A 57,671-nucleotide genomic window follows, 5' to 3' on the forward strand; every position below is an offset into this window, starting at 1 on the left:
CCGGAATAGCTTTCGCCTGGCGCTTCATTTCGTTGTCGCCTTCGAAGTAGGCGATGTTAGGCTGCCAGCTGCGCGCCTCTTCGTCCGACATGGTAACGAAGCTGGCGATGATCAAAATATCGCCGACGCTGGCGCAGTGCGCGGCGGCGCCGTTAACGGAGATGATCCGGGAGCCCCGCTCGGCGGCAATGGCGTAGGTGGAGAAACGGTTGCCGTTGGTGACGTTCCAGAGGTGAATAGTTTCATTCTCCAGAATACCGGCCGCATCCAGGAAGTCCTGGTCAATGGCGCAAGAACCTTCATAGTGCAGGTCCGCCTGCGTGACTTTTACGCGGTGGAGCTTGCCCTGCAGCATATTACGCATCATAACTTCTACCCTTCAACCTTAATGTAGCAGAGCGGACACGGCGCCCGCCCTGAGAAAAGCCCGGGCAGTATTGCCCGATTTTTACCCGCTGTCTACTGAGCGAGCGTGACGATCCGGTTGTCGATCAGGCGAGCCTGCCCCAGCCAGGCGGCCATCAGGATCACCGCGCGCTGGCTGGCATCGGTCAGCTCAAGCAGGGTGTCGGCATCGCGGATCTGAATGTCGTCGGCGCGGAAGCCTTTCTCATTCAGCTCCTGTTCAGCGATAGCGATGATCTCATCGAGCTGCCGATCGCCGGCGGCCAGCTTTTCCGCCACCGCGCTCAGCACTTTATACAGACCAGGCGCGATTTTGCGCTGGTCGGCGGTCAGGTAGCCGTTACGCGAACTCAGCGCCAGGCCATCTTTCGCGCGGACGATCGGCACGCCGATGATCTCAATGTCGTAGCCCATGTCGGCGACCATCTTGCGGATCAGCGCCAACTGCTGGAAGTCTTTCTCGCCGAAGCAGGCGACGTCTGGTTGAACAAGGTTGAACAGCTTACTGACGATGGTCGACACGCCGCGGAAATGGCCCGGGCGGCTGGCGCCTTCGAGCATGGTGGATAATCCCGGAACGTCGACGTAGGTCTGGCCTTCAGTACCCTGGGGGTACACTTCCGCCGGCGTCGGCGCGAAGACAAAGTCGACATGACGTTTGTTCAGCTTTTCGCAATCATCCTGTAAGGTGCGCGGGTAGCGCGCCAGGTCGTCGACGCGGTCAAACTGCATCGGATTGACGAAAATACTGACCACCACCACGTCCGCACTGGCTTTGGCTTCATCAACCAGCTTCATATGACCATCATGCAGGTTGCCCATTGTCGGGACCAACGCGATACGCTTACCTTCCTGACGCAGACGGCGGATATGCTGCCGCAGCAGCAGTACGGATTCAATAATCAGCACAACAAGACTCCTTAATGGAAACTGTGTTCTTCGCCCGGATAGACTCCGGATTCGACTTCGGCAATATACTGCCGCACCGCGGCGCGGATGTCGCCCGCTTCGGCAAGGAAATTCTTGGCAAATTTAGGAATGTGGCCGCCGGTAATGCCGAAAGCGTCATGCATCACGAGGATTTGCCCGTCGGTGACGTTGCCCGCGCCGATGCCGATCACTGGAATGGTCAGAGCGTCGGTGATGCGCTTCGCCAGTTCAACCGGCACGCACTCCAGGACCAACAGCTGCGCACCCGCCGCCTCCAGCGCTAACGCGTCTTCAAACAGGGTCTGCGCCGCATCGCCGCGACCCTGCACTTTATACCCACCGAATACGTTCACCGACTGCGGCGTCAGGCCAAGATGGCCGCAAACCGGCACCGCGCGCTCCGCCAGCATCCTCACGGTGTCGGCCAGCCAGGCGCCGCCCTCGAGTTTGACCATATTGGCGCCAGCGCGCATCACGATGGCGGCATTTGCAAAGGTCTGCTCGGGGGTGGCATAGGCCATGAACGGCAGGTCGGCAAGCAGCAGGCTGTTTGGCGCGCCGCGGCGGACGGCGCGGGTGTGATAGGCGATATCTTCCACGGTAACCGGCAGGGTGGAGTCGTGACCCTGCACCGTCATTCCCAGCGAGTCGCCTACCAGCAGCACATTTATGCCTTCATCGGCGAACAGCTTCGCGAAGCTGTGATCGTAGGCGGTAATGGTGGCAAAGCGCTTCTTTTCCTGTTTGCATTTCTGCAGCAGGGCAATGGTGGTCGGTTTCATAACATTTCCTGATGATGAAAGTCATATTAACCGGCATTCTAACAGCAGCATTCAGAGGGGCAATGATTTTGGGCAACCGATTACGACGATCGCCGCAAATGCTAAAAAAGGGAGAGGGGATTACCAGCTGGCGGGCTTTTCCGCGCCGAGATTATCCAGCACGGCGCGCAGCGCCAGGCCGTCAGGAAAGTGAAGGTCCGGGGCGATCTCGAACAGCGGCCAGAGCATAAAGCCGCGGTTTTTCATATCGTAGTGCGGAACGGTCAGGCGCTCGCTGTTAATGACAGCATCGCCAAACAGCATGATATCGAGGTCCAGCGTGCGCGGCCCCCAGCGTTCGGCTTTGCGCACTCGCCCCTGCTGCAGTTCGATGCGCTGAGTATGATCGAGCAGCGTCTCGGGGGGCAGGGCGGTTTCCAGCGCAACGGCGGCGTTGAGATAGTCCGGCTGATCCTGCGGGCCCAGCGGCGGCGTGCGGTAGAACGAAGAGACGGCGACCACGCGGCTGTGCGGAATTTCGCCCAGGGCGCGGATAGCCGCCTGCACCTGCTCCAGTGGAGAAGCAAGGTTGCTGCCAAGAGCGATATAGACCAGAGTCATGCGCTACCCTGGCGCGGTGCGCGCTTGCGCGGACGACGGTGACGACGGCGCGGCGACCTGGAATTCGCCCCACCATTTGGTCAGGCGCTGCAGTTCGTGGTTGTTCTCGGCGCCGGCGCGTAGCTCCAGCAGGTCATAGGCGGCGCGGAATTTCGGATGCTCCATCAGCTTCCAGGCGCGTTTGCCCTGACGACGGGACATGCGCAGCTGCAGCTGCCAGATATCACGAATAAGGGTGGTGATGCGCTTAGGGATCGCCAGCGTACGGCAGGCTTCGTCCAGCACATCGTTCATCGCCAGGGCGAAGGCGTCGTAGTACGCCAGGCCGCTCTCCTGAGCGATTTTTTGCGCCGTCTCCAGCAGCGGATACCAAAACATCACCGCGAAGAGGAAGGCCGGATTGACGCGCATATCGTTATGAATGTGGGTATCGGTATTCTTCAGCACCTGGCTGATGATCCGCTCCATCGGGCTGTCGCCGCGCTCGGTAAAGTAGCGGGTGATGGTCGGGAACAGCGGCTGGAACAGGCTGTATTCCCGCAGCAGCATGTAGGTCTGGTAGCCATACCCGGCCTGTAGCAGCTTGAGCACTTCTTCGAACAGACGCGCCGGCGGCACATCGTGGAGCAGGGCGGCCAGGCGCGGCAGCGGTTCAGCCGTTTCCGGGCTGATGGTCATATTGAGCTTGGCGGCAAAGCGCACCGCGCGCAGCATGCGCACTGGATCCTCGCGATAGCGGGTTTCCGGGTTGCCGATCAGACGGATCACGCCGTCCTGCAGATCCTTCATGCCGCCGACGTAGTCGCGAACGGTAAAGTCCGCCACGCTGTAATAGAGGCTGTTGATAGTGAAGTCGCGACGCTGGGCATCCTCCTCGATCGAGCCGAAGATGTTATCGCGCAGCAGCATGCCGTTCTGGCCCCGCTGGGAGGTGACGCGATCGGTGGTATGCCCTTCGTGATGGCCACGGAAGGTGGCGACCTCAATGATTTCCGGCCCGAACATCACATGCGCCAGGCGGAAACGTCGCCCAACCAGACGGCAGTTGCGGAACAGCTTGCGTACCTGATCCGGCGTGGCGTTGGTGGTAACGTCAAAATCTTTTGGCTTTTTGCCAAGCAGCAGGTCGCGGACGCCGCCGCCGACCAGCCAGGATTCGTAGCCCGCCTTGTTGAGGCGGTACATGACCTTGAGGGCGTTTTCACTGATATCTTTGCGGGAAATAGCATGCTGCTCACGCGGGATCACCGTCATAGGCGTTGGTTCGACGGCGGCTTCTGCCTCGCGCTCCTCACGGCTTAGCACCTTACGGCAAAAATTAGCGACTCGGGTAAAAATGGTGCACCTCGTAGTGTCAGACGGACTTCAGATCAACTGTACAGTGTAAAAATAGCGGCTAATCATAGCTCAGCGGGAGCCATTTGAGAATGCTCGATTTTCGCCGGCTGCCAGTTGGCGACGGCCTGGGCGAGTAAATCATCGATGCTCAGGGCCTGCCACTCCTCGGGGATCGCCTGATTCAGAAAGCGGAGCGCCCGGACGATTTCGGGGCGCGGATCGCCTTCCGGCAGCGCCGGCGCGTGGTTTTGTTTAGAGAGTTTATTGCCGTCGCCATTGAGAGCCAGCGGCAGATGGAGGTAATCCGGCGCCTGCCAGCCAAAATGCTGATACAGCGAAATCTGCCGCACCGTCGGCTCAATCAGGTCTGCGCCGCGGACAATCTCGGTGATCCCCTGAAAGTGGTCGTCGACCACCACCGCCAGGTTGTAGGCGAACAGCCCGTCGCGACGGTGGATAATAAAATCCTCACGCGCCAGCGGTTCATTGGCGATGAGCGTGCCGCGCAGACGGTCGCTAAACTGCAGCACCGGACGGGTTTGGCGCAGGCGCAGCGCGGCGTTTTCTGCCCCCAGCCCGAGGTCGCGGCAATGGCCGTCGTAGATCCCGCCCACGGCGTGGATCCGCGCGCGGGTGCAAGTGCAGTAATAGCTCAGCCCTTGCTCGCCCAGCCACGTCAGCGCCTCGCGGTAGGCTTCGTGCCGTTGCGACTGCCACAGCACGTCGCCATCCCAGTGCAGACCGTAGTGGTCAAGCTGGCGCAGGATGGTATCGGCGGCACCGGGGACTTCGCGCGGCGGGTCGATATCTTCAATACGAACACGCCAGATACCCTGGTTCGCGCGGGCTTGCAGGTAGCTGCCGAGCGCGGCGATCAGAGAGCCGAAGTGGAGTTCGCCGGAGGGGGAGGGGGCGAAGCGCCCTATATAGCGTGAGTCAGTCATGGTACGGACAACAGAACCAGGCGGGAGAGACTCCCGCCAGAGAGTGAGGCAGCAGGGGATTAGCCCGCCATCTGTTTTTCGCGAATTTCCGCCAGGGTTTTGCAGTCAATGCACAGATCCGCTGTCGGACGCGCTTCCAGACGGCGAATGCCGATCTCCACGCCGCAGGATTCGCAGTAGCCGAAGTCTTCGTCTTCAACTTTTTTCAGCGTTTTCTCGATCTTTTTGATCAGTTTACGTTCGCGGTCGCGGTTACGCAGTTCCAGGCTGAACTCTTCTTCCTGGGCGGCACGGTCTACCGGGTCCGGGAAGTTAGCTGCTTCATCCTGCATGTGCGATACGGTGCGATCCACTTCATCCCTGAGTTGATTACGCCATGCTTCAAGAATACGCTTGAAGTGCGCCAGCTGGGCTTCGTTCATATACTCTTCGCCCGGTTTCTCTTGGTACGGCTCCACCCCAGCGATGGCGAGAATACTCAGGGACGATGTTTTACGGTTTTGCCCTTCTTGCATGTTGCTTCTCCTTAACACGCACTATCGATCCCCATGTGGGGGAAAATCAGGCCGCTATAAATAGCAGATGCTTTTCCGGATAGCAATTATCTAAACGTTACACTTGACAACCCTGTGAAGAAAAGCGTATTCGCGCTTGCGACCCGAACACTATTTAGCCACTTATTTACCGGGGTTTAACACCACGGCGATCGGCTTATTCAGAGTCATCCTCGTCGTAGAAAGTTCCGCTTTCCAGGCGAGAATTTCCACCCCCTTGTCCTGGGCTTCTGTTAACAGCTGTGCGTATCTGGCATCAATATGATGCGCGGGAGAAAAACGGTCAATTGCCGAATGCAGGACGGCAAATAAAATCACCGCGCGGTCGCCATTTGCCGCGACGGCCATCAGTTCCCGCAGGTGCTTCTGACCGCGCGTGGTCACCGCATCGGGAAAATAACCGTATTCTTTCTCCGCCAACGTAACCGATTTCACTTCAATATAGCAGTTTTGTCGGTCATCTGCCTGTAACATAATATCGATACGGCTATTCTCTTCGCCATATTTCACTTCGCTTTTCAGCTGGTTATAGCCTGAAAGTTCAGGAATTATTCCGGCGGAAATCGCCTCTTTCGCCAAAGAATTCGCGCGCAGCGTATTGACGCAAATAACTGCGCCCTGCTGGGTTTCAGTTAATTCCCAGGTGTGGGCATATTTGCGCTTCGCATTGTCTGAGGTGGAATACCAGACGGTGTCGCCCGGGGCGGCGCAGCCGGTCATCGCCCCGGTATTCGGGCAGTGGAGCGTCAGCTCGCGGCCATCGGGGGTGACCACGTCAGCAAGAAATCGTTTGTAACGTTTAAGCAAAATGGCGGGCTGCAACGGCGGATCAAACTGCATCAACTTTCCTTATCAAACGGATAACGTTCCAGCGCCGTGTAGCGCGTGCGCCCCCGGCTAAAGCTGGACTCATAGAGCACGAACTCGTTCACCGGAAACGTCCAGCGAAAGCCGGGGGCCGGGATCGGCACCGCCTGGCGAGCATCGCGCCACAGGGTAATATGCGGGTGAAACGGCTGCGGGCTCTGATAGCAGCCGCTGCGCGCCGCCTGAGCGCGCAACATGCTGGCGAGCTGCAGCAGGCCGCGCGGCGGCTGGCGGGTTCCGAGCCACACCACTCGCGAACGTAGCCACTGTCCGGCATCGTCCAGCGTCAGGGTAAAGCCCGGCTGGCGCAGGCGACCAGCGAGAGCGGCCAGCGCCCGCTGTTTTTCCGCGCTCACCTCGCCGAGAAACGCCAGCGTCAGATGAAGATTATCCGCCGCGACGGGCCTGCCGGCATCTTCGGGGAAGTGCGTAGCCCGCCACTGGACAATTTGCTTCTGGACGGCAGACGGCAGTTCAAGCGCAAAAAACAGCCTTTTCGGCTCAGACATGATAGAGACTCGGTAATGAATTAGGGGGATGCTACAATGCGAACCCCTGAATGTTAACCCCCGGAGCCTTTTGTGTCCTCATTGCCGGTTGCCGCTGTCCTTCCAGAACTGTTATCCGCCCTGCAGCATGCGCCGCAGGTTTTGCTCAACGCGCCGACCGGCGCCGGGAAGTCGACCTGGCTGCCGCTGCAGATCCTCGCCGAGGGCAACATCGCGGGACGCATTATCCTGCTCGAGCCGAGGCGCCTGGCGGCGCGTAATGTCGCGCAGCGGCTGGCTGAACTGCTTGGCGAAAAGCCGGGGGAGACCGTGGGTTTCCGCATGCGCGCCGAAACCTGCGTCGGACCGCAGACCCGCCTGGAGGTGGTTACGGAGGGGATCCTGACGCGCATGATCCAGCGCGATCCGGAGCTGACGGGCGTGGGGCTGGTGATCCTCGATGAGTTTCACGAGCGCAGCCTGCAGGCGGATCTGGCCCTGGCCCTGCTGCTCGACGTCCAGCAGGGGTTACGTGACGATCTCAAGCTGCTGATCATGTCGGCGACCCTCGATAACGATCGCCTGCAGCGTCTGCTGCCGGAGGCGCCGGTGGTGGTCTCGGAGGGGCGCGCTTATCCGGTGGAGCGTCGCTTCAGCCCGCTCTCCGCGCACCAGCGTTTTGATGAGGCGGTGGCGGTAGCGGCGGCGGAGCTCCTGCGGCATGAACAGGGATCGATGCTGCTGTTTCTGCCCGGCGTCGGCGAGATCCAGCGCGTTCTGGAACAGCTGACGGAGCGCGTGGCGGAGGATGTCATTCTCTGCCCGCTGTATGGCGCGTTGCCCTTAAGCGAACAGCGCAAAGCGATCCTCCCGGCGCCGGCCGGGAAGCGCAAAGTGGTGCTGGCCACCAATATTGCCGAGACCAGTTTGACCATCGAGGGGATCCGCCTGGTGGTCGACAGCGCCCAGGAGCGGGTCGCCCGCTTTGACCCGCGCACCGGCCTGACCCGGCTGGTGACGCAGCGCATCAGCCAGGCATCGATGACGCAGCGTGCCGGACGCGCCGGTCGTCTCTCCCCGGGGATCTGCCTGCATTTGCTCGGCAAAGAACAGGCGGAACGGGCGGCGGCGCAGAGCGAGCCGGAGATCCTGCACAGCGATCTGTCGGCGCTGTTACTGGAGCTGCTGCAGTGGGGCTGCCACGATCCGGCCGCGCTGGCCTGGCTGGATCAGCCGCCCGCGGTCAATCTGGCCGCCGCGCGCCGCCTGCTGGAGGCGTTGTCGGCGCTGGACGGCGAGCGGCTGTCGGCGTTTGGCCGCAAAATGGCAGCGCTTGGCAACGAGCCGCGGCTGGCGGCGATGCTGGCCGCCGCGCAGACCGATGACGAGGCGGCGACAGCGGCAAAGCTGGCGGCGATCCTCGAGGAGCCGCCGCGCGGCGGACTGGTGGATTTGGGGGCCGTCTTTTCCCGTCAGCAGGCCAACTGGCAGCAGCGAGCGCAGCAGCTGATGAAGCGCCTGGCCCGCCGCGGCGGCCAGCCCGATGCCGGGCTAATGGCGGGGCTGCTGGCGTCGGCCTTCGCCGATCGCATCGCCCGCCGCCGCGGTCAGGAGGGGCGCTACCAGCTGGCGAACGGCATGGGCGCGATGCTGGACGCCGACGACGCGCTGGGCCGTCATGAATGGCTTATCGCTCCGCTGCTGCTGCAGGGCAGCGCTTCGCCGGATGCCCGCATGCTGTTGGCTCTGCCAGTGGAAATCGGCGAGCTGATCGCCGCCCGCCCTGAACTGGCGAAAAGTTCCGACACGGTGGAGTGGGATGAAGCGCAGGGGACGCTGAAAGCCTGGCGGCGGACGGTGATCGGCCAGTTGCTGATCAAGACCCAGCCGCTGGCGAAGCCCTCTGAGGCAGAGCTGCATCAGGCGATGCTCAACGGTATTCGTGAGAAAGGCCTCGGGGTGCTCAACTGGACGCCAGAGGCTGAGCAGCTGCGCCTGCGGCTGCACTGTGCGGCGCAGTGGCTGCCGGAAGAGGCATGGCCCGCAGTGGATGACGCTTCGCTGCTGGCCTCGCTGGAGGCATGGCTGCTGCCGCAGATGAACGGCGTTCATTCCCTGCGGGCGCTGAAGGCGCTGGATCTGCGTCAGGCGCTACAGGACTGGCTGCCATGGCCGCTGCGCCAGAAGCTGGATCGCGAGCTGCCGACGCACTATACCGTGCCGACCGGCAGCCGCCTGGCGATCCGATACCATGCGGAGAACCCGCCAGCGCTGGCGGTGCGTATGCAGGAGATGTTCGGCGAGGCCACGACGCCGGTGATCGCCGAGGGGCGGGTGCCGCTGGTGCTGGAGCTGCTGTCGCCTGCCCAGCGTCCGCTGCAGATCACCCGCGATCTGAGCGCCTTCTGGCAAGGGAGCTACCGCGAGGTGCAGAAAGAGATGAAGGGACGCTATCCGAAGCACGTCTGGCCGGACGATCCGGCCAACGCCGCCCCGACCCGCCGCAGCAAAAAATACTCGTAGCCGCCGCTGCCGGGCGGCATCCTGCCCGGCCAGTCGGTTCGCAAACGCTAGACCATCTGCTGCCAGAGAAAAATACCCCCGCCGGCCAGCGCCAGCCAGGGGCCGAAGGCCAGCGGCTGCTGCAGCGACTGCCGGGTCCACAGGCGTTGCAGTAGGGTCCACACCAGCCCGCTGGCCGAAGCGAGCAACAGCACCTGCGGCAGAACCTGCCAGCCGCACCAGGCGCCCAGCGCCGCCAGCAGCTTAAAATCGCCATAGCCCAGCGCCTCTTTCCCGGTCAGCAGGCGGAACAGCCAGTAGACCGACCACAGCGCCAGATAACCGGCCATCGCCCCGGCGACCGCATCCGGCAGGGCAATGTACACCTCGTTAAGATTGAACAGCAGCCCGGCCCACAGCAGGGGCAGAGTCAGGCGATCGGGCAGCAGCTGGGTCCGGGCGTCAATCCGCGCCAGTATCAGCAGGAACGAGAGCAGCACCAGGCCTCCCGCCAGCGGCAGGCCCGGCGCCAGCAAAGCTCCGGCGAGGATAAACAGCAGGCCGGTGGCCAGCTCGGTCAGCGGATAGCTCCACGCGATGGGCGCCTGACAGCAGCGGGCGCGACGGCCCAGCCAGAGGAAACTGAGCAGCGGGATATTGTCCCGCCAGGCGATCGGCTGGCGGCACTGCGGGCAGGAAGATCCCGGGGTGCTGAGGGTTATCCGCTCGTCGTCCGCGGTCTGGGTCAACATGCGCGGCAGACGATAGATCACCACATTGTAAAAGCTGCCCAGCGCCAGGCCGAACAGCAGCAGAAAGCCATACCAGACAAAGGGAAAGTGCAGCGATAACGCGGCTAGTGTCGTCATTTTTGCTCCTGTGGTAACCATTTTCCCTGCAGCTGCCACGGCGTCGGGCCCGGGGCGTTATTCGCTGTCGGGCGCGTGACCAGCAGCGCCAGCAGCGGCGGCATCCCCTGCCGGGGCTGTAGCGTGCCGCGAAACAGATAGCGGCCATCGGGCGACAGAGTCCCCTGGCCGCTGAGGCTCAGCTGATGAGAGTCCTGACGGAGAGTCAGCGCCACGGCGCCGTCCACCGTACAGCGGAAGGTGCCATTAACCTGGGCCAGCTCCAGGCTGCCGACCGGGGAGTGCAGTCGGGCCTGCCGCCACTGCGCGCCTCCGGCGATGATATGCCGGCAGCGTCCGTCGCTGAACCGCCCTTCGGTCAGGCTGAAGGTGACCTCCCCCGCGGCCTTGACGGGCATAGTCGACATCAACCAGCGGCTGAGCAGGCTGGCGGGGGCGGTGAGCCGCCCCTCCTGTAGGCGCAGATCGCGAAGGCCCCACAGCCGGGCCTGACCCATCACGCCGCGGGGATCGCTGAGAGAGACCTGCCAGCCCGCCAGGGTCAGCGACCACGCCAGTCGTTCAAGCCGTTCCCCATGCCAGTAGACCGGTTGCGCCGCGCCGCGCCAGACGCTGCCGCTAAACTGCCCCACCTGTACGCCGGGCGGCAGCATGGGGGCCAGCAGGCGCGCCGGAGCCGTGGCGGTGAGCCACAACAGATAGAGGACCAGCAGCAGTCCGCCCGCGATCCAGTTAGCCTTCATCGTCGCGCTCCAGCAGCAGATGGTTGACCGTGACCCAGCCGGGTCGCGACGGCTGCCCGGTCACGGACAGCGAGATCGCGTTGACGCCGCGCATCGCCGGAGCGTCCAGCCAGTCGATCAGCGCCTGGAAAGCGCAGGGCTGAAGGGTGATCTGCAGACGTTTTCCCTGCGGCTGCAGGCGGATGACCGTCAGTCCGTGGCTCGCCGCCTCGCGCATCACCAGAGCGGTGAGCGCCTCTTTTGCCGCCGGCGCGGGCTGCTGGCTGAGCTGCTGCAGGCGCGGAGCCTGCTCCGTCATCCAGCGCAGGCTGGCCTGCTCTTTCACCAGGGTTTGCCGCCACTGCGCCTCGCGGGCTCGCCAGGGCTGCCACAGCCCATACCAGAAGGCGCATGCCGCCAGCAGCCCTGTCAGACCAAGCAACAGGCGCTGCTCCGACGGCGTGCGCTGCCGCCACCAGATAAGCAGATTAGCCATCCTTTTCCTCCAGCGTCAGTTGTCCCTCAATGCCATCCGGTTTCGTGATCATGTCGCCCGGCCGGACGCGAAACCGCGGCTGCGCCCGCTGGGTAAACTGCTCCAGCGCCTGGGAAGAGACCGCGGCGATATCCAGCTGCAGACGATTGCCCGCGGCATCCCAGCTCAGCGCTCGCAGACGGATCCCCGGCGTTTCGCTGAGGATGTTTTGCAAGGCGCTGAGGCGGTCGACGAGGGGGGCATGCTGCGCCTGACGGGTGAGGGTTTGCAGGTGCTGCTGCATCTGCAGTCGCGGGTTAATCACCTTTTTCTCCGTCGGAAACCAGCGGTGATAGAAGGCCCGGCTGGCCTGTTGCGCCGCCTCGGCCTGACGCGCCAGATCGCGATGGTCCAGCACGCTGTTTGCCCCTGCCAGTAACGCCAGGGCCAGCGCGGCATACCGCGCCGGACGCCAGCTCGCCTGCGCAGACCGCCGCCGGACGGCGAACTCCCCCTGCAGCAGACTGAGTTTCTGCGCTGCCGGATGGCGTGCGGCAAGGGTCAGCAATGTCTGCGCAGGCTGCTCCCGCCAGACGCCCGGCGCCGCGGGCGGCGGCGAATAGCTGTCGATGACGTGCTCTTCCGCCTCGCTCTGCAGTAGCTCCGTCAGCCAGACGTTTTCCGCCGCCATGCCGCCCCACGGCTGGTGGCGGATCAGCCACTGCTCGTCCACCTGCACCGCGCTCCACGCCGGCGGTTGCCAGGGCAGGGCCAGCACGTCGGGCGTCAACGCCAGGGGCTGTAAGGAGAGCGATTCGCAGCGCGCCAGCCAGTCGCGCATTTTTTGCCGCTGTACGGCGACGATCTCGCACTGGGCCTGCTGGCGGTGGAGCAGGGCAAAATGGGTGGCTTCCACATCGTCGGCCAGCTGCTCTTCCAGCAGAAACGGGGCCACCTGCAGCGGCGGTTTACGCAGGCCCGCCGGTAGGGTGAGCGAGTGAAACGCGCAGTCGCTGGCCGGGATCAGCACCCAGGCCGGGTACTGCTCAGCCAGCGCCGGGAAAGGGCTGGCGTCGTCAGTCGGCCACCGGCCGCTGGCCTCGTGGTGCGGCTCGCCGGGGGCGAAGAGTTGCCAGTGCAGCGGCGCCTGCGCAGCGGCGAGGCGCACGATCAGCATGGCCTGGGGAGAAGCATTAATCTTGTTCATCGACCACCATAGAGAGTCCATATCGCCGCTGGACGACGGTAAATGTGCGCCCCTCCTGTTGCAGGACGCTGTGCAGCTGAAAGCGGAGATTGCCAGTCACCACGGTAAAAGCGGCGATAAAGCGTGCGCTGTGCACCGTCAGCCAGGGACGGGCAAGCGTGGTATCGGTTTTCTGCAGCGTCGGCTGCGCGAGAAAGGCGGCGACGCTGCTCCACCCGGTTCGCGGGCGGTTGTGCAGCAGCTGTTGCGCCTCCTGCAGCGTCAGATCGCCGGGAAAGAGGGCCACCAGCAGGGCGGCCTGGGAGGGGCGCAGGGTGTTGACATTGACCTGCAGCGCGTCATCCGGCTGGACGCAGACGAAGGGGAGCAGGCGCTGATAGAGCGCGGCGTCCATCCCGGCCAGCAGGCGCAACTCGCTGACATCCTGCATCGGCTGGTTGGCGGCGAGATAGCCCGGGGTTTGCGCCATATAGACCTCGTCCTCCGCCCCGTTCAGCCGCGGCTGGCCGTCGCTGTCCGTCCAGTCGCCAAGGGCGGCGGCGATCTGGCTGGCGCGCAGCGGCGGCTCGCCGAGCAGCGCCAGCAGCCGAACGAAGACGTCGGTCGGGTAGGGCGTTCCGTCGCCAGCCTCATCCGCGCGATGGTTGATGGCATTGAGGTTGAAGCAGGCGTGCCCGTCGCGGATCGTGGCGCGGATTTCGCCATCGTCGAGGGTAAAGCGGCGCCCCTCCTGCGCCCAGGTTTGCGCCAGGTTCGTTTGACTGGGCGAGTCCAGCGCATCGCGTTGCAGCAGCGCGGCGGCCATGTTTTCCGCCGCCAGGGCGTACCATCTGGCCTGCAAATTATCGAGGGTCACGGCGGTATGCTGATACATGACCGCGGTGCGCTCGGTCATGGCGCTGGCGAGGATCATCATCAGGGCGAGGATGAACAGCACCATCAGGAGCGCGACGCCGCGTTGCCGATTTATCACTGGCCGCCTCCCGGGGTGAGTAAAAACAGGCGGGTTATCTCCCCGCTGTTCGCCAGCGTCAGGGTGATCTCCAGCCCCTGCGGCAGCCTCTGCGGGCGGTCCCAGGTTTCCTGCCAGCGCCCGTCGGCGTAAAACCGCAGGCGAAACGCCGTGACCTCGCGCAGCAGCACCCGGACCGTCGGCTGGCTGCCGGTCAGCGGATCCTGCTGATCGAAGCTCAGACGCTCAAGCTGCTGCTGGCGCAGACGGTAGCTGACGTTCTGGATCTCCGAGCGCGGGAGGATCCCCAGCGGGTTTGGCCAGCCGCTGCGGCTGAAGGCCAGTCCCCAGTCGTCGCTCTGCAACTGGAAACGTCCGGCGAAGAAAAACGTGTCGCTGTTTCTGGCGCGACGGGGAATGATGTGGGTGACATCGTCGGCTATCTGGCGAAAGGCGCGCTGGAGGGCCGCGATCTGCTGGCTTTTCTCGCGGGTCAGGCCATCGGCGCGGATGACGTTCTGCAGCACCATCACGGCGGCGGCGCTGAGGACGGCGAGGATAGCCAGCGCCAGCAGCGTTTCGATCAGAGTGAAACCGCGCATTTTCGTTATCATGGCGGCGTCACCCAGGTGCGCAGGGTGGCCAGCGGCGCGGGATCGCTTTTTTGCCGCCGGACCTCCACGTCCAGCGCCCGCAGCTGCGGCAGCGCGGTTTCCACTCCCTGCCAGCGGACAAACCAGCGCGTCCCGGCGGCCTCCACGGTGGTTTCAGACCAGCTGAGGGCAGGCCAGCGTTTCTCCAGCCGCAGCTGCACCAGCTGGTTATCCGCCAGCCAGCTGGCGAGGATTTTCTCTTCCATACGCCCGAGCTGGCGCGTCTGCTGCAGGGTGGACTGCATCACCGCCAGGCCAGCGAGGGCGAAAATCACCAGCGCGACCATCACTTCGATAAGCGTCATTCCGGCTTCACGCTTCATGGCTACTCCCGCGCCGCCAGCGGCTGGCTGTCGCCCTGGGCGTCGACGTTGATGCCCGTCGCGGCGTCAATCCGCAGCTGAAACGGCGTGACTTCACCGCCGGGAAAAATAAGCACGTCGGGCTGCTCGTCCGGCGTCCACGCTTGGCCGTCGGGAAAGCGCAGCGTCAGCCTGGCCCGCGGGAGGGTTTCCGCCGTGGTGACGCGTCCGGCCTGCAGCGGCAGCCACTGCGCGTTGCCCCACCGGTCGTCAGCCGCCGCCGGGGCGCTATCGTCGGCAGGCTGCAGGCGCATAAACTGCCAGCGCTCAGGGTGGATGATAATGCCGAAGAGCTGACCGGTTTGCTGCCCGCGCTCGCGGACAAAATCCAGTTGCGCCTGAAAGCGCGCCAGGATCTGTGTGGCCTCCTGGGTGCGGGCGGAGGGAAACGCCAGCAGCACCATGCTGGCGCTGACGCCGATCAGCAGCAGGACCAGCATCATCTCCAGGAGGGTGAAACCGCGCTGAGACACTATTTCTTCCCGAGGGTCCAGTTGCCGATATCGTCATTGGTGTCGGGCATCCCGTCCGGGCCGACGCTGAAGACGTCGATGGCGCCATGCTGACCCGGGCTTAACAGCTGATACTCATTTCCCCACGGGTCCTGCGGCAGACGGCGGATATAGCCGCCTTCCGGGTAGTTGCGGGCGTGCGGCTCGGCGGCCGGGGCGGTCACCAGCGCCTGCAGTCCCTGTTCGGTGTTGGGGTAGCGGCTATTGTCGAGTTTATACATGTCCAGCGCTCCCTCGAGCGCCACCAGATCGCTGACGACTTTCTGGCGGTCCGCTTTCTCCTTGTTGCCCATCAGGTTAGGCACCACCAGGCTGGCGAGAATGCCGAGAATGACGATCACCACCATAATTTCCAGTAACGTGAAACCGCGTTGCCGTTGCATAGTTTTCTCCATTAATACAGTTACATACTCATAAGGGTGTTCAGTTGCAGGATCGGCTGCAGGATGGCCAGCACGATAAACAGCACCATGCCGGCCATGGTGACCACCAGCAGAGGCTCAAACAGGCTGAGGGCCATCTGGATCTGCGCGCTCAGCTCCCGGTCCTGGTTCTCCGCCGCGCGCTCCAGCATGGCGGTCAGTTCTCCGCTCTGTTCGCCGCTGGCGATCATGTAGCGCATCATCGGCGGAAACAGGGCGGTGGATTCCAGCGCCCGATGCAGACTGACGCCTTCGCGTACCGATTCGCTGGCCGCCGCCAGCTGGCTGCGCGCCCAGGCGTTGCTGAGGACGTCGGCGCTGATGCGCATCGACAGCAGCAGCGGCACCGCGCTGGCATTGAGAATGCTTAAGGTGCGGGCGTAGCGCGCGCTGTTGACGCTGCGGGCCACGCGGCCGATGACCGGCAGGCGCAGCAGCGCCCGGTCCCAGGCGAGCCGCCGGGCGGGCTGGCGCAGCAGATAGCGCAGCGCCAGCAGCGCCAGTAACGACAGCAGCGCCAGCCAGGGGCCCGCGCTGCGCACGATGTCGCTCAGGCTCATTAGCAGCCGGGTAGAGAAGGGCAGGGCCTGTTTAAGATGGACAAACTGCTCAACGACTTTCGGCACCACGGTGGAGAGCAGAATGGCGATCACGCTGATAGCGACCAGCGTCAGTACGATGGGGTAGATCATCGCCTGCAGCAGGCGGGCGCGGAGCTGCTGGCGCTGCTCGGTATAGTCAGCAAGCCGGTTCAGTACGCCGTCGAGATGGCCGGAGGTTTCGCCGGCCGCCACCATGGCGCAGAACAGCCCGTCGAAGCAGGCGGGATAGGCGCGCATCGCCTCCGCCAGCGAGTGGCCTTCGAGCACTTTGCTGCGCACCCCGGCCATTAACGTTCTTAGCGACGGCTTTTCGCACTGCTGGGCGACGGCATCGAGCGCCTTTTCCAGCGGGATCCCGGCGGCAACCAGAGTCGCCAGCTGGCGGGTGAGCAGGGCTAAATCACCGGCGCTGGTACGCCGGGTAAGGGATCCGCCGGCCCACAGTCGCCGCGCCGGGTCGGCAGTTGTCACTTCCAGCGCCAGCCAGCCCTTGTCCCGCAGCAGCTGGCGGGCGTGGCGGGCGGAGTCGGCCTGCTGAAGGCCGCGGCGGGTTTTGCCCTGCGCGTCCAGCGCCTGATAGCGAAACAGGGCCATCTTAGACGCTTTCCGTCGTTTGCTGTTCGGTGACCCGCATCACCTCCTCCCAGCTGGTGATCCCCGCCAGCGCTTTGTCGCGTCCGGCATGACGCAGGGTTTGCCAGGCTGGCCCCAGCTGCTGGATCAGGGTGATCTCGTTCTCGCCGCGGTGGATGGCGGCGCGCACGCGATCGTCGATTAGCAGCAGTTCATGGATCCCGGTACGCCCACGATAGCCGATGAAATTACACTCCGGACAGCCTTTGGGCTGCCACAGCCGCGCGCCGACCGGGACCGCCATCTGCCGGGCGGTGTTGGCATCCGCCTGCCAGGGCTGACGGCAGTGCGGGCACAGTTGGCGCACCAGCCGCTGCGACATCACCGCCAGCAGCGAGGTGGAGAGTAAAAAAGGCTCCACGCCCATATCCTGTAGACGGGAAATGGCGCCCAGCGCGCTGTTGGTGTGCAGGGTCGACAGCACCAGGTGCCCGGTCAGCGAGGCCTGAACGGCGATCTGGGCGGTTTCGCCATCGCGGATTTCGCCCACCAGCACTACGTCCGGATCCTGGCGCAGGATGGCACGCAGGCCGCGGGCGAAGGTCATCTCGACTTTGGCGTTGACCTGGGTCTGGCCTATGCCCTCCAGCTCATACTCCACCGGATCTTCAATGGTCATGATGTTGCGCTCCCGGGCGTCGAGGCGGCTGAGGGCGGCGTAGAGCGTCGTGCTTTTCCCGGAGCCGGTCGGACCGGTGACCAGGATGATGCCGTGCGGGCGGGCGATCAGCGCATCGACCCGATCGAGCAGGGCGGGCGGCATGCCCAGCGTCAGCAGATCCAGGTTGACGCTGTTTTTGTCCAGCAGACGCAGGACGACGCGTTCGCCGTGGCTGGAGGGCAGGGTGGAGACGCGCACGTCGATTGCTCGCCCGCCGATGCGCAGCGCCATGCGGCCATCCTGAGGGACCCGCTTTTCGGCAATGTCCAGGCTGGCCATCACCTTGATGCGCGAAATTAACAGGGCGGCCAGCCGCCGCTGCGGGCGCAGAATTTCCCGCAGCACGCCGTCGACGCGAAAGCGGATCTGCAGATGGCGCTCGTAGGTTTCGATATGAATATCCGAGGCTTTCTCTTTGATGGCCTCGGTGAGCATGGCGTTGATCAGGCGGATGATCGGCGCGTCGTCCTCACTGTCGAGCAGATCGTCGGTGTCCGGCAGCTCTTCGGCGAGGGTATAGAGGTCGAGCTCGTTGCCGATGTCGGCCATCATGCGGTGCGCCTCCGCCGAATCACGCTGATAGCTGAGCACCAGCACTTTCTCGAATGCCTCCGGCGCCAGACGGCTGACGCGCATCGGGCCGTCCGCCAGGCGGCGCGCTTCCAGCAGCGCCCGGGCGGCGGTATCGGGGCGGCACAGCGCTTCGCAGCATTCGCCGTCGCTGAGCAGCACAAGATGGTGCGCGCGGGCCCAGGCGAAGGGCAACAGCGGACGGCGTTCGGCGGCTGGCGTCATGGGCGGCCTCCGAGATTGAAGGCGTCAATGGCGGCGCTGACCTGGCGGAAAGCCTGGGTCTCCTGCTGCGGATAGATATGCAGCAGGTCGTTGCTGAGCGACGCTTCGCTGCTTTCTTTACCCCGCTGTTTAGTTTGCGCATTGTTGAAGGCGGTGTACTGGCCGGAAGAAGCCTGGCGGTACTCATCGCGATCGCGAATGATGGTCGGGCGGATAAACAGCATCAGGTTGCGTTTAGACACTTTCTTGCTGTCGGAGCGGAACAGGGCGCCGATCACCGGGATATCCCCGAGCAGCGGCACTTTGTCAGCGGTATCGGTGACGGTTTTATCCAGCAGCCCGCCAACCACCACCGTTTCGCCGCTGCCGACCAGCACGGCGTTATTCACCGTCCGGGTATTGAAGGTCGCCCCGAGATCGCTGCTGGTGCTGGAGGCCGAGTCGGCAACGCTCGATACCTCCTGCTCTATCTCCAGCAGCACCGCATCGCCTTCGTTAATCTGCGGCTTCACCTTCAGTTTAATGCCGACGGTTTTGCGCTCGACGGTATTGAAGATGTTGTCGCCTGAGGTGGTTTGCGAGCCGGTTAATACCGGAACTTCCTGGCCGACGTTAAAAGTGGCTTGCATGTTATCGAGGGTGACGATGCTGGGGGTGGCCAGAATATCGTTCTTGGTACTGCTGGAGAGGGCGGTGAGCAGCATCGCCCAGTTCCCCTGATAGAAGCCGGCGGCGATACCGTTAAACGAGCCGAGGGCGCTGGCCAGCGAGCTGCTGATGGTACCGTCTTTGTTGTACTGGTTGGCGCCGGCGATAGCCGTCGATATCGGCAAACCGCTGTTGGTGAACTGCGTCATGCCGGCGTTTTTGTTTGCCCACTGGATACCGAGATTAAGGCCATCGGCATCCTGCACTTCGGCAATAATCGCCTCCACCAGCACCTGCGGGCGGCGGATATCGAGCTGGGCGATCACCCGCTCAAGATCGTTCATCACGTCCGGCGCCGCGGTGACGATCAGGGCGTTGGTCTGGCCGTGGGCTTTGATAATAATATTTTTGTCGATCGCGGCCACTGGCCTGGCGCTTTGCTTGTCGCTCTGCAGCGAGCTGCTGATCCCGGTCAGAACCTCCACCAGATCGGCGGCTTTGGCGTACTTCAGGTAGATCACTTTGGTGTTACCCTGTACCGCCTGCTGGCGGTCGAGCTGTTTGATCATGGCGATGATGCGCTGGCGCGAGTTTGGTTCGCCGCTCACCAGTACCGCGTTGGTGCGCTCATCGGCCACCACGTTCGCCACCATCGAGCCCGGCAGCGCCGACTTGCTGGTATCTTTATTAAGCTCGGTAACCAGTTTGACTACTTCCGCGGCGGAGGCCCAGGAAAGGGGCACGGTCACCACGCTGCGATCCCCGGCGTTGTCGACGCGCTCGACAATGGTCAGCAGGCGTTTGATAACCGCCGCGCGGCCGGTCATCAGCAGTACGTTGGAGGGCTCATAATGGACCACGCTGCCGGCGCCAGCGTTATCGTTCAGCTGGCGAAGCAGCGGGGCGAGATCGCGGGCGGCGACGTTGGTCAGGGGCACCACCCGGGTGACCACTTCATCGCCTTCGCCCGGCGCGGCCGCGCTGGCGACCGGCACGGCCGAGGTCTTGGCGTCTTTGGCGCGGACCACTTTTAGCACGCCGTTATTCATATTGATCACGGCGAAGCCATATACATCCAGCACGCTGAGGAAGAATTGATAATATTGTTCTTCATTGAGCATATCGTAACTGCGCACGGTGATAGTGCCGCGTACGCTGGGATCGATAATCACCGTTTTATTCAGGTTTTTGCTGACGGTATTGATAAATTCCTGGATATCGGTGCCTTTAAAATTGGCGGAAAATTCCTCCGCGGCGGCCGGAGAAAATAGCAGCGGGGTTAATATCAGCAGCGCAGGCAGCATTTTTCGCAGGCGTTTCATGGTTGGCAATTATTCATCCCCCAGCGCGAAAGCAATATCGTGTCGTTGGCCTTCCCGCTCAACGGTTAGCGTTATTTCGGTCATGTCGGCCAGATTCTGCAGCGCCTGTTGCGCTTGCTCCTGGTCGCGTAAATCGATGCCATTTAAGGCAATCGCCAAATCATTTGCCTGCAGGCCGGACTGGCGAAACAGCGAGGCGTCTTTGCCTGGGTTTAGTCGATAACCCAGCAGTTTGTCGCCGCTGAGTACCGGCGAAATAGATAAATAAGTGAGGATATTTTGCGGCTGTTCGCGGAGTCGCTTCACGAGGGGCGGGTTGCCCGCGGCGGTGGGCGGCGGCGACGGCGCGCGACTGTCGTTAAATAATAAAATGGCCTCTTTGCGCCCCTGATAGTTGACAATGATCCGGTCAGGCAGAATGGCGGCGATCCGCGCATCATACCCTGGGAGGGGATCGCCCGTGCTAAGGCTAACCTGCTGATTTCCCTTTTCGATAATAGCGATGGAGCGCGCCGGGTTGCTGCTGGCGAGTAGCCCGGCCAGGCGTAGCTTCAGGCTGGAAACCGGCACCTGATTGAGACTGGCAGCATCCGTTGGCGTGGGGCTATTTTTCACCGCCAGGCCAAACAGGGTAAATGCGGGCCGCACATTTTTTAATTCCGGATCTGCCGCCGGAGGCATGGTTAACGGTAGGGCGGAAATATCCTCAGGACTCACAGGGAATACCACGCGCCAGGTTAATTTCGCCAGCTGTGGGATAGCGGTTATTAATATGATGAGCGTCACAATTTGTGGTAATAATTTAATTATCCCTTTATTTATATTTGTTAACCTCATCACAGAAACTGGCATTTTAATTCCTTTGCTAATTTATTTTTCTGCACGTTGGCGTAATACCCTACCGAAACAGGTAGGTGATTATTGGCTTTTGAATTATTTATTGCCGGAGAGTGGCGATAAGCGTGGCGAATCATAATCAGTTTGCGGTTTCGGGTCGTCATTCCCTTTATTGATTTACTCCCCCGGCTTCCTACGCCCCCCGCTCATTTGTGGGGGATGATTGCGCCTGGGAAAGCAAAAATATCTAATTAGCGCGCTGTAAAGATATTCATCCTTTCTTACCTTTTATAATTTAATAAGCATATTAGGGACTATCGAATGCTCAGATATACCTGTCATGCCCTATTTCTTGGATCGTTAGTATTATTGAGTGGCTGTGATAACAGCTCTTCCTCTTCTACCTCTGGCTCACCGGGTTCACCAGGCAATCCTGGCAACCCAGGCACTCCCGGCACGCCCGACCCGCAGGATGTCGTCGTCCGCTTACCGGACGTTGCCGTCCCAGGCGAAGCGGTGCAGGCTTCCGCCAGGCAGGCTGTCATTCATCTCGTCGATATCGCCGGCATCACCAGCAGCACGCCGGCCGACTATGCGACGAAAAACCTCTACTTATGGAACAACGAAACCTGTGACGCGCTGAGCGCGCCGGTGGCGGACTGGAATGATGTCAGCACCACGCCGACCGGCAGCGACAAATATGGCCCTTACTGGGTGATCCCGCTGACTAAAGAGAGCGGATGCATCAACGTTATTGTCCGCGATGGCACCAATAAGCTTATCGACAGCGACCTGCGCGTCTCTTTCAGTGATTTCACCGATCGCACGGTATCGGTCATCGCCGGCAACAGCGCGGTCTATGACTCCCGCGCCGACGCCTTCCGCGCCGCCTTTGGCGTGGCGCTGGCCGATGCGCACTGGGTCGATAAGACTACTCTGCTGTGGCCGGGTGGGGAAAATAAACCCATTGTGCGCCTCTATTACAGCCACAGCAGTAAGGTGGCCGCCGACAGTAACGGCGAATTTAGCGATAAATATGTCAAGCTGACCCCCACCACCGTCAGCCAGCAGGTAAGCATGCGCTTCCCGCATCTCGCCAGCTATCCAGCCTTTAAACTGCCCGATGATGTTAACGTCGATGAATTGCTGCAGGGCGAGACGGTGGCGATAGCCGCGGAAAGCGACGGGATCCTGAGCTCAGCCACCCAGGTGCAGACCGCCGGCGTGCTGGACGATACCTATGCCGCCGCCGCCGAGGCGCTGAGCTATGGCGCCCAGCTAACCGATAGCGGCGTGACCTTCCGCGTCTGGGCGCCCACGGCGCAGCAGGTTGAGCTGGTGATCTATAGCGCGGACAAGAAAGTGATAGCCAGTCACCCGATGACCCGCGACAGCGCCTCCGGCGCCTGGTCCTGGCAGGGGGGAAGCGACCTGAAGGGCGCCTTCTACCGCTACGCGATGACGGTCTACCACCCGCAGTCGCGTAAAGTCGAGCAGTACGAAGTGACCGATCCCTACGCCTACAGTTTGTCGACCAACTCGGAGTACAGCCAGGTGGTCGATCTCAACGACAGCGCGCTGAAGCCGGAAGGCTGGGACGGGCTGACGATGCCGCACGCGCAGAAAACCAAAGCCGATCTGGCGAAAATGACGATTCACGAATCGCATATTCGCGATCTCTCCGCCTGGGATCAAACCGTTCCTGCGGAGCTGCGCGGTAAGTATCTGGCGCTCACCGCCCAGGAAAGCAATATGGTCCAGCATCTGAAACAGCTGTCGGCCTCGGGCGTGACCCATATTGAGCTGCTGCCGGTCTTCGATCTGGCGACGGTCAATGAGTTCAGCGACAAGGTCGCCGATATTCAGCAGCCGTTCAGCCGCCTGTGCGAGGTCAATAGCGCGGTGAAGAGCAGCGAGTTTGCGGGCTATTGCGACAGCGGTTCGACGGTTGAAGAGGTGCTGACTCAGCTGAAGCAGAACGACAGCAAGGATAACCCGCAGGTGCAGGCGTTGAATACGCTGGTGGCGCAGACCGACTCCTATAACTGGGGCTACGATCCGTTCCACTACACGGTACCGGAAGGATCCTACGCCACCGATCCGGAAGGCACAGCGCGTATTAAAGAGTTCCGCACCATGATTCAGGCGATCAAGCAGGATCTGGGAATGAACGTCATTATGGACGTGGTGTACAACCACACCAACGCCGCCGGCCCGACCGATCGCACCTCGGTACTGGATAAGATCGTCCCCTGGTACTACCAGCGTCTGAACGAAACCACCGGCAGCGTGGAATCGGCTACCTGTTGCTCCGACTCGGCGCCAGAGCACCGGATGTTCGCCAAGCTTATCGCCGATTCACTGGCGGTATGGACCACCGATTATAAGATCGATGGCTTCCGCTTCGACCTGATGGGCTACCACCCGAAAGCGCAGATCCTCTCGGCCTGGGAACGCATTAAAGCGCTGAACCCGGATATCTACTTCTTTGGCGAAGGCTGGGATTCCAACCAGAGCGATCGCTTTGAAATTGCCTCGCAAATCAATCTCAAAGGCACCGGGATCGGCACGTTCTCCGATCGTCTGCGCGACGCCGTGCGCGGTGGCGGGCCGTTCGATTCCGGCGATGCATTGCGCCAGAATCAGGGGGTGGGCAGCGGCGCCGGCGTTCAGCCAAATGAGCTGACCACCCTGAGCGACGATCAGGCGCGCCACCTCGCCGATCTGACCCGTCTGGGCATGGCCGGTAACCTCGCGGACTTTGTGCTGATCGACAAAGACGGCGCGGTGAAGAGAGGCAGCGAGATTGATTATAACGGCGCGCCAGGCGGCTATGCGGCTGATCCGACGGAAGTCGTGAACTATGTGTCAAAACACGATAACCAGACGCTGTGGGACATGATCAGCTATAAAGCCGCTCAGGAGGCGGATCTCGATACCCGCGTCCGGATGCAGGCGGTGTCGCTGGCGACGGTGATGCTCGGCCAGGGGATCGCCTTTGACCAGCAGGGCTCGGAGCTGCTGCGCTCTAAATCCTTTACCCGCGATTCGTATGATTCCGGCGACTGGTTTAACCGCGTGGACTACTCCCTGCAGGACAACAACTACAACGTCGGTATGCCGCGCAGCAGCGATGATGGCAGCAACTATGACATTATCGCCCGGGTGAAAGACGCGGTGGCTACTCCGGGTGAAACGGAGCTCAAGCAGATGACCGCGTTTTATCAGGAGCTGACCGCGCTGCGTAAATCGTCTCCGCTGTTTACCCTCGGCGACGGCGCGACGGTGATGAAGCGCGTGGACTTCCGCAATACTGGCGCCGATCAGCAGACGGGTCTGCTGGTGATGACCATCGATGACGGGATGCAGGCTGGCGCCAGTCTGGACAGCCGTGTCGACGGCATCGTGGTGGCGATCAACGCCGCGCCGGAAAGCCGGACGCTGCAGGACTTCGCCGGCACATCGCTCCAGCTGAGCGCTATTCAGCAGGCGGCGGGCGACCGGTCGCTGGCGAGCGGCGTGCAGGTCGCCGCTGACGGTTCGGTCACGCTGCCGGCCTGGTCGGTTGCCGTTCTCGAGTTGCCGCAGGGCGAGTCGCAGGGCGCTGGCCTGCCGGTGAGCAGTAAATAACATAACGTAGGGCGCCCGTAAGGGCGCCTCTGGCTGATGACAAACCTGTTTCGTTATTGTGCTCGCCTTTCTGTCGGGTGGCGGCTTTCGCCTTACCCGGCCTACGAAAGATTGCAATTTCAAACAGTTATGCAGTTATCTGTAGGCCCGCGCAAGCGTAGCGCCGCCGGGCAATTCCTGAAGATTGCACTTTGTCAGCAGTCTGGGGCATCCGTAAGGGCGCCTTCTCGTTATCGTGAGGGAACAGGAGACGGTTGTGATTGTTCGTGATGACAGTGAAAGAGGGATCCCGCCGCTGGTGACGCATCAGCCGCCGTCCTCGCTGGATGATGCGCCGGTGATCCGCGGACGGATGGTGCAGATCCCCGGCTGGATTATCCCGCTGTACGCCGGATTATTTATCGCGCTCGGCTGGTTTGGCGGCGAGCAGTGGCGTCACCCGGCACCGCCGCAAACGCTGCCCTTGCCGGTGGCGCATGCGGCGCTTCTGCCGTTAACCGCTGCCGGAGAGGCCGCGCCAAAGACGCCGCCGCCGGCGGCAAAAGCCAGCGCGCCCGCGGCGCCGGAAGTGGACAGCGATACGCTGCCGCCTCTGCGCTACAGCGCCCATGTCTACGCCTCGCGACCGGAAAAGCGCAGCATTGTATTAAACGGCAAAGCGTGGACGGAGGGCGATTCACCCCTGCCGAACCTGGTGGTGGAGCAGATCCAGCAGGATGTGACGATCTTCAGCTTCAACGGCACGACCTTTACCCTCCCGGCGCTGGAGGACTGGCCGGGCGGAAAAATTGACGAGGAGCCGAAAGAGGAATAAAAGCGCGCACAATAACCGGCGCGCTGAGGATATTTCGCTTAGTCGCTGCGCAAGCTGGCAATAAATGGCGCGAGCTGACGATTAAATTGACTGCACTGTGTGGCTTCCGGGGTACTGTCCTGTAATAGCTGTTGGTAAAGCCGGTCGCTATTTGGGCTTAACGTCGCCACGTCAATATTTCCCCATCCGCGCGCTTTACCGACATTCACTGCTGCCCGATATATCGTTTCATCAGCGGGGAGATCGCTACGATTACATTTATTCTTGAGATAGCGCGTCCCGGCCGCCACGGACGAGAGCTGCTCGAGCTGCGCCTGGCTGCTGATAGCCGGGCTGAGCGTTGAGGCGGGTTTTTGTTGGCAGCCAGAGAGAAGGGCTACCATGCAAAGCGGGAATATAAGCGGAATACGCATCATAGAGTAATCAAAATAATGAATCACTGGCCGCTAGTTTAACAAATATTTCCCTGGTGTCATCATAAAATATTATTCTGCATAAATGTTAACAGGCTCTCATTTTTATCAACGGAAAGGCGCTTAATCGACTTTACTTTTATCAATAATAAACGTTGGCGCTGGGAAAATATATTTTCATCCGCAGATGATGCCACTGCGTTGACCGGCAGGAAGCGCGCCGTTTTTTATGTTATTAAAAAACATACTCTTTCCCATCTTGTTACGTGCGCAGGAGGTAAAATGCTGGTTAAGAATGTCGCATTTTAGTGCTATCCTGTATGCCCTGAACATTACGTGCTATGTTCTGACTTATTCTGCTGATGATGCGTTTAACACAATGATTTTATGGTGAATTTTTATTGTTAGTATCATGTAACATGAAGCAAACCAACCCTCTGAAAGGCTGGCGGCGCGTCCTGCCTGCCAGCAGGTTGTCGTCCGAAGGATAAGCAGCCTGGACGTTAATTTGAGAGATTTCTTCTTCCTCTGAACAGGGGAAGTATTGAGAATCAGGCCTTTGCGCCTGAACGTTGCGGAGAAAAAGCATGGCGGGAGATGACCGCGAGCCTATCGGACGTAAGGGAAGACCCTCACGTCCGACTAAACAGAAAGTCACCCGTCGCCGGGTCCGGGAAGAGGACTACGACGACGAGTATGATGACGATGATTATGAGGATGAGAAACCGGTGCCGAGAAAAGCCAAAGGCAAAGGTGGCAAGCCTCGTCGGAAGCGCAGCTGGCTGTGGCTGCTGGTCAAGCTGGGGATTGTCTTCGCGGTGCTGATTGCCGCCTATGGCGTCTACCTCGACCAGAAAATCCGCAGCCGCATTGACGGTAAAGTCTGGGAGCTGCCGGCCGCGGTCTATGGCCGGATGGTCAACCTTGAGCCGGACATGCAGATCAGCAAAAACGAGATGGTGCGTCTGCTCAACGCCACGCAGTATCGCCAGGTCAGCGCGATGACGCGCCCCGGCGAATATACCGTGCAGGCTAACAGCATCGAGATGATCCGTCGTCCGTTCGATTTCCCGGACAGTAAGGAAGGGCAGGTGCGCGCGCGTCTTACCTTCGACGGCGACCATCTTGAGACCATCGAGAATATGGATAATAACCGCCAGTTCGGTTTCTTCCGCCTCGATCCGCGCCTTATCACCATGCTGCAGTCGCCGAACGGCGAGCAGCGCCTGTTCGTGAAGCGCAGCGGCTTCCCCGATCTGCTGGTGGATACCCTGCTGGCGACCGAAGACCGCCACTTCTATGAGCACGATGGGATCAGTCTCTACTCCATCGGCCGCGCGGTGCTGGCGAACCTGACGGCAGGCCGAACGGTGCAGGGGGCGAGTACCCTGACCCAACAGCTGGTGAAAAACCTGTTCCTCTCCAGCGAACGCTCCTACTGGCGTAAAGCCAACGAAGCGTATATGGCGCTGATCGTCGACGCCCGCTACAGCAAGGATCGCATCCTTGAGCTGTATATGAACGAGGTGTACCTCGGCCAGAGCGGCGATAACGAAATTCGCGGCTTCCCGCTGGCCAGCCTGTATTACTTCGGCCGTCCGGTGGAAGAGCTGAGCCTCGACCAGCAGGCGCTGCTGGTGGGGATGGTGAAAGGGGCGTCGGTCTATAACCCGTGGCGTAACCCGAAACTGGCCCTTGAACGACGCAATCTGGTGCTGCGTCTGCTGCAGCAGCAGCAGGTTATCGACCAGGAGCTGTACGACATGCTCAGCGCACGTCCGCTGGGCGTGCAGCCGCGCGGCGGGGCGATTTCACCGCAGCCGGCGTTTATGCAGATGGTTCGTCAGGAACTGCAGGCGAAGCTAGGCGATAAAGTGAAAGATCTCTCCGGCGTGAAGATCTTCACCACTTTCGACTCGGTGGCGCAGGATGCGGCGGAAAAAGCGGCCTCCGAAGGGATCCCGGTTCTGAAGAAACAGCGTAAGCTGGCAGACCTGGAAACCGCCATGGTGGTGGTTGACCGCTTTACCGGTGAAGTGCGGGCGATGGTCGGCGGCGCGGAGCCGCAGTTCGCCGGTTATAACCGCGCGATGCAGGCCCGCCGATCGATTGGTTCTCTGGCCAAGCCGGCGACCTATCTGACCGCGCTGAGCCAGCCGAATCAGTATCGCCTGAATACCTGGATCGCCGATGCGCCGGTGACGATTCGCCTGTCCAACGGTCAGACGTGGTCCCCGCAGAACGACGATCGTCGTTTCAGCGGTCAGGTGATGCTGGTCGATGCCCTGACTCGCTCGATGAACGTCCCGACGGTTAACCTCGGGATGGCGCTGGGCTTGCCGGCGGTAGTCGATACCTGGACTAAACTGGGGGCGCCGAAGAATCAGCTCAACGCGGTGCCGTCGATGCTGCTTGGCGCACTGAACCTGACGCCGATTGAAGTGGCCCAGGCCTTCCAGACCATCGCCAGCGGTGGGAACCGTGCGCCGCTTTCCGCGCTGCGGTCAGTGATTGCCGAAGATGGCACTGTGCTCTACCAGAGCTATCCGCAGGCGGAGCGCGCGGTGCCTGCCCAGGCGGCCTACATGACGCTGTGGACTATGCAGCAGGTGGTGCAGCGCGGTACGGGGCGTCAGCTGGGGGCGAAGTATCCGGGCCTGCATCTGGCGGGGAAAACCGGGACCACCAACAATAACGTCGATACCTGGTTCGCCGGCATCGACGGTAGTCAGGTGACCATCACCTGGGTGGGGCGCGACAATAACCAGCCGACCAAACTGTACGGTGCCAGCGGCGCGATGTCGATTTACCAGCGCTATCTGGCGAACCAGACGCCAACGCCGCTGGTGCTGACGGTGCCGGAAGACGTGGTTGATATGGGCGTGGACAGCAACGGCAACTTCGTCTGCAGCGGTGGTATGCGTTCGCTGCCGGTCTGGACCACGCAGCCGGATGCGCTGTGCCGTCAGGGCGAAATGATGCAACAGCAGCAGTTGCAGCAACAGGAAGCGAAAAATCCGTTTAATCAGTCCGGGCAGCAGCAGCAGCAGCAACAGCAGCAACAGCAGCAACAGCCGCCGAAGCAGCAGGAAAAGAGCGACGGCGTCGCGGGCTGGATCAAGGATATGTTCGGCAGTAACTGATTTTGACCGCACGACCAGACCCCTTAATACGAAAGTATTAAGGGGTTTTTTTATGCCTGTAAAAAAGTTAACGGCTCTTTAACTCCATAATAACTATCTGGTTATTAATTCAGCCTTCGACCGGCGGCGACAGGCATATCGCTTGCCTTGCCTTCGACGTTTCGCCTATTATATCGCCCGTCATAATAATAATTCTCGTTTACGTTATCATTCACTTTCATCAGAGATATACCCATGGCGCGTCCAAAAACTGCTCAGCCAAATCACTCGCTGCGTAAAGTCGCAGCTGTAGTAGCCACGGCGGTTAGCGGCATGTCTGTCTACGCACAGGCAGCAGAACAACCGAAGCAAGAAGAAACCATCACCGTCGTTGCCGCCCCGGCCGCCCAGGAAAGCGCCTGGGGACCGGCGCCGACTATCGCGGCAAAACGCTCCGCCACGGCGACCAAAACCGATACCCCGATTGAAAAAACGCCGCAGTCTGTGTCGGTGGTGACGCGCCAGGAGATGGAGATGCGCCAGCCGACGACGGTAAAAGAGGCGCTCTCCTATACGCCAAGCGTCTTCTCCACTCGCGGCAGTTCGACCACCTATGACGTGGTCACCATTCGCGGCTTCACCACCTCGACGACCGTCAACACCAACCAGTATCTGGACGGCATGAAGCTGCAGGGGAATAACTACTCTGAAGTCTCCATGGATCCTTACTTCCTCGAGCGTGTGGAAGTGATGCGCGGGCCAACCTCGGTGCTGTACGGCAACAGCAACCCGGGCGGTATCGTCAGCATGGTCAGCAAGCGCCCGACTACCGAGCCGCTGAAAGAAGTGCAGTTTAAGATGGGCACCGACAATCTGTGGCAGACCGGGTTTGACTTTAGCGACGCCATTGATGATGCCGGCGTTTGGTCGTATCGCCTGACCGGCCTTGGCCGCAGTCAGGATGCCCAGCAGCAGATGGCGAAATCGACTCGCTACGCGGTGGCGCCCTCCTTTAGCTGGCGTCCGGACGATAAAACCGACTTCACCTTCCTGAGCAACTTCCAGAATGACCCGGATGCGGGCTACTACGGCTGGCTGCCGCGCGAAGGCACCGTGGTGCCGTATTACGACGCCAACGGTAAGGCGCACAAGCTGCCGACCGATTTCAACGAAGGCGAGTCCGATAATAAAATCTCCCGCCGCCAGAAGATGGTGGGCTACAGCTTCTCCCATCAGTTCGATGACACCTTTACCGTGCGGCAGAACCTGCGCTATGCCGATGTGCATACGCTCTATCGTTCCGTATACGGCAACGGCTATGTCGCGCCGGGCTACATGAATCGCGCCTACGTGCGCTCCGACGAGCACCTGAACACCTTCACCGTCGATACCCAGCTGCAGTCTGATTTCGCCACCGGCGCGGTCAGCCATACGCTGCTGACCGGCGTGGACTACTCGCGGATGCGTAACGATGTGGATGCCGACTACGGGACGGCGGATCCTATCAGCATGAGCAATCCGCAGTACGGCAATCCGAATATTCAGGTCACCTTCCCGTACGCGGTCCTCAACCGGATGGAGCAGACCGGCCTGTACGCGCAGGATCAGATGGAGTGGGATAAATGGGTGATGACCCTGGGCGGCCGTTACGATTACGCCACGACCTCAACGTTAACCCGCGCCACCAACAGCCTGGCGGAGAATCACGACCAGCAGTTCAGCTGGCGCGGCGGCATCAACTACCTGTTCGATAACGGCATCTCTCCGTACTTCAGCTACAGCGAATCGTTTGAACCGGTATCGGGTTCCAACAGCCGCGGCCAGCCGTTCGATCCGTCGCGCGGTAAGCAGTATGAAGCCGGCGTGAAATACGTGCCGAAAGATATGCCGGTGGTGGTCACCGCGGCGGTCTATCAGCTGACCAAAGACAAGAACCTGACGGCTGATCCGGCTAACCAGGCGTTCAGCATCCAGACCGGCGAGATCCGCTCCCGCGGCCTTGAGCTGGAGGCGAAGGCGGCGGTGAACGCCAATATTAACGTCACCGCAGCCTACAGCTACACCGATGCGGAGTACACTCACGATACGGTGTTCAACGGCAAACGTCCGGCGGAAGTGCCGCGTAACATGGCCTCCCTGTGGGCGGATTATACCTTCCACGAAACCGCGCTGAGCGGTCTGACGATTGGGGCCGGGGCGCGCTATATCGGTTCAACGGTCAGCTACTACAAAAATGACACCAGCACCGGTAAGAAAAATGATGCCTTTAGTGTGGCCGGTTATGCGCTGATGGATGCGACGGTGAAATACGATCTGGCGCGCTTTGGCCTGCCGGGATCGTCGGTCGGCGTCAACGTCAACAACCTGTTCGACCGCGAATATGTCTCCAGTTGCTACAGCGAATACGCCTGCTACTGGGGCGCCGGACGTCAGGTCGTCGCCACCGCCACCTTCCGTTTCTAACCACCTACGGGCGCGGTTCGCCGCGCCCTCTATCAGGTTATCGCTATGCAGGAACAGACTCCGCACGCAGAAACCACCTTCGAGCTGGATCGCGTCACTTTCCGTGTGCCTGGCCGCACATTGCTCCATCCGCTCTCGCTCACCTTCCCGACCGGAAAAGTCACAGGCCTGATCGGCCATAATGGCTCCGGCAAATCGACGTTACTGAAAATGCTTGGCCGTCATCAGCCGCCCTCCGCAGGCGAAGTGCTGCTGGACGGGCAGCCGCTGGAGAGCTGGGGCAGCAAAGCCTTTGCCCGCAAAGTGGCCTATCTGCCGCAGCAGCTGCCGCCGGCCGAAGGTATGACGGTGCGCGAGCTGGTGGCGATCGGCCGCTATCCATGGCACGGCGCGCTGGGTCGCTTTGGCGCAGCGGACCGTGAGAAAGTAGAAGAGGCGATTGCGCTGGTGGGGCTGAAGCCGCTCGCTCATCGTCTGGTGGACAGCCTCTCCGGCGGTGAACGCCAGCGGGCGTGGATCGCCATGCTGGTGGCGCAGGACAGTCGCTGCCTGCTGCTCGATGAACCCACCTCGGCGCTGGATATTGCTCATCAAGTCGATGTTCTGGCGCTGGTGCATCGTCTCAGCCAGCAGCGCGGCCTGACGGTGATCGCCGTCCTGCACGATATTAATATGGCGGCCCGCTATTGCGACTATCTGGTGGCCCTGCGCGGCGGAGAAATGATTGCTCAGGGGACGCCGGCGGAACTGATGCGCAGCGACACTCTGGAACAGATCTACGGCATCCCGATGGGGATCCTGCCACACCCGGCCGGTGCGGCGCCGGTAAGCTTTGTCTATTGATGATGAACCCAACTCTGATAACCCGACGCCGCCTGCTGATCGCGATGGCGCTCTCGCCGCTGCTGTGGCAGATGCGCGGCGCGCAGGCGGCCGACGTCGACCCGCAGCGCGTGGTCGCCCTGGAGTGGCTGCCCGCGGAGCTGCTGCTGGCGCTCGGCGTGACGCCCTATGGCGTGGCCGATATTCCCAACTATCGCTTGTGGGTGAACGAACCCGCGCTGCCCGACTCGGTGATCGATGTTGGTCTGCGTACCGAACCCAACCTTGAACTGCTGACGCAGATGAAACCGTCGTTTATCGTCTGGTCGGCGGGCTACGGCCCGTCGCCGGAGAAGCTGGCGCGTATCGCGCCCGGCCGCGGTTTCACCTTCAGCGACGGCAAACGGCCGCTGGCGATGGCCCAGCGTTCGCTACTGGAAATGGCCGATCTGCTGGGCAAAACGCAGCAGGCGAAGCGCCATCTGGCGGAGTTCGACGCGCTGATGGAGAGCCTGCGTCCGCGTTTTGCCGGGCGCGGCGATCGTCCGCTGCTGATGATCTCTCTGCTCGATCCCCGCCACGTGCTGGTGTTTGGCGAAAACTGCCTGTTCCAGGAGGTGCTTGATCGCTTTGGTATTAAAAACGCCTGGCACGGCGAAGCGGCATTCTGGGGAAGCGTTAGCGTTGGCATCGACAGGCTGGCGGCATTTAACGAAGCCGATGTCATCTGTTTCGACCATGGCAATGAGCGAGATATGGCTCAACTGCTGGCGACGCCGCTATGGCAGGCGATGCCCTTCGTGCGCGCGGGCCGCTTCCAGCGCGTTCCGGCGGTTTGGTTCTACGGCGCGACGCTGTCAGCGATGCATTTTGCCCGCGTGCTGGCTGATGCCCAGGGGAGTCCGGCATGAATACGCGTCTCTCGCCGTTAGCTATTATCCTGCTGGCCGGGCTGCTGGGCGTCGCCTTCGCGCTGAGCATCGTCAACCTCAATGTCGCCTTGCCCTATGCGCAGTGGCGGCAGGCGCTGTGGCAGCCGGATGTCGATGATATTGCCCAAATGCTGTTTCATTACAGTTTGTTACCGAGACTGGCTGTTGCGCTGCTGGTGGGCGCCGGGCTGGGACTGGTTGGTGTCCTGTTCCAGCAGGTGCTGCGTAATCCGCTGGCGGAACCGACCACCCTTGGCGTCGCCACCGGTGCGCAGCTGGGGATAACGGTCACCACGTTATGGGCTATTCCCGGCGTGCTGGCGTCGCAATTCGCCGCGCTGGCCGGGGCCTGTCTGGTGGGCGCGCTGGTGTTTGGCGTCTCGTGGGGCAAGCGCCTGTCGCCGGTAACGCTGATCCTGGCGGGGCTGGTGGTCAGCCTTTACTGTGGCGCGCTTAACCAGCTGATGGTGATTTTCCATCACGACCAGCTGCAAAGCATGTTCCTGTGGAGCACCGGGACGCTGACGCAGACCGACTGGAGCGTGGCGCAGCGCCTGTGGCCGCAGCTGCTTGGCGGGGCAATACTCACCTTGCTGCTGCTGCGGCCGCTGACCCTGATGGGGCTCGATGACGGGGTGGCGCGTAACCTCGGGCTGGCGCTGTCCCTGGCGCGCCTCGGCGCCCTGACGCTGGCGATCGTCATCAGCGCGTTGCTGGTGAACGCGGTAGGGATTATCGGCTTTATCGGCCTGTTCGCGCCGCTGCTGGCGAAAATGCTTGGCGCCCGTCGGCTGCTGGCGCGGCTGCTGCTGGCGGCGCTGATCGGCGCGCTGCTCCTGTGGCTTTCCGATCAGGTGATCCTCTGGCTGAGCCGGGTATGGCGGGAAGTCTCCACCGGCTCGGTCACCGCCCTGATTGGCGCGCCGCTGCTGCTGTGGCTGCTGCCGCGGTTGCGCAGCATCAGCGCCCCGGTGATGAACGGCGGCGATAATGTGCAGCCTGAGCGCTATCATGTGCAATGGTTTGTTCTCGCAGGCGTCGCGTTGCTGCTGCTGGCGGTGAGCGTGGCGCTGGCCTTTGGTCGCGATGCCCACGGCTGGCTGTGGGCCCACGGCGATCTGCTGGAGCAACTGCTGCCCTGGCGCTGGCCGCGGGTGCTGTCGGCGCTGTTCGCCGGGGTCATGCTGGCGGTCGCCGGCTGTATTATCCAGCGCCTGACCGGCAACCCGATGGCCAGCCCGGAAGTGCTGGGCATCAGCTCCGGCGCGGCTTTTGGCGTGGTGCTGATGCTGTTCTTCGTGCCTGGCGACGCCTTTGGCTGGCTGCTGCCGGCCGGCAGCCTTGGCGCGGCGGCCACCTTGCTGATCATTATGCTCGCCGCCGGGCGCGGCGGCTTCTCGCCGCATCGGATGCTGCTGGCGGGGATGGCGCTGAGCACCGCCTTCACTATGCTGCTGATGATGCTGCAGGCCAGCGGCGATCCGCGTATGGCGCAGATCCTGACGTGGATCTCGGGGTCGACATATAGCGCGACGCCGGAGAGGGTGGTGCGTAGCGGCGCGGTAATGCTGGCGCTGCTGGCGCTGGCGCCGCTCTGTCGTCGCTGGTTAACCATCCTGCCGCTGGGCGGGGAGGCGGCGCGAGCGGTGGGCATGGCGCTGACGTCATCGCGGATTGTTCTGCTGCTGCTGGCGGCCTGCCTGACGGCGGCGGCGACGCTGACCATCGGCCCGCTGAGCTTTGTCGGGCTGATGGCGCCGCATATCGCGCGGATGATGGGCTTCCGGCGAACCCTACCGCATATGGTGATTTCAGGGCTGACTGGCGGGCTGCTGCTGGTCTTCGCCGACTGGTGCGGACGGATGATGATGTTCCCGTATCAGATCCCGGCGGGGCTACTGTCGACCTTTATCGGCGCGCCTTACTTTATTTATTTGCTGAGAAAGCAGAGTCGCTAACGGTCCTGGATGGCTTCAACATCCCCGGTGGCGCTATCGCTTACCGGGGCTACAGCGCTGTGCGATTTGGTAGCCCGGATAAGGCGCAATGCGCCTCCTCCGGGAAAATCCCTGCGCCACCAGGCATTCAAGCACCTTACAGCTTGGCAAATACCCGACGCGCGGCGTCGATGGTGTTGTCGATATCTTCTTCGCTGTGGGCCACGGACATAAAGCCGGCCTCAAACGCTGACGGCGCCAGGTACACGCCTTCCTCCAGCATCAGATGGAAGAAGCGCTTGAAGCGTTCAACGTCGCACTTCACCACGTCCTGATAGCAGGTGACGGTTTCGGCATCGGTAAAGAAGATGCCGAACATGCCGCCGACGTTATTGACCACCAGCGGGATCCCGGCGTCACGTGCCGCATCCAGCAGGCCTTGCGCCAGCTGGTTAGTCAGTTCAGTCAGGGTTTCATGGACCCCCGGCTGCGCCACTTCGTTCAGGCAGGCGAAGCCAGCCGCCATGGCGATCGGGTTGCCGGAGAGGGTGCCCGCCTGATAGACCGGACCGGTGGGAGCCAGGGCATCCATCACCTCACGGCGGCCGCCGAAGGCGCCTACCGGCATCCCGCCGCCGATGATTTTCCCCAGACAGGTCAGATCCGGCTCCACGCCGTAGTAAGCCTGAGCGCCTGCCAGCGCCACGCGGAAGCCGGTCATCACTTCGTCGATAATCAGCAGGGCGCCAAATTCGTCGCACAGGGCGCGCAGGCCCGGCAGGAATTCCGGCTGCGGCGGAATGCAGTTCATATTTCCGGCCACCGGCTCGACGATGATGCAGGCGATCTCCTGCGGATACTGCTCGAACGCCGCGCGCACCGAGGCGAGGTCGTTATAAGTGCAGGTCAGGGTATGTTTGGCGAAATCGGCCGGGACGCCCGGCGAGTTCGGCTGGCCGAGGGTCAACGCGCCGGAACCGGCTTTCACCAGCAGGCAGTCGGCATGGCCGTGGTAGCAGCCTTCGAACTTAATGATTTTGTCGCGTCCGGTGAAGCCGCGCGCCAGGCGAATGGCGCTCATGGTGGCTTCGGTACCGGAGTTCACCATCCGCACCATATCCATGGTCGGCACCAGCTCGGTCACCAGGGCCGCCATTTTCACTTCCATTTCGGTCGGCGCGCCAAAGCTCAGGCCGCGGGATGCCGCCTCGATCACCGCATTGCGAATAGCCGGGTGGTTGTGGCCCAGCACCATCGGACCCCAGGAACCGACATAATCGATATAGGCTTTCCCATCCACGTCATAGAGGTAAGCGCCATCCGCGCGTTCGATAAACAGCGGTGTGCCGCCGACGCCGGTGAAAGCGCGCACCGGCGAGTTAACGCCGCCGGGGATCAGTTCGCGCGCAGCGTGGTACAGATTTTCAGATTTGCTCATGGCCAGGGTCCTGGTTCGTGAAAAATGTTTTATCGGCTATTCTAAGTTATTCCAGGATGGTTATGAAAGTTTTGCCCAATTGAAACAATGTGCCGCAAGGGCATTTTTTTGACGACGCAGCGCGCCGGGACGGCTAAAATGCCGCTCTCTTCATTTGTATTACCAATAATTGATAACGGCATGAAAGCAGAAACTCCCTCTTTTGAAGCACATCAGTTTGTGCGGGTGCGTCGCGGCGATGCGGTGCGCCGTCTGATTCAACGCGATAAAACGCCGCTGGCGGTGCTGTTTATGGCGGCAGTGGTCGGCACGCTGGCGGGGCTGGTGGGCGTCGCCTTTGAAAAGAGCGTGAACTGGGTGCAGAACCAGCGGATCGGCGCGCTGGCGCAGGTGGCGGACCACTGGTATCTGGTCTGGCCGCTGGCGTTTATCCTGTCGGCGCTGCTGGCGATGGTCGGCTATTTTCTGGTGCGTCGCTTTGCGCCGGAGGCCGGCGGCTCCGGGATTCCGGAAATTGAGGGCGCGCTGGAGGAGCTGCGGCCGGTGCGCTGGTGGCGCGTGCTGCCGGTGAAATTCGTTGGCGGCATGGGGACCCTTGGCGCCGGGATGGTGCTGGGTCGTGAAGGACCGATGGTACAGCTTGGCGGCAACATTGGGCGCATGGTGCTGGACGTTTTCCGCATGCGCAGTCCGGAAGCGCGGCATACGCTGTTGGCGACCGGTGCGGCGTCGGGGCTTTCGGCGGCCTTTAATGCGCCGCTGGCCGGTATTCTGTTTATCATCGAAGAGATGCGCCCGCAGTTCCGCTACAATCTGATCTCCATTAAAGCGGTGTTTACCGGCGTGATCATGTCGAGCATTGTGTTTCGCATTTTCAACGGCGAAGCGGCGATCATTGAGGTGGGTAAACTAAGCAACGTCCCGGTAAATACCCTATGGCTGTATCTGGTGCTGGGCATGCTGTTTGGCTGCTTTGGCCCGCTGTTTAATTTTCTGGTGCTGCGCACTCAGGATCTGTTCCAGCGCATCCACGGCGGCAACATCAAAAAATGGGTGTTTATTGGCGGATTAATCGGCGGGCTCTGCGGTCTGCTGGGGCTGATGCAGCCCTCCGCGGTGGGCGGTGGCTTTAACTTGATCCCTATCGCCGCTGCCGGTAACTTCTCCGTCGGACTGCTGCTGTTTATCTTTATTGCCCGCGTGGTGACCACGCTGATCTGCTTCTCTTCCGGCGCGCCAGGGGGGATTTTCGCGCCTATGTTGGCGCTCGGCACGCTGCTGGGCACGGCGTTCGGCATGGCGGCTATTCCGCTGTTTCCGGCCTACCATCTCGATGCCGGCACCTTCGCGATTGCCGGTATGGGAGCGCTGCTCGCCGCCTCGGTGCGTGCGCCGCTGACCGGGATCGTGCTGGTGCTGGAGATGACCGATAACTATCAGCTCATTTTGCCAATGATTATTACCTGCCTTGGCGCAACACTACTGGCGCAATTCCTCGGCGGTAAGCCTTTGTATTCGACCATTCTGCAGCGTACTCTGGCGAAGCAGGAAGCCGAGCAGGCGGCAAAAGCGCAGCAGGCTCCCCGGGAGAATACTTGAACGATTTACCAGGGTATTAGATAATGGCTCAAAAGGTCCGGTTATTCTTTAACCGGCCGGAAGTATCAATGGGAGCAGAAAATGAGTGATGACGTAGCGTTGCCGCTGGAGTTTACCGAAGCCGCAGCCAATAAAGTAAAACACCTGATTGCGGATGAAGATAATCCGAACCTGAAACTGCGCGTGTATATCACCGGCGGCGGTTGCAGCGGTTTCCAGTATGGCTTCACCTTTGACGATCAGGTGAACGAAGGGGATATGACCATTGAGAAACAGGGCGTCGGCCTGGTGGTTGACCCGATGAGCCTGCAGTATCTGGTCGGCGGCTCGGTCGACTATACCGAAGGGCTGGAAGGTTCGCGCTTTATCGTGACCAATCCGAACGCGAAAAGCACCTGCGGCTGCGGCTCCTCGTTCAGCGTTTAAAGCGAGTTCTCCCCCAGCGGGAGGGAGCAAACCCTAAAAACGGTAACCTTAAGGTTACCGTTTTGCTTTTATTACCGACCGTTATCGTCCAGGGCAAACGTCGGCAGCTTCAGATGCCAGCGAATAGCCGCCAGACGAATTACCAGGGTGACCACCATCCCCATCATTGCCGAATTCTCCAGCGGGAGATGAAAGGTGTCGTGTGCCGTGGCGTGGACAATACCGCCGACGATACAGGCGGTGGCGTAGATTTCGGTACGCAGAATCATAGGAATTTCCCGCGCCAGCACGTCGCGAATAATCCCGCCGCCGACGCCGGTCACCACCCCCATGCACACCGCGACCAGCGGGCCGCTGCCAGCGAGAAAAGCTTTATTGACGCCAATGCCGACAAACACCGCCAGACCGACGGCATCAAGAACGGGCAGGATCCATTTCGGCAGCCGGCGAGGCTGGCGGACCAGCAGGATGGTCAGCATGCTGGTGACCATCGCCACCACCAGATCGGTGGGATCTTTGACCCAGAATACCGGGCCATTCGCCAGCGCCATGTCGCGGATGGTCCCGCCGCCTACCGCCGTCACTACCCCTAACACCAGCACGCCGAATGGGTCCATACGCAGTTTTCCGGCCAGCAGTACGCCGGAGATCGCGAAGACAGCTGTGCCAATAATATCCAGCCAATAGACAAGCATCGTTGATTCCCACTGAACATCCGGTGTGCCGGATGATTATTTTACCTGGTCAAGCGCCGCACAAAGTTGTTTGGCGGCGAGGATAATACGTGGGCCGGCGCGTTCAAACCAGTCGCTGTGTAACGCAATCAACGAAATGGTGAGCTGATGTTGCCAAAAGCGCTGCGCTTCGGCAATGCGGCTGGCATCCCCGGTGACCACGATCGCCTGCGGCTGGCGGGCCAGCACCTGTTCGCGGCTCACCTGCGGCCAGGGAACGCGGCTGGTGGCGAAGATATTCTCGCCGCCGCAAAGCCTTAGCACCTGATCCTGAATCGAACCGGGGCCGCTGGTGAACAGCGGTACGGAGCCGAACTGCAGGAAGACGCGTTTCTTCGGCGCGTTGGCATAGCGCGCTTTCAACGCATCGTATTCCTGCTGCATCGCCTGCGCCGCCTGCTGTGCTTTTTCCGGCTGCGGGCTCCACTGCGCCAGCTCACGCAGGGTAGCGATGATCTCTTCTATGGTCGAGGTCTGTACCCACAGGACGTGAATACCCAGAGACTGCAGCTGGTTAACCTGGCGTTCGGCATTGCCCCCGCGCCAGGCCAGCACCACGTCTGGCTTGAGCGCCACGATGCGTTCCAGGTTCATTCCCTGCCAGCTGGCAACCTGTTCGATCGTTTTGGCCTGCGAAGGATAATCGGAATAGCTGCTGACGCCGACCGGCGTGATCCCGGCGGCAAAGGCCAGTTCGGTATTGGCGGGGGAGAGGGTGATCACCCGCGGCGCGGCCAGAAGCCACGCCGGGGCGAGTAACAGCAGCGCGGCAAGCGCGAAGGATAGCGACTTAGCCACGTGCCAGGTTCTGTACCAGATTCTCCACCATCAGGGTGGACTGTCTGGCGGCGACCGCAAGGAACTCCTCAAAGCTGAGGTGGGACTGCTGGTCGGCCACGTCGGAGATAGCGCGAACCACCACGAAGGGAACCTTAAAGTTATGGCAGACGTGGGCGATGGCGGTCGCTTCCATTTCCACGGCGATCGCCTGCGGGAAATTATGGCGGATCTTCGCCAGACCGACAGAGCCGTTAATGAAGGCATCCCCGCTAACGATGAGGCCGCGAACGGCGTTGAGATCTAACGCTTTAATGCAGCTCTCTGCGGCGGCCACCAGTTTTTCATCCGCCTTAAAACCCGCCGGGCAGCCAGGGAGCTGGCCGTATTCATAGCCGAAGGCGGTGACGTCGGCGTCGTGGTAGCGCGCTTCATCGGAGACGACGATATCGCCGACCTTCAGCGTCGACGCCAGGCCGCCGGCAGAACCGGTATTAATGATCACGTCAGGCTGGCAGCGCTCCAGCAGCAGGGTCGCGCCCATCGCCGCCGCTACTTTTCCGATACCAGACTTCAGCAGAGCGACGTCAACGCCGTGAAGTTGGCCGGTATAGATTTCGCTTCCGCCAATGGTGATGGTCTGGCGGTTTTCGATTTTGTCGCGCAGAAGGGTAACTTCTTCTTCCATAGCGCCAATAATGCCAATTTTCATAGATTTACTCGCGATGTGTCAGGTTTAGTTGCATAGTCTATCATGCGCTTAAGGGGAAGCGTATTGCTCGCGCGGGAGAGGCTATGGCAAAGATTGATTTTCGCAACAAGATAAACTGGCGTCGACGCTTCCGTTCGCCGCCGCGGGTGGAGACGGAGCGCGACATCCTGCGGATCTTTGAAAGCGATCGGGGACGGATCGTCAACTCGCCGGCAATCCGCCGCCTGCAGCAAAAAACTCAGGTCTTCCCGCTCGAGCGCAACGCGGCGGTGCGCACTCGCCTGACCCACTCGCTGGAGGTGCAGCAGGTGGGGCGCTATATCGCCAAAGAGGTGCTGAGCCGGCTGAAAGAGCTGAGGCTGCTGGAAGAGTATGGCCTGGAAGAGCTGACCGGGCCATTCGAGAGCGTGGTGGAGATGGCCTGCCTGATGCACGATATCGGCAATCCCCCGTTTGGCCATTTTGGCGAAGCGGCGATTAACGACTGGTTCCGTCAGCGCCTGGCGCCCGGCGATGCGCTCGGGCAGCCGCTGACCGACGATCGCTGCGAAGTGCAGGCCTTACGCCTGCATGACGGAGAGACATCGCTTAATGCGCTGCGCCGTAAAGTGCGCCAGGATCTCTGCAGCTTTGAGGGCAACGCGCAGGGCATTCGTCTGGTCCATACGCTAATGCGTATGAACCTGACCTGGGCGCAGGTGGGATGTATCCTGAAATATACTCGTCCGGCGTGGTGGTCTGAGGAGACGCCGGCCAGCCACAGTTATTTAATGAAGAAACCTGGCTATTATTTAGCCGAAGAAGAGTATGTCGCGCGTTTGCGTAAAGAACTGGATCTCGCGCCTTACAATCGGTTTCCATTAACCTGGATTATGGAGGCTGCGGATGACATCTCATATTGCGTCGCGGATCTCGAGGACGCGGTGGAAAAACGTATTTTTAGCGCAGAACAGCTCTATCAGCATCTTTACGACGCCTGGGGCAGTCATGAAAAAGGCTCGTTATTTTCGCAGGTAGTAGAAAATGCCTGGGAGAAATCGCGAGCCAATTATCTGAAGCAGAGCGCGGAAGATCAGTTTTTTATGTATTTGCGGGTGAATACGCTGAATAAGCTGGTGCCCTACGCGGCGCGCCGATTTATTGACAACCTACCGGCAATCTTCACAGGGGACTTTAATCATGCGTTGCTGGAGGACGACAGCGATTGCAGTCAGCTACTGGAGCTCTATAAAAATGTGGCGATGAAACAGGTCTTTAGCCATCCGGATGTTGAGCAGCTGGAATTGCAGGGCTACCGGGTGATCAGCGGCCTGTTGGATATCTATCAGCCGCTGCTGAAATTATCGCTGGAGGATTTCAGCGAATTAGTAGCGCAGGAGCGGGTACGACGTTTACCCATTGCCTCCCGGCTGTATCAGAAACTTTCGACCCGTCACCGGCTGGCCTATGTTGAAGCGGTAAATAAACTGGCGCGTACGGCGCCCGAATTTGCGCTGATGGAATACTATTATCGCTGCCGTCTGATTCAGGACTATATCAGCGGGATGACGGATTTGTATGCGTGGGATGAATATCGGCGTCTCATGGCGGTGGAATAGGCTGGAGTTTTGTAAAGATGGACAATAAATTTTTACTTTTTCCAGAAACTTAATTCCGGAACTTAGCGTTATAAAATGACTCTGATAGTCACGTACACAGCAACTTTCGTTACCTGATATTGAGATTGAAACTGATGAAAAAAACCACGTTAGCAATGAGTGCACTGGCTCTGAGTTTAGGTCTGGCGTTGTCCCCGCTCTCTGCGAGCGCGGCAGAAACGGCATCTTCGGCCACTAATGCACAGCAGATGCCAAGCCTGGCCCCGATGCTGGAGAAGGTGATGCCGTCGGTGGTGAGCATTAACGTTGAAGGTAGCACCACCGTTAATACTCCACGGATGCCACGCAACTTCCAGCAGTTCTTTGGCGATAATTCGCCGTTCTGCCAGGATGGTTCTCCTTTCCAGAGTTCGCCGTTTTGCCAGGGCGGCGGACAGGGCGGTCAGCCTGACGGCGGCCAGCAGCAGAAATTTATGGCGCTGGGCTCCGGCGTCATCATTGATGCCGCCAAAGGGTATGTGGTGACCAACAACCACGTCGTGGACAACGCCACCACGATTAAGGTTCAGCTGAGCGATGGCCGTAAGTTTGATGCCAAAGTCGTCGGCAAAGATCCGCGCTCTGATATCGCGCTGATTCAGATTCAGGAGCCAAAAAACCTGACGGCGATTAAGCTTGCCGACTCCGATGCGCTGCGCGTCGGTGATTACACCGTGGCTATCGGCAACCCGTTCGGTCTGGGCGAAACCGTGACCTCCGGGATTGTCTCCGCGCTGGGCCGTAGCGGCCTCAACGTGGAAAACTACGAAAACTTTATCCAGACCGATGCGGCGATTAACCGCGGGAACTCCGGCGGCGCGCTGGTGAACCTCAACGGCGAGCTGATCGGTATCAACACCGCCATTCTGGCGCCGGACGGCGGCAACATCGGTATCGGTTTTGCTATCCCGAGCAACATGGTGAAAAACCTGACCGAGCAGATGGTGAAATATGGCCAGGTGAAACGCGGTGAGCTCGGCATTATGGGCACCGAACTGAACTCTGAGCTGGCGAAAGCGATGAAAGTCGATGCCCAGCGCGGGGCCTTCGTCAGCCAGGTAATGCCAGGTTCGGCGGCCGCGAAAGCGGGCATTAAAGCCGGCGATGTCATCACCTCCCTCAACGGGAAAGCGATCAGCAGCTTCGCCGCGTTGCGTGCCCAGGTCGGCACCATGCCTATCGGCAGCAAAGTTGAGCTTGGTCTGCTGCGCGACGGCAAACCGGTGACCGTGACCGTCGAACTGCAGCAGAGCAACCAGACCCAGGTTGACTCCAGCACCATCTTCAACGGGATTGAAGGGGCGGAAATGAGCAATAAGGGTCAGGATAAGGGCGTGGTGGTCAATAATGTGAAAGCCGGTACCCCGGCGGCACAGATTGGCCTCAAGAAAGGCGACGTCATCGTCGGGGCGAATCAGCAGCCGGTGAAAAACATCGCCGATCTGCGGAAAATCTTCGACGCCAAACCGTCCGTACTGGCGCTGAACATTCAGCGCGGCGACGCCTCTATCTATCTGCTGTTGCAGTAACCGCCAGCGCTCGCTTCCCAGCCCCTTCCCTCGCCGAGGGCAGGGGCTTTTTTCGTTCTGTGACCGCCCCCACAACTCCACATATCTCACCCCGGCTTAGTGCAAATGCACAATGCAGCGCGACGATGACTCTTTTATGCTGGTGCCCAGCAAAGGGGAGGACTACATGGCTGGCTGGCATCTTGATACCAAAATGGCGCAGGATATTGTGGCGCGGACCATGCGCATCATCGATACCAATATCAACGTGATGGATGCCCGCGGGCGGATCATCGGCAGCGGCGATCGGGAAAGGATTGGTGAATTGCACGAAGGCGCGCTGCTGGTCCTCTCCCAGGGGCGGGTGGTGGATATCGACGACGCGGTCGCTCGCCATCTGCACGGGGTTCGCCAGGGGATTAACCTGCCGCTGCGCCTGGAGGGGGAGATCGTCGGGGTGATCGGCCTGACCGGCGAGCCGGAGTCGCTGCGAAAATATGGCGAGCTGGTGTGCATGACAGCAGAGATGATGCTGGAGCAGTCGCGGCTGATGCATCTCCTGGCCCAGGACAGCCGTCTGCGCGAAGAGCTGGTGATGAACCTGATTCAGGCGGAAGAGCATACCCCGGCGCTGAACGAATGGGCTCAGCGTTTAGGCATCGATCTCAATCAGCCGCGCGTGGTGGCGATGATTGAGGTAGACAGCGGTCAGCTCGGCGTGGACAGCGCGATGGCGGAACTGCAACAGTTACAGAACGCGCTGACCACCCCCGATCGCAATAATCTGGTGGCCATTGTCTCGCTCACGGAAATGGTGGTGCTGAAACCGGCGCTGAACAGCTTTGGCCGCTGGGACGCTGACGATCACGTCCGGCGCGTCGAGCAGCTTATCGCCAGGATGAAAGAGAATGGCCAGCTGCGCTTTCGCGTGGCGCTGGGCAACTTCTTCACCGGCCCAGGAAGTATCGCCCGCTCTTACCGTACCGCACGGACGACGATGATGGTTGGCAAGCAGCGGATGCCGGAGAGCCGCAGTTATTTCTATCAGGATCTAATGCTGCCGGTGCTGCTTGACAGCCTGCGCGGCGGCTGGCAGGCCAATGAGCTGGCCCGTCCGCTGGCGCGTTTGAAGGCCATGGACAACAACGGGCTGCTGCGGCGGACGCTGCAGGCGTGGTTTCGCCATAACGTGCAGCCGCTGGCGACGTCAAAGGCGCTGTTTATTCATCGCAATACGCTGGAGTACCGGTTGAACCGTATCTCGGAGCTGACCGGCCTGGATCTCGGTAGCTTTGACGACAGGCTGCTGCTGTATATCGCGCTGCAGCTGGACGAACAACGCTAAGACGTGGAGGCAAAAAAATGCCGGGCAGCGACGCGCCATACCCGGGCTGGACGATGCATGCTGTTTGGAGTGGATAGAGACCACCAGCCCGGCCAGGCAACGCGCCGCCGGGATGCTCTTACTTACGGGTGAGCTTTTCCAGATCGGCTTCGATTTCGCTGATCTTATTGGTGACCACGCTTTCCAGATGGCGTAAATCGTCGAGGATTTTACGCTTGAGATCGATTTCAGTGCGATCGCGCTGGCAGATCTGATCCAGCTCGTCGATAACGTAGCGCAGATTGGGGCTGATCTCTTGGACCTCTTTGTAGCCCTGGCCGACGCCGTCGGCGACGACGGTTTTGCGCTGACGCGGATATTTGAACTTCACGCTCTTGGCGAAGAATTCGCCTTTGTCTTTCTGAAAATAGATTTTCAGAATATCGTTGTTAGCTTCCTGCCGCAGGCTATAGCGATCGATCTCATCAGGGTTGGTAATGCCAAGACTTTTCAGATTATCGTACATAACGGTACCTTTGATAGCATCATAACCATTGAATAATTAACGAAAAAATCCATTTTCGCCAGCATCAAATATAAAAAAAGCGGGATATCTCCCGCTTTTTATTTGCTTTAGTCGATGGTGCGCAGCAGTTCGTTAATGCCGACCTTGCCGCGGGTTTTGGCATCGACTTTCTTCACAATCACCGCGCAGTACAGGCTGTATTTACCATCTTTCGACGGCAGGTTGCCTGAGACCACCACCGAGCCAGCCGGTACGCGGCCGTAGAAGACTTCGCCGGTTTCGCGATCGTAGATTTTGGTGCTCTGACCGAGGTAAACGCCCATGGAGATGACGGAGCCTTCTTCGACAATCACCCCTTCAACCACTTCAGAGCGCGCGCCGATGAAGCAGTTATCTTCGATGATGGTCGGGTTCGCCTGCAGCGGCTCCAGTACGCCACCGATGCCGACACCGCCGGACAGATGCACGTTTTTACCGATCTGCGCGCAGGAGCCGACGGTGGCCCAGGTATCAACCATGGTGCCTTCGTCAACGTAGGCGCCGATGTTAACGTAGGACGGCATCAGCACAGTGTTGCGGGCGATGAACGCGCCCTGGCGCACGGCGGCCGGCGGCACCACGCGGAAACCTTCTTTCTGGAAACGCGCTTCGTCGTAGTCAGCGAATTTCATCGGCACTTTATCGAAGTAGCGGCTTTCCGCACCATCGATAACCTGGTTATCGTTAATACGGAAAGAGAGCAGTACCGCCTTCTTCAGCCACTGATGCGTCACCCACTGACCGTCGATCTTCTCAGCGACGCGCAGCGCGCCGGAATCAAGAAGGGCGATAACCTGGTTAACCGCTTCGCGGGTCACGGTATCCACATTAGCCGGCGTAATGTCGGCGCGACGCTCGAAAGCGGACTCAATAACGTTCTGTAACTGCTGCATTGTTTCTTTCCATTTACTAAAAAAAATACGTCACCCTTTATCGTTTGGATTGAGGGCCGCTGTCAACCGTTGTTGCACTTCTTGTTGCAGCTCATTATTAAGGGCACGCCGGTCGGCGGTGGCGATTATAAATAAATCTTCTACTCGCTCACCAATTGTCGTAATTCGCGCCCCGTGAAGCGATATCCCGAGGTCGGCGAACACCTGCCCGACGCGGGCGAGCAGCCCGGGCTGGTCGAGCGCTATCAGCTCCAGAAACGATTTTCGGTCGGTATGGGTCGGCAGGAAATTCACCTCGGTGTCCACGGAAAAATGGCGTAGCTTTGCCGCCTGACGACGCGGGGCCGGAGGCTGCCAGCTGCGCTGAGTGATGGTCTGCTCCAGCCCCTGGCGGATCGCCTCGTGGCGGTCGGCGGAAAGGGGGCTGCCGTCGGGCTCAAGGACGATAAAGGTATCCATCGCCATACCGTCGCGGGTGGTGAAGATCTGCGCGTCGTGGACGCTGAGGTTGCGACGGTCAAGTTCGCCACACACCGCGGCGAACAGGTAAGGGCGATCCGGGCTCCAGATAAAAATCTCCGTACCGCCGCGGGTGGCCTGCGAGCTCAGCAGGATCATCGGCTTATTCAGATCGTGGCGCAGCAGGTTGCGGGCGTGCCAGGCGAGCTGCGTCGGCGTATGTCGCACGAAATAGTTGGCGCGGCAGCGGTTCCAGATCTGATGCAGCGCCTCTTCATTAATATTGTCCATCCGCAGCAGGGCCAGCGCCTGCAGCTGATGGTGACGCACTCGTTCGCGCATGTCCGGGGTGCTTTGCATGCCGCGACGCAGCTGCTTCTCGGTGGCGAAATAGAGTTCACGCAGCAGGCTCTGCTTCCAGCTGTTCCACAAGGTTTCGTTGGTGGCGCAGATATCGGCGACGGTCAGACACACCAGATAGCGCAGACGATTTTCCGTTTGCACCTCCTCGGCGAACTGCTTAATCACCTCCGGATCCTGAATATCGCGCCGCTGGGCGGTGACCGACATCAGCAGGTGGTGACGCACCAGCCAGGCGACCAGCTGCGTTTCGCGCGAGTTCAGCCCGTGCAGCTCGGCAAACTTCAGCACATCCTGCGCGCCGAGGATCGAGTGGTCGCCGCCGCGCCCTTTGGCGATGTCGTGGAACAGGGCGGCAATTAAGATCAGCTCCGGGTGCGTTAAGCGCGGCCACAGCTCCACGCACAGCGGGTGGCGGCTGCGGGTTTCTTCTTTGGCAAAGCTTTCCAGCTTGAGCATCACCCGGACGGTGTGTTCATCGACGGTGTAGGCGTGAAACAGGTCGAACTGCATCTGGCCGACGATATGCGACCACTGCGGCATATAGGCCCACAGTACGCTGTGGCGATGCATCGGCAGCAGCCCGCGACTTACCGCCCCCTGATGGCGCAGCATACTGAGAAAGAGCGTGCGCGCCTCCGGGATATAGCACAGCGGCTGGGTGAGATGACGGCGGGCGTGGCGCAGATGGCGCAACGTCGTTGAGTAGATGCCGGTGATGGTGCTGTTGCGCACCATGATATAAAACATGCGCAGAATGGCCTGCGGTTCGCGAATAAACAGCGTGTCGTCACGCAGATCGATAAGGGTGCCTCGCAGCTGGAAATCATCATCGATCGGGCGTGGTTTTTCATCCTCGGTCAGGGCGAGGATAGCCTCCTCAAACAGCTGAAGCAGCATCTGATTCAGCTCGCTCACCCGGCGGGTAACGCGGAAGAAGTCCTTCATCATGTGTTCAATCGGCTGGTTGCCGTCGCCTTCATAGCCTAGCCGGCGGGCCACGCTGAGCTGGCGGTCGAAAAGCAGACGGTTGTCATAGCGCGTGAGTTCGAGATGCAGCGCGAAACGGATGTGCCACAGCTGATGCAGACACTCATTGAGTTCATTGCGCTCGGCTTCGGTCAGAAAGCCGAAGCCGACCATCTCATCCATTGAGGTGGCGCCGAAATGGCGGCGAGCCACCCACTGTAGCGTATGGATATCGCGCAAGCCGCCGGGGCTGCTTTTCACGTCCGGCTCGAGGTTATAGCTGGTGCCATGATAGCGCTGATGACGGACGTTCTGCTCTTCGACCTTGGCGGCGAAGAACTTTTCCGATGGCCAGAAGCCGTCGCTAAAAATATGTTTTTGCAGTTCAAGGAACAGCGCGACGTCGCCGATCAGCAGGCGCGATTCGATTAAGTTGGTGGCAACGGTCAGATCCGAGAGACCTTCCAGCAGGCACTCTTCGAGGGTGCGTACGCTGTGGCCCACCTCCAGCTTGACGTCCCACAGCAGGGTGAGTAGTTCGCCGACTTTTTGCGCCTGGTCGTCCGGCAGTTTTTTACGACTGAGGATCAGCAGATCGACGTCTGAGAGCGGGTGCAGTTCGCCACGGCCATAGCCGCCGACGGCGACCAGCGCCAGGTCGCTGACGGATTCAAAACCGCAGGCGATCCATAATCGCTGCAGCAACTGGTCGATAAATTCGGTGCGCGCCGCGATGAGCTGCTCCGCGACGATGCCGGAGTCAAACGCCTCGCCCAGCCAGTGCTGGAAGGTATCGATGTGCGCCTTGATTGCGGCACAGTTCAGATCGCCCTGCGGCCAACTCACCGGGTGTTCCGGCGGGACGGGCAGGAGAGGGGAGGCTGTGTCAGGTAATGAGTTGCTCATCGCGTCACCATAAGAAAAAACTATCTAATAAAAAAGCCGGCGGGCGCCGGCTTTTCATCATTCATCGTGCGAGATTATCGCCGGGATGGTGTCATCCTTGCGTAGCGTCAGAATTTCGCAGCCGTTGTCTGTCACCACAATAGTATGCTCGTACTGCGCAGACAAGCTCCGGTCTTTGGTTTTCACCGTCCAGCCGTCTTTCATGCTGCGGATCTCTTTTTTACCGGCGTTGACCATCGGCTCGATGGTGAAGGTCATGCCTGGTTTGAGTACGACGTTGGTCTCCGGCGAATCGTAGTGCAGCACCTGAGGTTCTTCATGGAAGCCGCGGCCGATACCGTGCCCGCAGTACTCGCGAACCACGGAGAAACCTTCGGCTTCCACAAATTTCTGGATCGCCGCGCCGATCGCGCGCAGGTTGATGCCTGGCTTCACCATTCTCAGCGCCAGGTACAGGCTTTCCTGAGTGATGCGGCACAGGCGCTCGCCGAGAATCGTCGGTTTGCCGACGATAAACATTTTGGAGGTATCGCCATGGAAATCATCTTTAATGACGGTCACGTCGATATTCACGATATCGCCATCTTTCAGCAGCTTGCCGTCATCAGGGATACCGTGACAGACCACTTCATTGACCGAAATGCAGACGGATTTCGGATAGCCGTGATAGCCGAGGCAGGCGGAAATGGCCTTCTGCTCGTTAACGATATAGTCGTTACAGATGCGGTCCAGTTCGCCGGTGCTGACGCCCGGTTTTACGTAGGGTTCGATCATTTCCAGCACTTCGGCGGCCAGGCGGCCGGCAACGCGCATTTTTTCGATGTCTTCAGATGTCTTAATAGAGATAGCCATGGAGTATGTCCAGCAGTGTCGATATTTTCGACAATAATAGAGTAAGTCCTGTCAATGGTAACAGTCCGGGCAGGCTGGTGCCAAACTGAGAATCATTAACAGCACGCGACGTCAACAAGAGTTGGTGTCTGGATGGATTTTGTGGTATAAAGCGCGCCGGACTTCCGTTCCATCTCAGATACACAAGGATGGACGTAAGCGACATAGCTCACTTTGTGTAATAACACACACGTATCGGCACATATTCCGGGGTGCCCTTCGGGGTCGGTAATATGGGATACGTGGAGGCATAACCCCAATTTAATCTATAGAGGTTTTAAACATGGCAACTGTTTCCATGCGCGACATGCTCAAGGCTGGTGTTCACTTCGGTCACCAGACCCGTTACTGGAACCCGAAAATGAAGCCTTTCATCTTCGGCGCGCGTAACAAAGTTCACATCATCAACCTTGAGAAAACCGTACCGATGTTCAACGAAGCTCTGGCTGAACTGAACAAGATCGCTGCTCGTAAAGGTAAAATCCTTTTCGTTGGTACTAAGCGCGCTGCAAGCGAAGCGGTAAAAGACGCTGCTCTGAGCTGCGATCAGTTCTTCGTGAACCATCGCTGGCTGGGCGGTATGCTGACTAACTGGAAAACCGTTCGTCAGTCCATCAAACGTCTGAAAGACCTGGAAACTCAGTCCCAGGACGGTACTTTCGACAAGCTGACCAAGAAAGAAGCGCTGATGCGCACTCGTGAGCTGGACAAGCTGGAAAACAGCCTGGGCGGTATCAAAGATATGGGCGGCCTGCCGGACGCACTGTTCGTTATCGACGCTGACCACGAGCACATCGCTATCAAAGAAGCAAACAACCTGGGCATCCCGGTATTTGCTATCGTTGATACCAACTCTGATCCGGACGGCGTAGACTTCGTTATCCCGGGTAACGACGATGCAATCCGCGCAGTAAGCCTGTACCTGGGCGCTGTTGCTGCTACCGTTCGTGAAGGTCGCTCTCAGGACCTGGCTTCTCAGGCGGAAGAAAGCTTCGTAGAAGCTGAATAATAAGGTTTAAGCCCTTATTAGTACCGTGTATGAATAGGGGCCCATTATCGGCCCCTTTTTTCAATTTACGCTGTTTGGCCGTTGGCCGGGCAGTATCCACATCTCCCGAGGATTTTAGAATGGCTGAAATTACCGCTTCCCTGGTAAAAGAGCTGCGCGAACGTACTGGCGCAGGCATGATGGATTGCAAAAAAGCGCTGACTGAAGCGAATGGCGACATCGAGCTGGCAATCGAAAACATGCGTAAATCCGGCGCGATCAAAGCGGCGAAGAAAGCAGGCAACGTGGCTGCTGACGGCGTGATCAAAACCAAAATCGAAGGCAACTACGGTTACATTCTGGAAGTTAACTGCCAGACTGACTTCGTTGCTAAAGATGGTGGTTTCCAGGCATTTGCCGACAAAGTACTGGACGCCGCTGTTGCAGGTAAAATCTCCGACGTTGAAGTTCTGAAAGCGCAGTTCGAAGAAGAACGTGTTGCGCTGGTTGCTAAAATCGGCGAGAACATCAACATCCGTCGTATCGCTGTTCTGGAAGGCGACGTTCTGGGCAGCTACCAGCACGGTGCGCGTATCGGCGTTCTGGTTGCCGCTAAAGGCGCTGACGAAGAGCTGGTTAAGCAGCTGGCAATGCACGTTGCTGCAAGCAAGCCGGAATTCGTTAAGCCGGAAGACGTGTCTGCTGAAGTGGTAGAGAAAGAGTACCAGGTTCAGCTGGACATCGCGATGCAGTCCGGTAAGCCGAAAGAAATCGCAGAGAAAATGGTTGAAGGCCGCATGAAGAAATTCACCGGCGAAGTTTCTCTGACTGGTCAGCCTTTCGTTATGGAGCCGAGCAAATCTGTTGGCCAGCTGCTGAAAGAGCACAACGCTGACGTGACTGGCTTCATCCGCTTTGAAGTGGGCGAAGGCATTGAGAAAGTTGAGACTGACTTTGCAGCAGAAGTTGCTGCGATGTCCAAGCAGTCTTAATTTTTAAAAAAGGAGCCGCCTGAGGGCGGCTTCTTTTTGCGCCCATTTTGTAAATTCAGCCAACTGCTTATAGTGGCCGCGCTGAAATGCGACATACAATGTCGCCGGAATTATCACATCTCATTCGTTGACAGTCTCAGGAAAGAAACATGGCTACCAATGCAAAACCCGTCTACAAACGTATTCTGCTGAAATTAAGTGGCGAAGCGCTGCAGGGCTCAGAAGGCTTCGGTATTGATGCAAGCATACTTGACCGCATGGCTCAGGAGATCAAAGAGCTGGTTGAGCTGGGTATTCAGGTTGGCGTAGTAATTGGTGGCGGTAACCTGTTCCGTGGTGCTGGTCTGGCGAAAGCGGGTATGAACCGCGTTGTGGGCGACCACATGGGCATGCTGGCAACGGTCATGAACGGCCTCGCAATGCGTGATGCGCTCCACCGCGCCTATGTGAACGCTCGTCTGATGTCCGCCATCCCGCTGAACGGCGTATGCGACAACTACAGCTGGGCAGAGGCCATCAGCCTGCTGCGCAACAACCGCGTAGTGATCCTCTCCGCTGGTACCGGCAACCCGTTCTTTACCACCGATTCCGCAGCCTGCCTGCGCGGTATCGAAATTGAAGCCGATGTGGTGCTGAAAGCCACCAAGGTTGACGGCGTATTCACCGCTGACCCGGCAAAAGATCCTTCTGCCACCATGTACGATCAGCTGACCTACAGCGAAGTTCTGGAAAAAGAGCTGAAAGTCATGGATCTGGCGGCCTTCACCCTGGCGCGTGACCATAAATTACCGATTCGCGTCTTCAACATGAACAAACCTGGCGCCCTGCGTCGCGTGGTGATGGGCGAAAAAGAAGGCACATTGATCACGGAATAATTCCCGTCAGCGCCAAATCCGGGTAATATTCCGCTTTACTTTCGCGGGGATATTGCCCGGTGATTTTCATTAAATCTGACTATACTTAGCTCATTTTCCGACGGGTGCCCCGTCTGGTCTGACTGAGACAAGCTTTCAAGGATTCGTAACGTGATTAGCGATATCAGAAAAGATGCTGAAATCCGCATGGAAAAATGCGTCGAAGCATTCAAAAACCAAATCAGCAAAATTCGCACGGGTCGTGCTTCTCCGAGCCTGCTGGACGGGATTGTTGTTGAATACTACGGTACTCCGACCCCGCTGCGCCAGCTGGCCAGCGTCACCGTCGAAGACTCCCGTACCCTGAAAATCAACGTCTTTGACCGTTCTATGTCCGCGGCCGTTGAAAAAGCGATCATGGCCTCCGACCTCGGTCTGAACCCAAGCTCTGCCGGCAGCGATATTCGTGTCCCGCTGCCGCCGCTGACCGAAGAGCGTCGTAAAGACCTGACCAAGATCGTGCGTGGTGAAGCCGAGCAGGCGCGCGTTGCCGTGCGTAACGTTCGCCGTGACGCCAACGATAAAGTCAAAGCGCTGCTGAAAGAAAAAGAGATCAGCGAAGATGACGATCGCCGTTCTCAGGACGACGTGCAGAAAATGACTGACGCCGCCATCAAAAAAGTTGACGCGGCGCTGGCAGACAAAGAAGCGGAACTGATGCAGTTCTAATGCTCTGCCCTTACTCGGGCCAGACAGGCTCTGGCCTGAGTAAAATCTGAAACGCCGTACAGAAGACTGTACGCTCAATTCTCGGGATTGCGTTGCGACCGCTGGCCTTGTAGCCTTTAGCGCTTAGTTGAAGGCCTAATGCCGCCGCCTTATCCCCGATAGTTGCTGCGTAGGGGCTTGCTGGCGGCGTTTTGCTTTTTATTCTGTTTCCACTCTTCTGGACGTCTCATGAAGCAATTAACCGTTCTCGGTTCGACCGGCTCCATTGGCTGTAGCACGCTGGACGTGGTGCGCCATAACCCTGGTCGCTTTTCCGTCGCCGCGCTGGTCGCGGGGAAAAACGTTGACCGTATGGTTGAACAATGCCTGGAATTTACCCCCCGTTACGCGGTGATGGACGATGCGCAAAGCGCTGAGCGGTTGCGCACCCGTCTGCATGAGCATGGCAGTCGCACCGAGGTGCTGAGCGGCCAGCAGGCGGCGGCAGAGGTCGCGGCGCTGGATGAGGTCGATCAGGTCATGGCGGCAATCGTCGGCGCGGCGGGACTGGTGCCGACGCTGGCGGCGATCCGCGCCGGGAAAACGGTATTGTTAGCGAATAAAGAGTCGCTGGTGACCTGCGGTCGCTTATTCATGGAGGCGGTGCAACAGTCGGGGGCGCGATTGCTACCGGTCGATAGCGAGCATAACGCTATTTTTCAGAGTATGCCGGAGACAATTCAGCAGCATCTGGGATACGCTGATCTTGCCCGGAATGGCGTCTCGTCAATCCTGCTGACCGGCTCCGGTGGGCCTTTCCGCGAGACGGCCGTGGCTGAACTGGCGGCGATGACCCCGGATCAGGCCTGCCGTCATCCCAACTGGTCGATGGGGCGCAAGATCTCCGTCGATTCGGCCACGATGATGAACAAAGGCCTGGAATATATTGAAGCGCGCTGGCTGTTTAACGCCTCGGCCCAGCAGATGGAAGTGCTGATCCATCCGCAGTCGGTGATCCACTCGATGGTTCGCTATCAGGATGGCAGCGTGCTGGCCCAGCTTGGGGAGCCGGATATGCGTACGCCGATCGCCCATACCATGGGCTGGCCGCAGCGACTGAATTCCGGCGTTAAACCGCTGGACTTCTGTCAGTTGAGCAATCTGAGCTTCTCCGCGCCGGACTATACGCGATATCCGTGCCTGAAGCTGGCGATGGACGCGTTTGACGTCGGCCAGGCCGCGACCACGACGCTGAATGCGGCTAATGAAGAGTCGGTTGCCGCGTTTCTGCATGGCGATATCCGCTTTACCGATATTGCGGCGGTTAACCTGGCGGTGCTGGATAAGATGGACCTGCAGGAGCCGCAAAGCATTGATGATGTTCTGGTTATCGACGCCGAGGCGCGCGCAATCGCTCACCAGCAGCTGCAGCGGTTGGTTGCGCAGGCGTAACGCGGTGATATTTGTGGGCGCAAGGCTTCGGTGATATAGTCTGCGCCACCCGATCGTTGCATTTTGTTGTTAAAGATTACGGTGGCCGTGACAAAACACGGCTTTTTTGCGTAAAGCTTTTGGTTGTTCTCTGCGATTGGCTGCAGCCCCGGCACCGGATAAAAATGCGTATCCAGCGCGGCCCGGTGGCCTCTGTTTGGTGGCTAGTTAATCCTTATTATGGACTTAAAACGCGTGATGTTGTCTGCTAATCAAACTGTCAGCGAAATATCGCCCACCCATGGCTGCCGTCATGTCGCCATTATTATGGATGGCAACGGCCGTTGGGCGAAACGGCAAGGTAAAATTCGCGCTTTCGGGCATAAGGCCGGTGCGAAATCCGTGCGTCGCGCGGTCTCCTTCGCGGCGAATAATGGGATTGAGGCGTTAACGTTATACGCGTTCAGCAGCGAAAACTGGAACCGTCCGGCTCAGGAAGTCAGTGCGCTGATGGAACTGTTCGTCTGGGCGCTGGATAGCGAAGTCAAAAGCCTGCACCGACACAATGTGCGTCTGCGGATTATTGGCGACACCACGCGCTTCAATGCGCGCCTGCAGGAGCGGATCCGCAAAGCGGAAGCGCTAACCGCAAACAATACCGGCTTAACGCTGAATATTGCAGCCAATTACGGCGGTCGCTGGGATATTACCCAGGGCGTTCGTTTGCTGGCGAAACAGGTACAGGACGGGACGCTGCTGCCTGAGCAGATCACGGAAGACATGCTGAGTCAGCAGGTCTGCATGCATGAACTGGCTCCCGTTGATTTAGTTATTAGGACCGGGGGAGAGCACCGAATAAGTAACTTTCTGATTTGGCAAATTGCCTATGCCGAACTTTACTTTACGGATGTTCTTTGGCCCGATTTTGCTGAACAGGACTTTGAAGGTGCACTCCATGCCTTTGTTAATCGAGAGCGTCGTTTCGGCGGCACTGAGCCGGGTGGCAGTCATGCCTGATGGGGGTCACTTTTGCTGAAGTATCGCCTGATATCTGCTTTCGTCTTAATCCCCATCGTCATTGCGGCATTGTTTTTATTGCCGCCGATGGGCTTTGCTATCGTCACCCTGGTGGTCTGTATGCTCGCCGCCTGGGAGTGGGGACAACTGAGCGGTTTTACCTCGACGTCGCAGCGGGTTTGGCTGGCGGTGCTGTGCGGCCTTCTGCTGGCGGCGATGCTTTTTCTGCTGCCTGAATACCATTATGACGTTCATCAACCGATGGTTGAAGGGTCGCTATGGGCCTCTTTTGCCTGGTGGATCGTCGCGTTACTGCTGGTGCTCTCATACCCGGCGTCGGCGGCATTCTGGCGCCACTCTAAGGTGCTGCGCCTCATCTTCGGCATCCTGACCATCGTCCCGTTTTTCTGGGGCATGCTGGCGCTGCGCGCCTGGCACTATGCCGATAACCACTACAGCGGCGCGCTGTGGCTGCTGTACGTCATGATCCTGGTGTGGGGCGCGGACTCTGGCGCCTATATGTTTGGTAAAATGTTTGGCAAGCACAAGCTGGCGCCGAAGGTCTCACCGGGTAAAACCTGGCAGGGCTTTTTTGGCGGTTTGCTGACCGCGGCAGTGATTTCCTGGGCCTACGGCGTGTGGGCCCATCTTGACGTCACGCCGACGGTGCTGCTGGTCTGTTCGGTGGTGGCGGCCCTGGCTTCGGTGCTGGGCGACCTGACGGAAAGTATGTTTAAGCGCGAGGCCGGCATTAAGGATAGCGGGCACTTGATTCCCGGACATGGTGGTATTCTCGATCGTATCGACAGCCTGACGGCGGCGGTGCCGGTCTTCGCCTGTCTGCTACTGTTGGTCTTCAGGACGATTTGACGGAAGGTTATATGCTGAGCGTGCTCTGGAATCTGGCGGCTTTTATCATTGCGCTTGGCGTACTGATTACGGTGCATGAGTTTGGCCATTTTTGGGTGGCGCGCCGCTGCGGTATCCGGGTTGAGCGTTTTTCTATCGGCTTCGGCAAAGCGCTGTGGCGGCGGATGGATAAGCAGGGCACAGAGTTCGTCATCGCCCTGATCCCACTGGGCGGCTACGTCAAGATGCTGGATGAGCGTGTTGAAGCGGTGGCGCCGGAGATGCGTCACTATGCCTTCAACAATAAAACCGTCGGTCAGCGTGCGGCGGTGATTGCCGCCGGCCCCATTGCTAACTTCATTTTCGCTATCTTTGCTTACTGGCTGGTCTTTATCATCGGCGTTCCCGGCGTGCGGCCG

52 protein-coding genes and 1 pseudogene (2 of these 53 running past the window's edge) are annotated in these 57,671 nt (G+C 59.9%); 21 read left to right on the top strand and 32 right to left on the bottom strand.

Annotated features, from left to right (window positions below):
• The 9 genes and pseudogenes from panD to thpR all read right to left on the bottom strand — a co-directional run.
• Positions 1-367: the 5' portion of an aspartate 1-decarboxylase gene (gene panD / locus DR88_RS21875; protein WP_002888834.1), read on the bottom strand. The gene continues 14 nt to the left of window position 1, outside the view; 367 of the gene's 381 nt are visible here — the first part of the coding sequence; the start codon lies at positions 365-367; its stop codon lies beyond the left edge, outside the window.
• A gap of 92 nt (positions 368-459) precedes the next feature.
• The gene (panC, locus tag DR88_RS21870; protein ID WP_002888835.1) at positions 460-1,314 is read right to left on the bottom strand and encodes a pantoate--beta-alanine ligase; all 855 of its coding nucleotides are present in this window, start codon (positions 1,312-1,314) and stop codon (positions 460-462) included.
• An 11-nt stretch (positions 1,315-1,325) separates the two neighbouring features.
• Positions 1,326-2,117: a 3-methyl-2-oxobutanoate hydroxymethyltransferase gene (gene panB / locus DR88_RS21865; RefSeq protein ID WP_002888841.1), complete on the bottom strand. Its 792-nt coding sequence runs from the start codon at positions 2,115-2,117 to the stop codon at positions 1,326-1,328.
• Between the two features lie 120 nt (positions 2,118-2,237).
• Positions 2,238-2,717 carry a 2-amino-4-hydroxy-6-hydroxymethyldihydropteridine diphosphokinase gene (gene folK, locus DR88_RS21860; RefSeq protein ID WP_021467518.1) on the bottom strand — a complete coding sequence of 160 codons (480 nt, stop codon included), beginning with the start codon at positions 2,715-2,717 and terminating at the stop codon, positions 2,238-2,240.
• Positions 2,714-4,055, bottom strand: a pseudogene (gene pcnB, locus DR88_RS21855) (polynucleotide adenylyltransferase PcnB). The gene folK and the pseudogene pcnB overlap by 4 nt, the downstream one beginning before the upstream one ends.
• Positions 4,056-4,117: 62 nt before the next feature.
• On the bottom strand, positions 4,118-4,999 hold the full coding sequence (gene gluQRS / locus DR88_RS21850) for a tRNA glutamyl-Q(34) synthetase GluQRS (RefSeq protein WP_004145903.1): 882 nt from the start codon (positions 4,997-4,999) through the stop codon (positions 4,118-4,120).
• Positions 5,000-5,058: 59 nt separating this feature from the next.
• Positions 5,059-5,514: an RNA polymerase-binding protein DksA gene (gene dksA, locus DR88_RS21845; protein WP_002888845.1), complete on the bottom strand. Its 456-nt coding sequence runs from the start codon at positions 5,512-5,514 to the stop codon at positions 5,059-5,061.
• A 162-nt stretch (positions 5,515-5,676) separates the two neighbouring features.
• Entirely contained in the window at positions 5,677-6,393 is a 717-nt protein-coding gene (gene sfsA / locus DR88_RS21840) for a DNA/RNA nuclease SfsA (RefSeq protein WP_002888848.1), read from the bottom strand.
• Positions 6,393-6,929, bottom strand: a complete 537-nt coding sequence (gene thpR / locus DR88_RS21835) for an RNA 2',3'-cyclic phosphodiesterase (RefSeq protein WP_004177389.1) — start codon at positions 6,927-6,929, stop codon at positions 6,393-6,395. Before thpR ends, sfsA begins: the two co-directional genes overlap by 1 nt.
• 72 nt (positions 6,930-7,001) lie before the next feature.
• Here thpR and hrpB point away from each other — a divergent pair, with 72 nt between their 5' ends.
• Complete coding sequence (gene hrpB / locus DR88_RS21830; RefSeq protein WP_004147115.1) at positions 7,002-9,431, top strand: ATP-dependent helicase HrpB; 2,430 nt, start codon at positions 7,002-7,004, stop codon at positions 9,429-9,431.
• 47 nt (positions 9,432-9,478) lie between these two features.
• Here the strand turns inward: hrpB and DR88_RS21825 are convergent, their stop codons facing one another.
• From DR88_RS21825 to DR88_RS30330, 14 genes are read right to left on the bottom strand one after another with little or no spacing between them, the layout of a single operon-like run.
• Positions 9,479-10,279: a prepilin peptidase gene (locus DR88_RS21825; protein ID WP_004145898.1), complete on the bottom strand. Its 801-nt coding sequence runs from the start codon at positions 10,277-10,279 to the stop codon at positions 9,479-9,481.
• Complete coding sequence (locus DR88_RS21820) at positions 10,276-11,022, bottom strand: type II secretion system protein N (RefSeq protein WP_004145897.1); 747 nt, start codon at positions 11,020-11,022, stop codon at positions 10,276-10,278. The genes DR88_RS21825 and DR88_RS21820 overlap by 4 nt, the downstream gene beginning before the upstream one ends.
• Positions 11,012-11,497 carry a type II secretion system protein M gene (locus DR88_RS21815; RefSeq protein WP_004151943.1) on the bottom strand — a complete coding sequence of 162 codons (486 nt, stop codon included), beginning with the start codon at positions 11,495-11,497 and terminating at the stop codon, positions 11,012-11,014. Before DR88_RS21815 ends, DR88_RS21820 begins: the two co-directional genes overlap by 11 nt.
• Positions 11,490-12,683, bottom strand: coding sequence for a type II secretion system protein GspL (gspL, locus tag DR88_RS21810; RefSeq protein ID WP_025862279.1), 1,194 nt, complete (start codon positions 12,681-12,683; stop codon positions 11,490-11,492). Before gspL ends, DR88_RS21815 begins: the two co-directional genes overlap by 8 nt.
• A complete protein-coding gene (gspK, locus tag DR88_RS21805) occupies positions 12,670-13,656 on the bottom strand; it encodes a type II secretion system minor pseudopilin GspK (protein WP_004177385.1) in 987 nt (328 codons plus the stop codon). The genes gspL and gspK overlap by 14 nt, the downstream gene beginning before the upstream one ends.
• On the bottom strand, positions 13,653-14,249 hold the full coding sequence (gene gspJ, locus DR88_RS21800; RefSeq protein WP_004145893.1) for a type II secretion system minor pseudopilin GspJ: 597 nt from the start codon (positions 14,247-14,249) through the stop codon (positions 13,653-13,655). The genes gspK and gspJ overlap by 4 nt, the downstream gene beginning before the upstream one ends.
• Positions 14,246-14,611 (bottom strand): type II secretion system minor pseudopilin GspI, encoded by a 366-nt coding sequence (gspI, locus tag DR88_RS21795; RefSeq protein WP_002889025.1) that lies wholly within the window; start codon positions 14,609-14,611, stop codon positions 14,246-14,248. Before gspI ends, gspJ begins: the two co-directional genes overlap by 4 nt.
• A gap of 2 nt (positions 14,612-14,613) precedes the next feature.
• The gene (gene gspH, locus DR88_RS21790; protein ID WP_021441218.1) at positions 14,614-15,123 is read right to left on the bottom strand and encodes a type II secretion system minor pseudopilin GspH; all 510 of its coding nucleotides are present in this window, start codon (positions 15,121-15,123) and stop codon (positions 14,614-14,616) included.
• Positions 15,123-15,545: a type II secretion system major pseudopilin GspG gene (gene gspG, locus DR88_RS21785; RefSeq protein ID WP_002889054.1), complete on the bottom strand. Its 423-nt coding sequence runs from the start codon at positions 15,543-15,545 to the stop codon at positions 15,123-15,125. The genes gspH and gspG overlap by 1 nt, the downstream gene beginning before the upstream one ends.
• A 20-nt stretch (positions 15,546-15,565) precedes the next feature.
• Positions 15,566-16,780 carry a type II secretion system inner membrane protein GspF gene (gene gspF, locus DR88_RS21780; RefSeq protein ID WP_004147120.1) on the bottom strand — a complete coding sequence of 405 codons (1,215 nt, stop codon included), beginning with the start codon at positions 16,778-16,780 and terminating at the stop codon, positions 15,566-15,568.
• A gap of 1 nt (position 16,781) precedes the next feature.
• Positions 16,782-18,275 (bottom strand): type II secretion system ATPase GspE, encoded by a 1,494-nt coding sequence (gspE, locus tag DR88_RS21775; RefSeq protein ID WP_004147121.1) that lies wholly within the window; start codon positions 18,273-18,275, stop codon positions 16,782-16,784.
• On the bottom strand, positions 18,272-20,245 hold the full coding sequence (pulD, locus tag DR88_RS21770; RefSeq protein ID WP_004147122.1) for a GspD family T2SS secretin variant PulD: 1,974 nt from the start codon (positions 20,243-20,245) through the stop codon (positions 18,272-18,274). Before pulD ends, gspE begins: the two co-directional genes overlap by 4 nt.
• Before the next feature lie 9 nt (positions 20,246-20,254).
• Entirely contained in the window at positions 20,255-21,097 is an 843-nt protein-coding gene (gene gspC, locus DR88_RS21765) for a type II secretion system protein GspC (RefSeq protein ID WP_004177377.1), read from the bottom strand.
• Complete coding sequence (locus DR88_RS30330) at positions 21,082-21,219, bottom strand: hypothetical protein (protein ID WP_004219434.1); 138 nt, start codon at positions 21,217-21,219, stop codon at positions 21,082-21,084. The genes gspC and DR88_RS30330 overlap by 16 nt, the downstream gene beginning before the upstream one ends.
• A 184-nt stretch (positions 21,220-21,403) precedes the next feature.
• On the opposite strand from DR88_RS30330, the gene pulA reads away from it, so the two are divergent.
• Positions 21,404-24,712, top strand: coding sequence for a pullulanase-type alpha-1,6-glucosidase (gene pulA, locus DR88_RS21760; protein ID WP_004147124.1), 3,309 nt, complete (start codon positions 21,404-21,406; stop codon positions 24,710-24,712).
• Positions 24,713-24,968: 256 nt separating this feature from the next.
• Entirely contained in the window at positions 24,969-25,526 is a 558-nt protein-coding gene (gspB, locus tag DR88_RS21755) for a type II secretion system assembly factor GspB (protein ID WP_025862194.1), read from the top strand.
• Positions 25,527-25,564: 38 nt separating this feature from the next.
• Here the strand turns inward: gspB and gspS are convergent, their stop codons facing one another.
• Complete coding sequence (gspS, locus tag DR88_RS0125120) at positions 25,565-25,939, bottom strand: type II secretion system pilot lipoprotein GspS (RefSeq protein ID WP_032409075.1); 375 nt, start codon at positions 25,937-25,939, stop codon at positions 25,565-25,567.
• 587 nt (positions 25,940-26,526) lie between these two features.
• On the opposite strand from gspS, the gene mrcB reads away from it, so the two are divergent.
• The 5 genes from mrcB to fhuB all read left to right on the top strand — a co-directional run bounded on the left by mrcB (position 26,527) and on the right by fhuB (position 35,236).
• Positions 26,527-29,082, top strand: a complete 2,556-nt coding sequence (gene mrcB, locus DR88_RS21750; protein ID WP_004147127.1) for a bifunctional glycosyl transferase/transpeptidase — start codon at positions 26,527-26,529, stop codon at positions 29,080-29,082.
• 234 nt (positions 29,083-29,316) lie between these two features.
• A complete protein-coding gene (gene fhuA, locus DR88_RS21745) occupies positions 29,317-31,524 on the top strand; it encodes a ferrichrome porin FhuA (RefSeq protein ID WP_004178624.1) in 2,208 nt (735 codons plus the stop codon).
• Between the two features lie 45 nt (positions 31,525-31,569).
• A complete protein-coding gene (gene fhuC, locus DR88_RS21740) occupies positions 31,570-32,367 on the top strand; it encodes a Fe3+-hydroxamate ABC transporter ATP-binding protein FhuC (protein WP_025862195.1) in 798 nt (265 codons plus the stop codon).
• Entirely contained in the window at positions 32,367-33,257 is an 891-nt protein-coding gene (gene fhuD, locus DR88_RS21735) for a Fe(3+)-hydroxamate ABC transporter substrate-binding protein FhuD (protein WP_004147133.1), read from the top strand. The genes fhuC and fhuD overlap by 1 nt, the downstream gene beginning before the upstream one ends.
• Positions 33,254-35,236: a Fe(3+)-hydroxamate ABC transporter permease FhuB gene (gene fhuB, locus DR88_RS21730; RefSeq protein WP_004147134.1), complete on the top strand. Its 1,983-nt coding sequence runs from the start codon at positions 33,254-33,256 to the stop codon at positions 35,234-35,236. The genes fhuD and fhuB overlap by 4 nt, the downstream gene beginning before the upstream one ends.
• Positions 35,237-35,372: 136 nt before the next feature.
• Here fhuB and hemL read toward each other — a convergent pair whose 3' ends face one another.
• Positions 35,373-36,653 carry a glutamate-1-semialdehyde 2,1-aminomutase gene (hemL, locus tag DR88_RS21725; protein ID WP_002889272.1) on the bottom strand — a complete coding sequence of 427 codons (1,281 nt, stop codon included), beginning with the start codon at positions 36,651-36,653 and terminating at the stop codon, positions 35,373-35,375.
• Positions 36,654-36,833: 180 nt separating this feature from the next.
• On the opposite strand from hemL, the gene clcA reads away from it, so the two are divergent.
• Both clcA and erpA read left to right on the top strand, forming a co-directional pair.
• A complete protein-coding gene (gene clcA / locus DR88_RS21720; protein ID WP_032444007.1) occupies positions 36,834-38,252 on the top strand; it encodes a H(+)/Cl(-) exchange transporter ClcA in 1,419 nt (472 codons plus the stop codon).
• An 81-nt stretch (positions 38,253-38,333) separates the two neighbouring features.
• On the top strand, positions 38,334-38,678 hold the full coding sequence (gene erpA / locus DR88_RS21715; RefSeq protein ID WP_002889275.1) for an iron-sulfur cluster insertion protein ErpA: 345 nt from the start codon (positions 38,334-38,336) through the stop codon (positions 38,676-38,678).
• A gap of 71 nt (positions 38,679-38,749) precedes the next feature.
• Here erpA and DR88_RS21710 read toward each other — a convergent pair whose 3' ends face one another.
• The 3 genes from DR88_RS21710 to mtnN are packed head-to-tail and all read right to left on the bottom strand — an operon-like array spanning position 38,750 to position 40,901.
• Positions 38,750-39,373 carry a TRIC cation channel family protein gene (locus DR88_RS21710; protein ID WP_002889277.1) on the bottom strand — a complete coding sequence of 208 codons (624 nt, stop codon included), beginning with the start codon at positions 39,371-39,373 and terminating at the stop codon, positions 38,750-38,752.
• 36 nt (positions 39,374-39,409) lie between these two features.
• Complete coding sequence (gene btuF / locus DR88_RS21705) at positions 39,410-40,210, bottom strand: vitamin B12 ABC transporter substrate-binding protein BtuF (RefSeq protein ID WP_025861982.1); 801 nt, start codon at positions 40,208-40,210, stop codon at positions 39,410-39,412.
• Complete coding sequence (gene mtnN, locus DR88_RS21700; protein ID WP_002889282.1) at positions 40,203-40,901, bottom strand: 5'-methylthioadenosine/S-adenosylhomocysteine nucleosidase; 699 nt, start codon at positions 40,899-40,901, stop codon at positions 40,203-40,205. Before mtnN ends, btuF begins: the two co-directional genes overlap by 8 nt.
• A gap of 83 nt (positions 40,902-40,984) precedes the next feature.
• On the opposite strand from mtnN, the gene dgt reads away from it, so the two are divergent.
• The 3 genes from dgt (at position 40,985) to cdaR (ending at position 45,391) form a co-directional block, all read left to right on the top strand.
• The gene (gene dgt / locus DR88_RS21695; RefSeq protein ID WP_004145871.1) at positions 40,985-42,499 is read left to right on the top strand and encodes a dGTPase; all 1,515 of its coding nucleotides are present in this window, start codon (positions 40,985-40,987) and stop codon (positions 42,497-42,499) included.
• 134 nt (positions 42,500-42,633) lie between these two features.
• Positions 42,634-44,067: a serine endoprotease DegP gene (gene degP / locus DR88_RS21690; protein ID WP_004177363.1), complete on the top strand. Its 1,434-nt coding sequence runs from the start codon at positions 42,634-42,636 to the stop codon at positions 44,065-44,067.
• A 166-nt stretch (positions 44,068-44,233) separates the two neighbouring features.
• Entirely contained in the window at positions 44,234-45,391 is a 1,158-nt protein-coding gene (gene cdaR / locus DR88_RS21685; RefSeq protein WP_002889289.1) for a DNA-binding transcriptional regulator CdaR, read from the top strand.
• Positions 45,392-45,509: 118 nt separating this feature from the next.
• On the opposite strand, the gene DR88_RS21680 is transcribed toward cdaR, so the two are convergent.
• The 4 genes from DR88_RS21680 to map form a co-directional block, all read right to left on the bottom strand.
• The gene (locus DR88_RS21680) at positions 45,510-45,896 is read right to left on the bottom strand and encodes a DUF3461 family protein (RefSeq protein WP_002889292.1); all 387 of its coding nucleotides are present in this window, start codon (positions 45,894-45,896) and stop codon (positions 45,510-45,512) included.
• A gap of 107 nt (positions 45,897-46,003) precedes the next feature.
• Positions 46,004-46,828 carry a 2,3,4,5-tetrahydropyridine-2,6-dicarboxylate N-succinyltransferase gene (gene dapD / locus DR88_RS21675; protein ID WP_002889295.1) on the bottom strand — a complete coding sequence of 275 codons (825 nt, stop codon included), beginning with the start codon at positions 46,826-46,828 and terminating at the stop codon, positions 46,004-46,006.
• Between the two features lie 30 nt (positions 46,829-46,858).
• Complete coding sequence (glnD, locus tag DR88_RS21670) at positions 46,859-49,522, bottom strand: bifunctional uridylyltransferase/uridylyl-removing protein GlnD (protein ID WP_004147140.1); 2,664 nt, start codon at positions 49,520-49,522, stop codon at positions 46,859-46,861.
• Between the two features lie 57 nt (positions 49,523-49,579).
• Positions 49,580-50,374: a type I methionyl aminopeptidase gene (gene map / locus DR88_RS21665; protein WP_011977676.1), complete on the bottom strand. Its 795-nt coding sequence runs from the start codon at positions 50,372-50,374 to the stop codon at positions 49,580-49,582.
• A gap of 322 nt (positions 50,375-50,696) precedes the next feature.
• On the opposite strand from map, the gene rpsB reads away from it, so the two are divergent.
• The 8 genes from rpsB to rseP all read left to right on the top strand — a co-directional run.
• Positions 50,697-51,422, top strand: coding sequence for a 30S ribosomal protein S2 (gene rpsB, locus DR88_RS21660; protein WP_002889299.1), 726 nt, complete (start codon positions 50,697-50,699; stop codon positions 51,420-51,422).
• 119 nt (positions 51,423-51,541) lie between these two features.
• A complete protein-coding gene (gene tsf, locus DR88_RS21655; RefSeq protein ID WP_004151930.1) occupies positions 51,542-52,393 on the top strand; it encodes a translation elongation factor Ts in 852 nt (283 codons plus the stop codon).
• Between the two features lie 149 nt (positions 52,394-52,542).
• Positions 52,543-53,268 (top strand): UMP kinase, encoded by a 726-nt coding sequence (pyrH, locus tag DR88_RS21650; protein WP_002889306.1) that lies wholly within the window; start codon positions 52,543-52,545, stop codon positions 53,266-53,268.
• Positions 53,269-53,418: 150 nt separating this feature from the next.
• Entirely contained in the window at positions 53,419-53,976 is a 558-nt protein-coding gene (gene frr / locus DR88_RS21645) for a ribosome recycling factor (RefSeq protein ID WP_002889308.1), read from the top strand.
• Between the two features lie 228 nt (positions 53,977-54,204).
• Positions 54,205-55,407, top strand: a complete 1,203-nt coding sequence (gene ispC, locus DR88_RS21640) for a 1-deoxy-D-xylulose-5-phosphate reductoisomerase (protein WP_002889310.1) — start codon at positions 54,205-54,207, stop codon at positions 55,405-55,407.
• Between the two features lie 237 nt (positions 55,408-55,644).
• Positions 55,645-56,403: a (2E,6E)-farnesyl-diphosphate-specific ditrans,polycis-undecaprenyl-diphosphate synthase gene (gene ispU, locus DR88_RS21635; RefSeq protein WP_002889316.1), complete on the top strand. Its 759-nt coding sequence runs from the start codon at positions 55,645-55,647 to the stop codon at positions 56,401-56,403.
• A gap of 12 nt (positions 56,404-56,415) precedes the next feature.
• Positions 56,416-57,273, top strand: a complete 858-nt coding sequence (gene cdsA, locus DR88_RS21630; RefSeq protein WP_002889318.1) for a phosphatidate cytidylyltransferase — start codon at positions 56,416-56,418, stop codon at positions 57,271-57,273.
• Positions 57,274-57,284: 11 nt separating this feature from the next.
• On the top strand, positions 57,285-57,671 hold the 5' portion of the coding sequence (rseP, locus tag DR88_RS21625; protein WP_004177358.1) for a sigma E protease regulator RseP. It continues 966 nt past the right edge of the window; 387 of the gene's 1,353 nt are visible here — the first part of the coding sequence; it begins with the start codon at positions 57,285-57,287; its stop codon lies off the right edge, out of view.

It is taken from the genome of Klebsiella pneumoniae (assembly GCF_000742135.1).
Taxonomy (GTDB): Bacteria; Pseudomonadota; Gammaproteobacteria; order Enterobacterales; family Enterobacteriaceae; genus Klebsiella; species Klebsiella pneumoniae.

Coding starts and splice junctions, on each gene's coding strand:
- panB (WP_002888841.1), bottom strand. CDS start 2,117: ATGAAACCGACCACCATTGCCCTGCTGCAGAAATGCAAACAGGAAAAG.
- folK (WP_021467518.1), bottom strand. CDS start 2,717: ATGACTCTGGTCTATATCGCTCTTGGCAGCAACCTTGCTTCTCCACTG.
- gluQRS (WP_004145903.1), bottom strand. CDS start 4,999: ATGACTGACTCACGCTATATAGGGCGCTTCGCCCCCTCCCCCTCCGGC.
- dksA (WP_002888845.1), bottom strand. CDS start 5,514: ATGCAAGAAGGGCAAAACCGTAAAACATCGTCCCTGAGTATTCTCGCC.
- sfsA (WP_002888848.1), bottom strand. CDS start 6,393: ATGCAGTTTGATCCGCCGTTGCAGCCCGCCATTTTGCTTAAACGTTAC.
- thpR (WP_004177389.1), bottom strand. CDS start 6,929: ATGTCTGAGCCGAAAAGGCTGTTTTTTGCGCTTGAACTGCCGTCTGCC.
- DR88_RS21825 (WP_004145898.1), bottom strand. CDS start 10,279: ATGACGACACTAGCCGCGTTATCGCTGCACTTTCCCTTTGTCTGGTAT.
- DR88_RS21820 (WP_004145897.1), bottom strand. CDS start 11,022: ATGAAGGCTAACTGGATCGCGGGCGGACTGCTGCTGGTCCTCTATCTG.
- DR88_RS21815 (WP_004151943.1), bottom strand. CDS start 11,497: ATGGCTAATCTGCTTATCTGGTGGCGGCAGCGCACGCCGTCGGAGCAG.
- gspL (WP_025862279.1), bottom strand. CDS start 12,683: ATGAACAAGATTAATGCTTCTCCCCAGGCCATGCTGATCGTGCGCCTC.
- gspJ (WP_004145893.1), bottom strand. CDS start 14,249: ATGATAACGAAAATGCGCGGTTTCACTCTGATCGAAACGCTGCTGGCG.
- gspI (WP_002889025.1), bottom strand. CDS start 14,611: ATGAAGCGTGAAGCCGGAATGACGCTTATCGAAGTGATGGTCGCGCTG.
- gspG (WP_002889054.1), bottom strand. CDS start 15,545: ATGCAACGGCAACGCGGTTTCACGTTACTGGAAATTATGGTGGTGATC.
- gspF (WP_004147120.1), bottom strand. CDS start 16,780: ATGGCCCTGTTTCGCTATCAGGCGCTGGACGCGCAGGGCAAAACCCGC.
- gspE (WP_004147121.1), bottom strand. CDS start 18,275: ATGACGCCAGCCGCCGAACGCCGTCCGCTGTTGCCCTTCGCCTGGGCC.
- pulD (WP_004147122.1), bottom strand. CDS start 20,245: ATGAAACGCCTGCGAAAAATGCTGCCTGCGCTGCTGATATTAACCCCG.
- gspC (WP_004177377.1), bottom strand. CDS start 21,097: ATGCCAGTTTCTGTGATGAGGTTAACAAATATAAATAAAGGGATAATT.
- DR88_RS30330 (WP_004219434.1), bottom strand. CDS start 21,219: ATGATTCGCCACGCTTATCGCCACTCTCCGGCAATAAATAATTCAAAA.
- pulA (WP_004147124.1), top strand. CDS start 21,404: ATGCTCAGATATACCTGTCATGCCCTATTTCTTGGATCGTTAGTATTA.
- gspS (WP_032409075.1), bottom strand. CDS start 25,939: ATGCGTATTCCGCTTATATTCCCGCTTTGCATGGTAGCCCTTCTCTCT.
- mrcB (WP_004147127.1), top strand. CDS start 26,527: ATGGCGGGAGATGACCGCGAGCCTATCGGACGTAAGGGAAGACCCTCA.
- fhuA (WP_004178624.1), top strand. CDS start 29,317: ATGGCGCGTCCAAAAACTGCTCAGCCAAATCACTCGCTGCGTAAAGTC.
- fhuC (WP_025862195.1), top strand. CDS start 31,570: ATGCAGGAACAGACTCCGCACGCAGAAACCACCTTCGAGCTGGATCGC.
- fhuD (WP_004147133.1), top strand. CDS start 32,367: ATGATGAACCCAACTCTGATAACCCGACGCCGCCTGCTGATCGCGATG.
- fhuB (WP_004147134.1), top strand. CDS start 33,254: ATGAATACGCGTCTCTCGCCGTTAGCTATTATCCTGCTGGCCGGGCTG.
- hemL (WP_002889272.1), bottom strand. CDS start 36,653: ATGAGCAAATCTGAAAATCTGTACCACGCTGCGCGCGAACTGATCCCC.
- clcA (WP_032444007.1), top strand. CDS start 36,834: ATGAAAGCAGAAACTCCCTCTTTTGAAGCACATCAGTTTGTGCGGGTG.
- erpA (WP_002889275.1), top strand. CDS start 38,334: ATGAGTGATGACGTAGCGTTGCCGCTGGAGTTTACCGAAGCCGCAGCC.
- DR88_RS21710 (WP_002889277.1), bottom strand. CDS start 39,373: ATGCTTGTCTATTGGCTGGATATTATTGGCACAGCTGTCTTCGCGATC.
- mtnN (WP_002889282.1), bottom strand. CDS start 40,901: ATGAAAATTGGCATTATTGGCGCTATGGAAGAAGAAGTTACCCTTCTG.
- dgt (WP_004145871.1), top strand. CDS start 40,985: ATGGCAAAGATTGATTTTCGCAACAAGATAAACTGGCGTCGACGCTTC.
- degP (WP_004177363.1), top strand. CDS start 42,634: ATGAAAAAAACCACGTTAGCAATGAGTGCACTGGCTCTGAGTTTAGGT.
- cdaR (WP_002889289.1), top strand. CDS start 44,234: ATGGCTGGCTGGCATCTTGATACCAAAATGGCGCAGGATATTGTGGCG.
- DR88_RS21680 (WP_002889292.1), bottom strand. CDS start 45,896: ATGTACGATAATCTGAAAAGTCTTGGCATTACCAACCCTGATGAGATC.
- dapD (WP_002889295.1), bottom strand. CDS start 46,828: ATGCAGCAGTTACAGAACGTTATTGAGTCCGCTTTCGAGCGTCGCGCC.
- glnD (WP_004147140.1), bottom strand. CDS start 49,522: ATGAGCAACTCATTACCTGACACAGCCTCCCCTCTCCTGCCCGTCCCG.
- map (WP_011977676.1), bottom strand. CDS start 50,374: ATGGCTATCTCTATTAAGACATCTGAAGACATCGAAAAAATGCGCGTT.
- rpsB (WP_002889299.1), top strand. CDS start 50,697: ATGGCAACTGTTTCCATGCGCGACATGCTCAAGGCTGGTGTTCACTTC.
- tsf (WP_004151930.1), top strand. CDS start 51,542: ATGGCTGAAATTACCGCTTCCCTGGTAAAAGAGCTGCGCGAACGTACT.
- pyrH (WP_002889306.1), top strand. CDS start 52,543: ATGGCTACCAATGCAAAACCCGTCTACAAACGTATTCTGCTGAAATTA.
- ispC (WP_002889310.1), top strand. CDS start 54,205: ATGAAGCAATTAACCGTTCTCGGTTCGACCGGCTCCATTGGCTGTAGC.
- ispU (WP_002889316.1), top strand. CDS start 55,645: ATGTTGTCTGCTAATCAAACTGTCAGCGAAATATCGCCCACCCATGGC.